The 57,671-nt window shown below is 72.0% G+C and carries 47 protein-coding genes and 2 tRNA genes (1 of these 49 cut by a window edge); 4 read left to right on the top strand and 45 right to left on the bottom strand.

Annotation, left to right across the window (positions count from 1 at the left end):
• The 3 genes from WN71_RS03015 to leuS all read right to left on the bottom strand — a co-directional run.
• A protein-coding gene (locus WN71_RS03015; RefSeq protein ID WP_046581733.1) for a DegV family protein crosses the window boundary here: on the bottom strand, nucleotides 1–461 show its 5' portion. The gene continues 385 nt to the left of window position 1, outside the view; 461 of the gene's 846 nt are visible here — the first part of the coding sequence; its start codon is at nucleotides 459–461; its stop codon lies beyond the left edge, outside the window.
• Between the two features lie 72 nt (nucleotides 462–533).
• The gene (locus tag WN71_RS03010; RefSeq protein WP_046581816.1) at nucleotides 534–1,238 is read right to left on the bottom strand and encodes a hypothetical protein; all 705 of its coding nucleotides are present in this window, start codon (nucleotides 1,236–1,238) and stop codon (nucleotides 534–536) included.
• 209 nt (nucleotides 1,239–1,447) lie between these two features.
• Nucleotides 1,448–4,327 carry a leucine--tRNA ligase gene (gene leuS, locus WN71_RS03005; RefSeq protein WP_046581732.1) on the bottom strand — a complete coding sequence of 960 codons (2,880 nt, stop codon included), beginning with the start codon at nucleotides 4,325–4,327 and terminating at the stop codon, nucleotides 1,448–1,450.
• 435 nt (nucleotides 4,328–4,762) lie between these two features.
• Between leuS and WN71_RS03000 the strand changes: the two genes are divergently transcribed.
• Together WN71_RS03000 and WN71_RS02995 are read left to right on the top strand one after the other, a co-directional pair.
• Complete coding sequence (locus tag WN71_RS03000) at nucleotides 4,763–5,989, top strand: chromosomal replication initiator protein DnaA (protein ID WP_206300000.1); 1,227 nt, start codon at nucleotides 4,763–4,765, stop codon at nucleotides 5,987–5,989.
• A complete protein-coding gene (locus tag WN71_RS02995; protein ID WP_046581729.1) occupies nucleotides 5,986–7,599 on the top strand; it encodes an NADH-quinone oxidoreductase subunit NuoF family protein in 1,614 nt (537 codons plus the stop codon). The genes WN71_RS03000 and WN71_RS02995 overlap by 4 nt, the downstream gene beginning before the upstream one ends.
• A 215-nt stretch (nucleotides 7,600–7,814) precedes the next feature.
• Here WN71_RS02995 and WN71_RS02990 read toward each other — a convergent pair.
• From WN71_RS02990 to WN71_RS02980, 4 genes are all read right to left on the bottom strand, one after another.
• A tRNA-Ala gene (locus tag WN71_RS02990) sits at nucleotides 7,815–7,887 on the bottom strand.
• A gap of 153 nt (nucleotides 7,888–8,040) precedes the next feature.
• Nucleotides 8,041–8,274 (bottom strand): hypothetical protein, encoded by a 234-nt coding sequence (locus tag WN71_RS02985; protein ID WP_019523121.1) that lies wholly within the window; start codon nucleotides 8,272–8,274, stop codon nucleotides 8,041–8,043.
• A 3-nt stretch (nucleotides 8,275–8,277) separates the two neighbouring features.
• A complete protein-coding gene (locus WN71_RS40665; RefSeq protein ID WP_107469550.1) occupies nucleotides 8,278–8,451 on the bottom strand; it encodes a hypothetical protein in 174 nt (57 codons plus the stop codon).
• A 69-nt stretch (nucleotides 8,452–8,520) separates the two neighbouring features.
• Complete coding sequence (locus tag WN71_RS02980; RefSeq protein WP_240529545.1) at nucleotides 8,521–9,885, bottom strand: MFS transporter; 1,365 nt, start codon at nucleotides 9,883–9,885, stop codon at nucleotides 8,521–8,523.
• Nucleotides 9,886–10,084: 199 nt separating this feature from the next.
• Here WN71_RS02980 and WN71_RS02975 point away from each other — a divergent pair, with 199 nt between their 5' ends.
• A complete protein-coding gene (locus WN71_RS02975; protein WP_046581724.1) occupies nucleotides 10,085–11,008 on the top strand; it encodes a helix-turn-helix transcriptional regulator in 924 nt (307 codons plus the stop codon).
• Between the two features lie 66 nt (nucleotides 11,009–11,074).
• Here WN71_RS02975 and WN71_RS02970 read toward each other — a convergent pair.
• The 7 genes from WN71_RS02970 to WN71_RS41725 all read right to left on the bottom strand — a co-directional run bounded on the left by WN71_RS02970 (nucleotide 11,075) and on the right by WN71_RS41725 (nucleotide 15,627).
• Nucleotides 11,075–11,147 (bottom strand) — tRNA-Ala (locus WN71_RS02970).
• A 129-nt stretch (nucleotides 11,148–11,276) separates the two neighbouring features.
• Nucleotides 11,277–11,936, bottom strand: coding sequence for a histidine phosphatase family protein (locus tag WN71_RS02965; protein WP_046581723.1), 660 nt, complete (start codon nucleotides 11,934–11,936; stop codon nucleotides 11,277–11,279).
• Nucleotides 11,936–12,379: a ribosome silencing factor gene (gene rsfS, locus WN71_RS02960; protein WP_046581722.1), complete on the bottom strand. Its 444-nt coding sequence runs from the start codon at nucleotides 12,377–12,379 to the stop codon at nucleotides 11,936–11,938. The genes WN71_RS02965 and rsfS overlap by 1 nt, the downstream gene beginning before the upstream one ends.
• Before the next feature lie 104 nt (nucleotides 12,380–12,483).
• On the bottom strand, nucleotides 12,484–14,361 hold the full coding sequence (locus WN71_RS02955) for a LytR C-terminal domain-containing protein (protein WP_046581721.1): 1,878 nt from the start codon (nucleotides 14,359–14,361) through the stop codon (nucleotides 12,484–12,486).
• Between the two features lie 17 nt (nucleotides 14,362–14,378).
• Nucleotides 14,379–15,077, bottom strand: a complete 699-nt coding sequence (nadD, locus tag WN71_RS02950; RefSeq protein WP_046581719.1) for a nicotinate-nucleotide adenylyltransferase — start codon at nucleotides 15,075–15,077, stop codon at nucleotides 14,379–14,381.
• A gap of 79 nt (nucleotides 15,078–15,156) precedes the next feature.
• Nucleotides 15,157–15,312: a hypothetical protein gene (locus tag WN71_RS41730; RefSeq protein ID WP_046581717.1), complete on the bottom strand. Its 156-nt coding sequence runs from the start codon at nucleotides 15,310–15,312 to the stop codon at nucleotides 15,157–15,159.
• Nucleotides 15,313–15,465: 153 nt separating this feature from the next.
• Complete coding sequence (locus tag WN71_RS41725) at nucleotides 15,466–15,627, bottom strand: hypothetical protein (protein ID WP_046581715.1); 162 nt, start codon at nucleotides 15,625–15,627, stop codon at nucleotides 15,466–15,468.
• Nucleotides 15,628–15,731: 104 nt separating this feature from the next.
• On the opposite strand from WN71_RS41725, the gene WN71_RS02945 reads away from it, so the two are divergent.
• Complete coding sequence (locus WN71_RS02945; protein ID WP_046581811.1) at nucleotides 15,732–16,832, top strand: M48 family metalloprotease; 1,101 nt, start codon at nucleotides 15,732–15,734, stop codon at nucleotides 16,830–16,832.
• 103 nt (nucleotides 16,833–16,935) lie between these two features.
• Here the strand turns inward: WN71_RS02945 and WN71_RS02940 are convergent, their stop codons facing one another.
• The 31 genes from WN71_RS02940 to mreD form a co-directional block, all read right to left on the bottom strand.
• Nucleotides 16,936–18,009: an SCO2583 family membrane protein gene (locus WN71_RS02940; RefSeq protein ID WP_046581713.1), complete on the bottom strand. Its 1,074-nt coding sequence runs from the start codon at nucleotides 18,007–18,009 to the stop codon at nucleotides 16,936–16,938.
• Nucleotides 18,010–18,110: 101 nt separating this feature from the next.
• Nucleotides 18,111–18,698 (bottom strand): SCO2584 family spore wall biosynthesis protein, encoded by a 588-nt coding sequence (locus tag WN71_RS02935; protein WP_046581712.1) that lies wholly within the window; start codon nucleotides 18,696–18,698, stop codon nucleotides 18,111–18,113.
• Nucleotides 18,699–18,885: 187 nt separating this feature from the next.
• On the bottom strand, nucleotides 18,886–20,172 hold the full coding sequence (locus WN71_RS02930) for a glutamate-5-semialdehyde dehydrogenase (RefSeq protein ID WP_046581710.1): 1,287 nt from the start codon (nucleotides 20,170–20,172) through the stop codon (nucleotides 18,886–18,888).
• 259 nt (nucleotides 20,173–20,431) lie between these two features.
• Nucleotides 20,432–20,908 carry a hypothetical protein gene (locus tag WN71_RS02925; protein WP_079177606.1) on the bottom strand — a complete coding sequence of 159 codons (477 nt, stop codon included), beginning with the start codon at nucleotides 20,906–20,908 and terminating at the stop codon, nucleotides 20,432–20,434.
• Nucleotides 20,909–21,036: 128 nt separating this feature from the next.
• Entirely contained in the window at nucleotides 21,037–22,164 is a 1,128-nt protein-coding gene (gene proB, locus WN71_RS02920) for a glutamate 5-kinase (protein ID WP_046581708.1), read from the bottom strand.
• 153 nt (nucleotides 22,165–22,317) lie between these two features.
• Nucleotides 22,318–23,577: a glycosyltransferase family 2 protein gene (locus tag WN71_RS02915; protein ID WP_071369796.1), complete on the bottom strand. Its 1,260-nt coding sequence runs from the start codon at nucleotides 23,575–23,577 to the stop codon at nucleotides 22,318–22,320.
• Nucleotides 23,578–23,789: 212 nt separating this feature from the next.
• Nucleotides 23,790–25,838 (bottom strand): hypothetical protein, encoded by a 2,049-nt coding sequence (locus WN71_RS02910; RefSeq protein WP_046586707.1) that lies wholly within the window; start codon nucleotides 25,836–25,838, stop codon nucleotides 23,790–23,792.
• Between the two features lie 140 nt (nucleotides 25,839–25,978).
• Nucleotides 25,979–27,478 (bottom strand): bifunctional cytidylyltransferase/SDR family oxidoreductase, encoded by a 1,500-nt coding sequence (locus WN71_RS02905; protein ID WP_046586710.1) that lies wholly within the window; start codon nucleotides 27,476–27,478, stop codon nucleotides 25,979–25,981.
• A 196-nt stretch (nucleotides 27,479–27,674) separates the two neighbouring features.
• Complete coding sequence (locus WN71_RS02900; protein ID WP_046586713.1) at nucleotides 27,675–28,850, bottom strand: hypothetical protein; 1,176 nt, start codon at nucleotides 28,848–28,850, stop codon at nucleotides 27,675–27,677.
• Between the two features lie 199 nt (nucleotides 28,851–29,049).
• Nucleotides 29,050–30,612, bottom strand: a complete 1,563-nt coding sequence (locus WN71_RS02895) for an alkaline phosphatase D family protein (protein WP_046586716.1) — start codon at nucleotides 30,610–30,612, stop codon at nucleotides 29,050–29,052.
• Nucleotides 30,613–31,367: 755 nt separating this feature from the next.
• A complete protein-coding gene (obgE, locus tag WN71_RS02890; RefSeq protein WP_046586718.1) occupies nucleotides 31,368–32,804 on the bottom strand; it encodes a GTPase ObgE in 1,437 nt (478 codons plus the stop codon).
• Between the two features lie 141 nt (nucleotides 32,805–32,945).
• Nucleotides 32,946–33,200 carry a 50S ribosomal protein L27 gene (gene rpmA, locus WN71_RS02885; protein ID WP_046586720.1) on the bottom strand — a complete coding sequence of 85 codons (255 nt, stop codon included), beginning with the start codon at nucleotides 33,198–33,200 and terminating at the stop codon, nucleotides 32,946–32,948.
• 14 nt (nucleotides 33,201–33,214) lie between these two features.
• Nucleotides 33,215–33,535 carry a 50S ribosomal protein L21 gene (gene rplU / locus WN71_RS02880; RefSeq protein ID WP_007381993.1) on the bottom strand — a complete coding sequence of 107 codons (321 nt, stop codon included), beginning with the start codon at nucleotides 33,533–33,535 and terminating at the stop codon, nucleotides 33,215–33,217.
• 354 nt (nucleotides 33,536–33,889) lie between these two features.
• Nucleotides 33,890–38,020 (bottom strand): Rne/Rng family ribonuclease, encoded by a 4,131-nt coding sequence (locus tag WN71_RS02875; protein WP_046586725.1) that lies wholly within the window; start codon nucleotides 38,018–38,020, stop codon nucleotides 33,890–33,892.
• Nucleotides 38,021–38,276: 256 nt separating this feature from the next.
• Nucleotides 38,277–39,056 (bottom strand): TIGR03936 family radical SAM-associated protein, encoded by a 780-nt coding sequence (locus WN71_RS02870; protein ID WP_046586727.1) that lies wholly within the window; start codon nucleotides 39,054–39,056, stop codon nucleotides 38,277–38,279.
• A 48-nt stretch (nucleotides 39,057–39,104) separates the two neighbouring features.
• Nucleotides 39,105–40,070, bottom strand: a complete 966-nt coding sequence (locus tag WN71_RS02865; RefSeq protein WP_046586732.1) for a hypothetical protein — start codon at nucleotides 40,068–40,070, stop codon at nucleotides 39,105–39,107.
• A 4-nt stretch (nucleotides 40,071–40,074) separates the two neighbouring features.
• The gene (locus WN71_RS02860) at nucleotides 40,075–41,091 is read right to left on the bottom strand and encodes a DMT family transporter (RefSeq protein WP_240529543.1); all 1,017 of its coding nucleotides are present in this window, start codon (nucleotides 41,089–41,091) and stop codon (nucleotides 40,075–40,077) included.
• 203 nt (nucleotides 41,092–41,294) lie between these two features.
• Complete coding sequence (locus WN71_RS02855; RefSeq protein ID WP_046586734.1) at nucleotides 41,295–42,206, bottom strand: calcium-binding protein; 912 nt, start codon at nucleotides 42,204–42,206, stop codon at nucleotides 41,295–41,297.
• A gap of 319 nt (nucleotides 42,207–42,525) precedes the next feature.
• Nucleotides 42,526–44,409, bottom strand: a complete 1,884-nt coding sequence (locus tag WN71_RS02850) for a glycoside hydrolase family 15 protein (RefSeq protein WP_107469551.1) — start codon at nucleotides 44,407–44,409, stop codon at nucleotides 42,526–42,528.
• 223 nt (nucleotides 44,410–44,632) lie between these two features.
• On the bottom strand, nucleotides 44,633–45,136 hold the full coding sequence (locus WN71_RS02845; protein WP_046586737.1) for a hypothetical protein: 504 nt from the start codon (nucleotides 45,134–45,136) through the stop codon (nucleotides 44,633–44,635).
• 38 nt (nucleotides 45,137–45,174) lie between these two features.
• A complete protein-coding gene (locus WN71_RS02840) occupies nucleotides 45,175–45,840 on the bottom strand; it encodes a contact-dependent growth inhibition system immunity protein (protein ID WP_046586739.1) in 666 nt (221 codons plus the stop codon).
• Between the two features lie 21 nt (nucleotides 45,841–45,861).
• Nucleotides 45,862–46,161, bottom strand: coding sequence for an RNase A-like domain-containing protein (locus tag WN71_RS02835; RefSeq protein ID WP_046586741.1), 300 nt, complete (start codon nucleotides 46,159–46,161; stop codon nucleotides 45,862–45,864).
• A 53-nt stretch (nucleotides 46,162–46,214) separates the two neighbouring features.
• Nucleotides 46,215–46,595, bottom strand: a complete 381-nt coding sequence (locus WN71_RS02830; RefSeq protein WP_143074793.1) for a hypothetical protein — start codon at nucleotides 46,593–46,595, stop codon at nucleotides 46,215–46,217.
• A gap of 124 nt (nucleotides 46,596–46,719) precedes the next feature.
• A complete protein-coding gene (locus tag WN71_RS02825; RefSeq protein ID WP_052743068.1) occupies nucleotides 46,720–48,414 on the bottom strand; it encodes an RNase A-like domain-containing protein in 1,695 nt (564 codons plus the stop codon).
• Complete coding sequence (locus tag WN71_RS02820; RefSeq protein WP_046586746.1) at nucleotides 48,414–48,725, bottom strand: WXG100 family type VII secretion target; 312 nt, start codon at nucleotides 48,723–48,725, stop codon at nucleotides 48,414–48,416. Before WN71_RS02820 ends, WN71_RS02825 begins: the two co-directional genes overlap by 1 nt.
• 66 nt (nucleotides 48,726–48,791) lie before the next feature.
• Entirely contained in the window at nucleotides 48,792–49,217 is a 426-nt protein-coding gene (locus WN71_RS02815) for a WXG100 family type VII secretion target (protein WP_046586748.1), read from the bottom strand.
• A 354-nt stretch (nucleotides 49,218–49,571) separates the two neighbouring features.
• On the bottom strand, nucleotides 49,572–51,557 hold the full coding sequence (locus WN71_RS02810) for a TIGR03960 family B12-binding radical SAM protein (protein ID WP_046586751.1): 1,986 nt from the start codon (nucleotides 51,555–51,557) through the stop codon (nucleotides 49,572–49,574).
• A 153-nt stretch (nucleotides 51,558–51,710) separates the two neighbouring features.
• Nucleotides 51,711–53,303 (bottom strand): CYTH and CHAD domain-containing protein, encoded by a 1,593-nt coding sequence (locus WN71_RS02805; protein ID WP_046586753.1) that lies wholly within the window; start codon nucleotides 53,301–53,303, stop codon nucleotides 51,711–51,713.
• A 143-nt stretch (nucleotides 53,304–53,446) separates the two neighbouring features.
• Entirely contained in the window at nucleotides 53,447–54,643 is a 1,197-nt protein-coding gene (rodA, locus tag WN71_RS02800) for a rod shape-determining protein RodA (protein WP_046586755.1), read from the bottom strand.
• Nucleotides 54,640–56,889: a penicillin-binding protein 2 gene (gene mrdA, locus WN71_RS02795; protein ID WP_046586757.1), complete on the bottom strand. Its 2,250-nt coding sequence runs from the start codon at nucleotides 56,887–56,889 to the stop codon at nucleotides 54,640–54,642. Before mrdA ends, rodA begins: the two co-directional genes overlap by 4 nt.
• 89 nt (nucleotides 56,890–56,978) lie before the next feature.
• The gene (gene mreD, locus WN71_RS02790) at nucleotides 56,979–57,659 is read right to left on the bottom strand and encodes a rod shape-determining protein MreD (protein ID WP_046586759.1); all 681 of its coding nucleotides are present in this window, start codon (nucleotides 57,657–57,659) and stop codon (nucleotides 56,979–56,981) included.
• Between the last annotated feature and the right edge of the window lie 12 nt (nucleotides 57,660–57,671).

Below are 57,671 nucleotides of genomic sequence, written 5' to 3'. Positions count from 1 at the left end.
CCCGCGGCCCGTTTCTCGGCCGCCGTGACCGCTTCGTCGACACTGCCGCCCGCCTCCGCGGTCTCGGCCGCGGCCAGCGCGCAGAAGCCGAGCGCCATCGCGATCATGCCGGTGTCCACCACCCGCACCGGCACCGGCGCCTCGCGCGCCGCGAGCACGGCGGCGTCGTAGGTGCCGGAGAGTTCGGCGGACAGGTGCAGGGAGACGATGCCGTCGGCGCCCGCCTCCGCGACCCTGCGATAGGTCTCCGCGAAGACCTGGGGACTGGGCCGCGAGGTGGTGACGGGGCGGCGCTTCTGCAAAGCCTGGGCGAGGGCCCGGGTGGAGATCTCGGTGCCCTCTTCGAGCGCCTCGTCGCCGAGGACGACGGTCAGCGGTACCGCGGTGATGCCGTGGCGCTCCATCGTCCGCTGCGGCAGGTAGGCCGTTGAATCGGTGACGATCGCGACATGGCGGGACATGAGCTGGAGGTTACCTGCCGTAGCGTCCGGACGGCAGCCCGGCCCCTGCGGGCCGGGGCGGGACCGACCGGATCATGTCGTGCTCTCCGGGCGGGCCTGCTTCTGCCAAGGGTAGGCGGCGCGGCGGCCGGGCGGGGTGATGGCGGACCGGCCGGGTTCCTCGGCGGAGCGCGCCGCCTCGGGCGGGATCCGGTCGTTCGCGGGTGCGGAGGGGTCGGACGGCGCGGTGTCGGTGCGCGTCCAGTGGCGCAGCGCGCCCGCTTCGACGTCTATCTGGGCGCTGAGGCTGTCGAGGTCGTCGTCGGCGAAGCGGCGGGCGCGGTCGCGGGCGGCCCAGCGCAGCGCGTCGGCCGACTGCGTGATCCGCTCGGTGCGTTCGCGCAGCTTCGGCAGGCGTGCGGCGAGGGTGCCGCGGTCCGGCTCGGACTCCAGGCGCTTCAGCTCGCCGTCCAGCTCGTGGCCGTGCGCGCTGAGCCGTTCGAAGAGGCGGAGGGACTCCTGGAGGGACTCGTCCTCGGTCGCGCCGGCGTGCAACGCGTCCTGCGTGGCGCGCATGGAGGTGCGCAGCGCCAGCCGCAGCTGGGCCAGTTCCCCCGCGGGGCCGGGCTGGGCGAAGGACTTGGCGCGCAGGGTGTGTTCCTCGACGGTGCGGCGCGCCTGCGTGATCGTGCGGTCCACGCCGCGCTTGGCGGCACCCACCGCCTTGACGGCCGCGAAGACGCCGAGGGAGACGAAGAGCACGAAGAGCAGTGCGAAGACTGCGATCACTGCTTCCACGAGTTCCTCCTCCGGCCGCCGCGGCACACGCCGTGCCGCCCTTCCACGGTAAACGCACCGGGCAGGCCCGGGGTTCCGTCACAACCCCGAACCTGCCCGTAGGGGACTCCCCCTAGACAGCCCGTCCCGGCCCGAAAAAACCGGCCGGGAACACCTGCCGAAAACACCTGCCGGAAGCACCGGGCAAAGACAGCAGCCCGGCATCCCGGTCAGCCCGTGACGATGTTGACCAGCTTCGGCGCCCGCACGATCACCTTGCGCACGGCCGCTCCGTCCAGCGCGGCGACGACCTTCTCGTCGGCCAGAGCGACCTTCTCCAGCTCCGCCTCGGAGATGGCCGGGGGCACCTCCAGACGGGCCTTGACCTTGCCCTTGATCTGCACGACGCAGGTCACGCTCTCGTCGACGACGTAGCGCGGGTCCGCAACCGGCAGGTCCTGGTGGACGACCGTGTCGCCGTGGCCCAGCCGGCGCCACAGCTCCTCGGCGATGTGCGGGGCCAGCGGCGCGATCAGCAGCACCAGCGGCTCGGCGACGGAGCGCGACAGCGAACCGCCGGCCTTGGTCAGGTGGTTGTTCAGCTCGGTGATCTTGGCGATGGCGGTGTTGAAGCGCAGGCCCTCCAGGTCCTGGCGCACGCCGTCGATCGCCTTGTGCAGGGCGCGCAGCGTCGCCTCGTCGGGCTCGGTGTCGACGACGGTGGTGGCGCCGGTCGCCTCGTCGACGACGTTGCGCCACAGCCGCTGCAGCAGCCGGAACTGGCCGACGACCGCGCGCGTGTCCCACGGCCGGGAGACGTCCAGGGGACCCATGGCCATCTCGTACAGGCGCAGGGTGTCGGCGCCGTACTCGGCGCAGATCTCGTCCGGGGTGACGGCGTTCTTCAGGGACTTGCCCATCTTGCCCAGCAGGCGGCTGACCTTCTCGCCGCCGAACCAGTAGGCGTCGTCGCGCTCCTCGACCTCGGCGGCCGGCACCGCGATGCCGCGGCTGTCGCGGTAGACGTAGGCCTGGATCATGCCCTGGTTGAACAGCTTGTGGAACGGCTCCGCGGAGGAGACGTGCCCCAGGTCGAACAGCACCTTGGACCAGAAGCGGGCGTACAGCAGGTGCAGCACGGCGTGCTCGGCGCCGCCGACGTACAGGTCGACGCCGCCGTGCGGCTGGCCCTCGCGCGGGCCCATCCAGTACTGCTCGATCTCGGGGTCGACCAGCTCGCGGTCGTTGTGCGGGTCCAGGTAGCGCAGCTCGTACCAGCAGGAACCGGCCCAGTTGGGCATGGTGTTGGTCTCGCGGCGGTACTTCTTCGGTCCGTCGCCCAGGTCCAGGGTGACGTCGACCCATTCCTCGTTGCGCGACAGCGGCGTCTCGGGCTGGGTGTCGGCGTCGTCCGGGTCGAAGGTGCGCGGCGAGTAGTCCTCGACCTCCGGCAGCTCCAGGGGCAGCATCGACTCGGGCAGCGAGTGCGCGACGCCGTCCTCGTCGTAGACGATCGGGAAGGGCTCGCCCCAGTAGCGCTGGCGGCTGAACAGCCAGTCGCGCAGGCGGTAGTTGACGGTGCCCTCGCCGATGCCCCTACGGGCCAGCCACTCGGTCATGCGGGCCTTGCCCTCGACGACGCCCAGGCCGTCCAGGGAGACCTCCTCGCCCGCGGAGTTGACCAGTTCGGCGTCGTACGACACGAACGCGTCGTCCCAGGCGGCCGGGTCGGTGCCGCGGCCGTCGGTCGGGGTGACCACGCAGCGGATGGGCAGCTCGAAGGCGCGGGCGAAGGCGAAGTCGCGAGCGTCGTGCGCCGGTACGGCCATGATCGCGCCGGTGCCGTAGCCCATCAGGACGTAGTCGGCGATGAAGACCGGGATCCGCTCGCCGTTGACCGGGTTGGTCGCGAACGCGCCGGTGAAGACACCGGTCTTGTCCTTGGCCTCGGCCTGGCGCTCGACGTCGGACTTCGAGGCGGCCTGCGCGCGGTAGGCGGCGACGGCCTCCGCGGGCGTGGCGTGGCCGCCGGTCCACACCTCGTGGGTGCCCTCCGGCCAGGCCTCGGGGGTGAACTTCTCGACCAGCGGGTGCTCGGGGGCCAGCACCATGTAGGTCGCGCCGAACAGGGTGTCCTGGCGCGTGGTGAAGATGGTGATGTGCTCGCCGTCGATCGGGAAGTCGACGCGGGCGCCCTCGGAGCGGCCGATCCAGTTGCGCTGCTGCAGCTTGATGGCCTCGGGCCAGTCCAGCTCCTCCAGGTCGTCCAGCAGCCGGTCGGCGTACGCGGTGATGCGCATGTTCCACTGGCGCAGCTTGGCCTTGAAGACCGGGAAGTTGCCACGCTCGGAGCGGCCGTCGGCGGTGACCTCCTCGTTGGCCAGCACGGTGCCCAGGCCGGGGCACCAGTTGACCGGGGACTCGGAGGCGTAGGCCAGCCGGAACTCGCTCAGGACGTCGGCGCGCTCGGCGGCGGTCAGCTCGTTCCACGCGCGCGTGGTGCCGTCGGGACCCACGGCCGCGCGGTCACCGGACTCGAACTGGGCGACCAGCTCGGAGATCGGGCGGGCCTTCTTCGCCTCGTCGTCGTACCAGGAGTTGAAGATCTGGACGAAGATCCACTGGGTCCACTTGTAGTAGTCCGGGTCGATCGTCGCGAACGACCGGCGCTTGTCGTGGCCCAGGCCCAGCCGGCGCAGCTGCGCCGTCATGTTGCGGATGTTGGCCTCGGTCGACACGCGCGGGTGCGTGCCGGTCTGCACGGCATACTGCTCGGCGGGCAGGCCGAAGGCGTCGAAGCCCAGCGTGTGCAGCACGTTGTGGCCGGTCATGCGCTGGAAGCGCGCGAAGACGTCGGTGGCGATGTAGCCCAGCGGGTGGCCGACGTGCAGGCCCGCACCGGAGGGGTACGGGAACATGTCCATGATGAACTTCTTGGGCTTGGCCACCAGGGCGGCGTCACCGGCCAGGTCGCCCTTCGGGTTCGGCGCCGCGTAGGTGCCCTCGGCGTCCCAGAAGTCCTGCCAGCGTGCCTCGATGTCGGCCGCCATGGCGGCCGTGTAGCGGTGCGGCGCTGCCACCTCGGCGGCAGCGGGGTTCGTCTCGCTCATGATCCTCAAAGCTCCATCGATCGTCTCTGCCAGCGGTCGCGACATCCGGAAACGAAAAATCCCCTCGCACAGGAGGGGACGCCGCGCCGATTCCGGCCACTCGAGGCACTCGCGGCACCCGGTGGTCGGGACTGATCAGCGCGGCTCGCTAAGCAGAAGGCGTACGGCACGCATGGCGTCAGGGTACCCCAGCCGCCGAGCGGGCCGCGACGGTGTTCGCGTCATCCCGCAGAGGCATGGCAACCGCTTGTGAAGATTGAGAAAAGTTGAACGAAGTTCAATCATTACCCGGCGTAACGACCCCTAAGGGGACAACACTGGCCCCCTGCAACCCTTTGATAACAACGCAATAACTCAAATGGCTTACTGCCCAGTTAGGTGCCACTTAGAGTTCTGCGGCGGGACCGCTTTCCCGAACCGCTCGGAGTTGCCCCCATGAACCCTCGTCGCAGTAACAGCTCGCTCCCCAAACCCGGCCGCTCGGCCTATGGGGTGGCGACCGCTGTCGTCCTGCTCCTCATACCCGTGATCGTCCTCAACGGAGGCGGCTGGCTCCAGGACTTCCTGAACTTCGGCGCCGGCGTCCTGTCGCTCGTCTGCCTGACCTGTTCGGTGATCTGGGGCCTGGTCGCCCAGGACCGGATCATCCTGAACATCCGCCAGCGCATCGTGGCCCAGGGCATCCACCGGGTGACCGCCGTCGCCTCGATCGCCTTCCTGCTGGTGCACATCACCATCAAGCTGGCCCTCGGCCACACCGTCCTGATCGCCGCCCTGATCCCGTTCAGCCTGGGCGTCAGCGGCAGCGGCGGGCTCATCGGCCTCGGCTCGCTGGCCGGCCTGCTGATGATCTTCGTCGGCGTCACCGGCGCGCTGCGCAACCAGTTCGCCTCCCCGGCGCCCGTCGCGGCGCGCTGGCGCGCGATGCACATGCTGGCCTACCCGGCCTGGTGCGCCGCGCTGATCCACGGCCTGTTCGCGGGCCGCGCGGCGAAGACGTTCTTCATGGTCTCGTACGAGCTCTGCCTGGTCGCCGTGGCCGCGATGCTGGCCCTGCGCGCGGCCCCGCGCCCCTTCAAGCGCAAGGTCGCCGACCGCCTCATGGCCTTCCTCGGCAACGACGAGCGGGCGATCCTCGACGACCTCGACGCGAGCCGGGCCCGGGCCGGCGAGTCCGTCTCGGGCAGCTCCGGACTGCCCGGCTACGAGGGCCGTCGCGGTGCCGGTTCGCCGCGCGGCGAGACCGGTGCCCAGCCGCGCGTGCCGTCCCAGCCGCGCTACGACGCCCCCACCGGCCGCCAGGAGCCCGCGAACGGCTTCGCGGCGGCCTACCGGACGGCAGGGCCCTCCCCGCAGCCCGCGGGCGGCTCCACGGGCAGCTGGCCGATCCCGTCCCCGCCGCCGGTCGGCGAGGCCCCGCCCTCGGCGTACGACCCGCTCCAGGACACGGGATTCAACATCCCGCCCTATGGCAATCCGGGCGCCGGCGGGTACCGCGGAAGTGATGCGTACAACACCGCTGAGTCGAATCAGGCCTACGGCACGTACAACCCCAACGACACGTACAACAGCGGTCCCGCCAATGCACCAAAGCCCGGTGAGTCCTACGACGCACCGGGATCGGGCGAACCTTGGAACATGCCTTCCGGAGGCTATAGGTGAACGAGGCCCTGCCCGACGTCCCAGAAGTCCGCGTGGTCGGTCTTCCCCAGCTCACGTCGGGCTTCGACCTTGTCGAACGACTCGATCTGCCCATGCACCTCAAGGTGCACGGGCCGCTCGAACCGATGGGCGGAGAGCAGCTCGCGCAGCTCTCCGAAGCCATCAACCTGAAGGGCCGCGGCGGCGCGGGCTTCCCCTTCCACAAGAAGCTGCGCTCGGTCGCCGAAGCGGCGATCAAGCGCGGCGTGCGGCCGGTCGTCGTCGTCAACGGAAGCGAGGACGAACCGGCCTGCCGCAAGGACACGGTGCTCATCAACCGTGCCCCGCACCTCATCCTGGACGGCGCGCTGCTGTGCGCCGAGGCCATGGGTGCCCGGACGCTCGTGATCGGGGTCACCCGTGAGTCGACCCAGCGCTCCATGGAGGCCGCGCTCGCCGAGCGCGGCCTCGGCAACACCCGGCGCTCGGCGTTGCGCGCCTTTGTGCAGCGCAACCCCGTGCGCATGGTCACCGGCGCCGCCGCGTCGCTGATCAGGTCCGTCGACGGCGGCCCGGCGATCCCGCCGGGCCGCAAGGTCAGCGCCTCGCAGAACGGCGTGGGCGGCGCGCCGACCCTGCTGTCGAACGCCGAGACGTTCGCGCAGCTGGCGATCGCCGCCCGCATCGGCCCCGAGCGCTACGGCAACACCGGCCTGTACGACGAGCCGGGCACCGTCATGCTCACCGTCTCGGGCGCGGTCGCGCGCCCCATGGTGATCGAGGTGCCGACGGGCGTGCCGCTGCGCTACGTGCTGCAGCTGGCCGGCGCCCCGCCGGTCCCGCAGGGCGTGCTCACCGGCGGATACCACGGCAAGTGGATCGACGCGGCGACCGTCAACGAGGCGATCGTCTCCCGTAACTCGCTGGACGCGGTGGGCGGCGCGCTCGGCGCCGGCGCCATCCTTCCCATCAGCCAGAACACCTGCCCGCTGGGCGAGTCCCTGCGGGTGGCGCAGTGGCTGGCCGAGGAGAGCGCGGGCCAGTGCGGCCCCTGCTACCTCGGCCTGCCGGCCGCCGCGCGCGGCCTGGAGGACATCATCAACGGCGGCGGCCCGGCCGCCCTGGAGGCCCTCAAGCAGGTCGCCAAGAACGTCAAGCGGCGCGGCGCGTGCTCCCACCCGGACGGCTCCGCGATGTTCCTGGAGTCGACCATCAAGGCGTTCACCGACGACCTCGCCGCCCACGTCCTCGGAAACGGCTGCGGACGGCCCGTGGAGGGCGTTCTGCCGCTCTTCGAGGGCGGCAGGATGCCCACGGGCCTCCCCGGCGGCGCGGAGCCCGAGGAGGAGGGCGGCAGCCGCCAGAAGATCTACGTCGACTGGACGCTGTGCCGGGGCCACGGCCTGTGCGCCGACATCCTCCCGGAGGTCTTCCAGCTCGGCGCCGACGGCTTCCCGACCGTCGCACAGGCGAAGGTGCCCCAGTACGCGGAGGCGAAGGCGCTGCGCGCCGTGCGCCGCTGCCCGGCCCTCGCCCTGCGCCTCGAGGAGGAGACCTCGCGGGACCGGGCCCCGGCCCGCAACCTGCCGGTGCTCTCGCAGGGCCGCGGGCGGCGCGCGCTCGGCCGCTGACCCGGCGGCGGCGCTCGGCCGCCGGCCCGGCACTCGTCATAAGGGCGGGCCACCCTCGTCGGGGGTGGCCCGCCGTCGTGTCGGACGGCTCACACCCGCCCCTGCGGTCGTACGGCCTCGCGCGCGAGGGTCGCGGCATCTGCGGTCGCGGCATCTGCGGTAGGACATGCGAAAGGGCGGGTCATCCGATTCGGATGACCCGCCCTCACTTGCTGTGGAGCTAAGGAGAATTGAACTCCTGACCTCCTGCATGCCATGCAGGCGCTCTACCAACTGAGCTATAGCCCCTTGTGCCGTCCTTCCGGGTTTCCCCGGCGGCGACGCCAACATTACACGGTCCACCGGGTGAAACACCAAATCGTTTCGCGGGGCCGGTCCGCAGCGGGCCCGCCGGGCTCCGTCCCACGTCAGACGGCCGAGCCCGGCCGGTCCTTCACGGCGTCAAGCCGTCACGAACGAGTAGAACCGCTTGAGGGTGCAGTGCTCCTCCAGGAGCCGGCCGTAGATCGGTTCCCCCTCGAGTTCGCGGTACGTCTCGATGGGGTCGCCTTTTATGATCAGCGCCCGCGCACATTCCTCGCACCAGTACTGGTAGTCGGGGTTGAGCGGCTCCATGTCGCGGACGATGGGCGTGCCGCTGCCGCACCAGTCGCACTTCCGCCTGTGTGCACCCATCTATCAGCTCCAGCTGTGGCCGCAGGCCGTGCACACGAAAGAGATCCCGCCGTTGTCCCCGAGCACCTGGGCCACGTGGGCCGAACCGCAGGAAGGGCAGCTGAGCCGGGTGGCCGTGTCCCGTGTCACCGCTGCTTCGAGGAGGTGGCCGACCTCCTCGAGGATGCTCGCAGGCATCGCTACTCCCTCCCGTCGGGCCGCGCCCCCTTCCGGCCGTTTGATTCTGCCACGGCAGGACCGAGACGGTCAGCGACGCCTGAGTACCAGTCCGGACACTGCGCCGAGGGCGGCCGTCGCGGCCAGCGCGAACATGCATGTGAGAAGCGCTTCCGCTGAGGTATACGCCTCTCGGGCCCCAAGTGACTCAAGCCGGTTCAGGAACAGTGTGCCGAATGCCGCGACTCCGGTCAGCTGTCCGAGCTGGGTGACCGTCGCCAGCAGCCCGCTGGCGTCCGCCGCGTCCTCGGGCCGTACGCCCGCCAGCGCGCCCGTCAGCGTCGGGCTGAAGGCCAGCCCGATGCCCGCGCCGGCCGCGACGAAGGCGACGTGGAGCCAAGCGCCGCCGCTGCCGCCGCCCCGCAGCGCCAGCCCCACCCCCGCGACGGCCACCGCGGTCAGCACGAACCCGGCGGGCGCGAGCAGCCGCTGTACCGCGATCGGCCACTTCCGCCAGGTCAGGCCCACCGCGCCGAAGACCGCCGCGGTCGGCGCGAAGGTGAGCCCGGCGCGCAGCGCGCTGTAGCCGAGCCCGCCCTGGAGATGGAGGGTCAGCGCGAACAGGAAGCCCGCGTTCACCGCCATGACGGCGAGGATGCGCAGCACCGCGAGGCCCATGCCGGGGTGACGCAGCACCCGGGGCGCGATCAGCGGGGCGCCGCCGCGGCGGGCCAGCCGGGACTCGTGGCCGGTGAACACGGCGAACAGGACGGCGGCCGCGGCGAGCGACAGCCAGGCCCACAGCGGCCAGCCCTCCTCCTGCCCCAGCACCAGCGGAACGGTGAACAGGGAGACGGCGGCGCCCAGCAGCACGAGGCCCGGCAGGTCGAGGGCGCGCGCCTGTTCCGGCTCCCGTGCGCCGCCCCGCGGCAGCACGCGCGCCCCCACGGCGAGCAGTACGACGCCCACCGGCACATTGACGAGGAACACCGGCCGCCAGCCGGTGCCGAGCAGGTCGGCGCTGACGAGGACGCCGCCGACGACCTGCCCGGCCGCCGCGCCGACGGCGAGGACCGCCGAGTAGGCGCCGATCGCCCGGGCCCGGGCCTCGCCGGTGAAACTGCGCTGGATGAGGCTCAGCACCTGCGGGATCATCAGCGCCGAGCCGGCGCCCTGGACCAGCCGGAAGACGATCAGCTCGGTCGCGCCCTGCGCCAGGCCGCAGGCGAGCGAGGCCACGGTGAACAGGGCGAGTCCGGCGAGATGGGCCCGGCCGTGCCCGATCCGGTCGCCGAGGCGCGCGCCGGTGATGAGCAGGACGGAGTAGGAGACGGTGTAGCCGGCGATCACGAGCTGGAGATCGGCGCCGGACGCGTGCAGCGCGCTGCCGATGGTGGGGGCGGCGACGTTGGCGATGAACACGTCGAGCACGGCCATGAACTGGGCCGTGAGCACGACCGCGAGGATCGGCCGGGACCGGTTGTCGGTGGCGGGTGCTCTACTGGCCGCAGGACGTGGACGGGGCGTCGAGCCCGGTCCGGTGTGGGATGTCGTCGTCATGCGACCGAGCCTGGCGGCGTGGGGATACGGGCGCCGAGAGCCCCTCGATGCTGGTACTGCCAGCACCTGGCAGGGCGGGCTCGGGGCGCCGACGATGGGGGGTGTGACGACCGTGACGACAGGACAGCGCCGCAGGCCCGAGCTGGCCGCCTTCCTGCGCAGCAGGCGGGCCCGGGTGACCCCGGCGGACGTGGGGATGGCGCCGGGGCTGCGGAGGCGCACGCCGGGGCTGCGCCGCGAGGAGGTCGCCCAGCTGTCGGGGGTGGGGGTGACCTGGTACACGTGGCTGGAGCAGGGCCGTCCGATCAACGCCTCGCCGCAGGTCCTGGACGCGGTGGCGCGCACGCTGCGGCTGGACCGCCCGGAGCGCGAGCATCTGTACCGGCTGGCGGAGGTGCCCTTCGAGCCGGACCCCGAGCGGCCGGTGCAGACGATCGGGCCGGAGACGCAGGGGCTCATCGACGCCCTCGACCCGCGTCCCGCGGCGGTCTACAACTCGCGCTACGACATCCTGGCGACCAATCCGGTCTACCGCGACCTGTTCCTGGTCCCGGAGACGGTCAGGGTGGCCGTGCCGAACGTGCTGTGGGCGCTGTTCATGGTGCCGGAGGACTCCTGCCCCGTGGTCCACCGGGAGCGTGAACTGCCGTTGATGGTGGCGACGCTGCGGTCCTGGTACGGCCGCCATGTGGGCGAGCCGGTCTGGGAGGACTTCATACGCCGGCTGTCGGCGGCGAGCCCGCGCTTCACGGAGATCTGGGCGAGCCGTCAGGTCGTGCCACCGGGGCCCCGGGTGAAGACGTTCCGTCACCCGGCGGTGGGCGAACTGCGGATGACGTCGCTGTCGCTGTCCATCGACGGAATGCCGGAGTGCCGCATCGTGGTCTACACACCGGAGAGCGAGGAGGCGCGGGAGAAGGTCGCACTGCTGAGGGAGCGCCGGGAACGGCTGTGGCCGGCGACGGAGGAGGCCGCGGAGATCATCCGTAACTGGACAAAGAAAAATCCCGCCCCCTGAGGGGACGGGATCTTCATCACCGATCTTTGACAACTCCAGAGTGATGATCTCAAGAGTGTCGATCTGTGGAGCTAAGGAGAATTGAACTCCTGACCTCCTGCATGCCATGCAGGCGCTCTACCAACTGAGCTATAGCCCCTTGTTCCAGGCGACGTGGCCGCTTGGTGTTTCGCTCCGCTCGGCGGGGCGAACAAGAAGAACTTTAGCCTGCGACCTGCCGGAAAGTGAAATCCGGGCCCCTGGGCCGGCCGCAGGCCCGCTCGTCGTCTCAGTCGTCGTCGCCGAGGACCGGCTCCGGAAGGGTGCCGGCGTTGTGCTCGAGAAGGCGCCAGCCGCGGGCGCCCGCTCCGAGCACCGACCAGCAGCAGTTGGACAGGCCGCCGAGGCTCTCCCAGTGGTGGGCCTCCAGGGCGAGCAGGCGCCCGATGGTGGTGCGGATGGTCCCGCCGTGGCTGACCACCACCAGCGTGCCGTCCTCGGGCAGCTTCTCGGCGTGCCGCAGCACGACGGGGGCGGCGCGGTCGGCCACCTCGGTCTCCAGCTCGCCGCCGCCGCGGCGCACCGGCTCACCGCGCTTCCACGCGGCGTACTCCTCGCCGTGGCGGGCGATGATCTCCTCGTGCGTCAGGCCCTGCCAGACGCCCGCGTAGGTCTCGCGCAGGCCCTCGTCGTGGGTGACCTCCAGGCCGGTCAGCGCGGCGAGCTCGGCCGCGGTGTCCGCCGCCCGCCTCAGGTCGGAGGCGACGATCGCGTCGGGCTTGAGGGAGGCGAGCAGCCGGGCCGCCCGGCGGGCCTGGGCCAGGCCCGCCTCGGTGAGCTCGACGTCGGTGGAGCCCTGGAAGCGGCGCTCCACGTTCCAGGAGGTCTGGCCGTGACGCCACAGGATGATGCGCCGCCCCCGTCCCTGTCGGTCCCCGGCGGCGCTCATCACCACTCCCCGGCCACGTCCGCGGCCTCCTCGGCGGCGCGGAGCTTGGCGTGCTCCTCACCCTTGCCGCGGGTGGCCTTGGCGTCGGCGGGCAGGTCCAGCTCGGGGCAGTCCTTCCAGAGCCGCTCGAGGGCGTAGAAGACGCGCTCGTCGCTGTGCTGGACGTGCACGACGATGTCGACGTAGTCGAGCAGCACCCAGCGGGCCTCGCGGTCGCCCTCACGGCGCACCGGCTTGGCGCCGAGCTCCTTCTGGAGCCGCTCCTCGATCTCGTCGACGATCGACTTGACCTGGCGGTCGTTGGGCGCGGAGGCCAGCAGGAAGGCGTCCGTGATCGACAGAACGTCACTGACGTCGTAGGCGATGATGTCGTGCGCGAGCTTGTCGGCGGCCGCCTGTGCGGCGGTCTGGATGAGCTCGATGGAGCGGTCGGTGGCGGTCACAAGGTGGCTTTCCGTCGGCGGTCACTAGACCTCAAGGGTCTCACGGACGGCCGAGGGCACCCCACGTGAATTCTGCGGTCACGTGGGGTGCCCCGGGCGCCGGATCAGGAGGACGACGGCTTGTAGTCCTGGCCGAGGATCACCGAGACGTCGGCGTTGGAGCCGACTGTGCCCTTCGTCACGGAGCTGGTCGGCAGGCCGAGGGTCTTGGCGACCTCGGTGGCGTTCTCCTTGTCGGAGGCGTCCGCGTAGGTGATCGCCGACGTGGCCCGGGCGGCCGAGGGGGTGCCGCCGTCGAGGAAGGTGAAGCCGCCGTTGATGAGGACCACGCGGGCCTTCTCGGCGTAGTCCTTCACACCGCTGGCGTTCTGCACCGAGACGCGGACCGCCGCGTCCTCGTCGGGGCTCTTCGCGGCGCCGCCGAGGATGTCCTTGACCACGCTGTCGCTGGTCTCGGCGGTGAGCGTGCCGTCCTGCTGGACCGGCAGCAGCGCGGTCTTGTAGTCGCCGCCCTTGGCGAGGTCGGCGAGCTTGGCGAGGAAGGCGCCGAGGTCGTTGTCGGTCAGCGAGGGGTCGAGGATCTGCGCCAGCGACTGCACGGTGGTGGTGGCCGCGGAGGAGTCGGTGGACACCTTGCGCAGCACTCCCTGCATCACCTGCCCGAACCGCTCCAGCTGGGCGTTCTGGGCCTCACCGGAGGCGCGGTAGGTGGCGTAGGCGACGGCGGCCTGACCGCTGAGGGTCTGGTCCTTGCCCTTGTGGACGATCGGGGCCGTGCCCTTCTTCTTGGCGCTGGGGTCGGGGACGTCGGCGTTGGTGTCGATGTCGATGTTGCCGACGAGGTCGACGAGGTTCTGCAGGTAGGGGGTGTCCAGCCGCCAGGTGCCCTCGATGCTGGTGCCGAGGACGGTGTCGAGCTGGTCGAGGGTCCCGGAGGAGCCGTCGTCGTCGACGGACTTGGCGAGGGTCGTGGTGCTGCCGTCGTCACCCGTCAGGGCGAGGGAGTTGGGGATGAGGACGGTGGTGCCCTGCTTGGTGGTGGTGTTGTCCACCAGCAGCGCCGTGGAGGTGCCGCCCTTGGACGTGTTGTGCAGGTGCACGACGATCACGTCGCGCTTCTGGGCGCCGACCGCCACCGCCTTGCCCTTGGCGGAGGCCGACGTGGACAGTCCGGGCAGCTTTCCGGCGAACCACAGGTAGCCGACGCCGCCGGCCGCGACCAGGGCCATGACGACGACCAGGGCGATGAGACGGCTGCGGGCGCGGCGCTTGGCCTCCTCGCGGCGCTCGGTGCGGTTCTCGGTGAAGTTCAGCCAGTCGATGACGTCCCCGGAGTCACCGTCGGGTTCCTCCACGAAGGCGAACTGCCCGGTGTCGTAGTCCCGTTCGTCGCGGGCGCCGGCCTCGGGCGCCTCCGCCGGGCCGGTCTGCTGCGGGATGTGGGCGGTCTGCTCGGCGACCCGCGGCTGGGCGGCGCGGCCGCCGGCGGCCGCGCTCCGTCCGAAGGCGTCGAAGGCACCGGTGCCACCCCGGCCGTCCGGCGCCGCACCCGGGCCGGGCGCCGCCCCGGAGCCGGCGGAACCGGAACCCTGGGCTGGGCCCGTGCCGGGCGCCGGCGAGCCGTAGGAGTCGTAGCCGCCGTAGCCGTCGTAGCCGGTGCGGGGCTGGACGACGTGGTGCGAGCCGGTGTCGTAGCCCGCGCCGGGCTGGACCACCGGGTGTCCGCCCGTGTCGTAGCCGGAACCGGGCTGGACCACCGGGTGCCCGCCGGTGTCGTAGCCGTCGTACGGCTGGACCGGCTGCTGCTGCCCGGTGGCGTACGGGTCGTAGCCGTAGCCGGGCTGCTGCTGCGCGTACGGGTCGTAGGTCTGCTGCGGAGCCTGCTGCGACGGGACCTGCCGGTAGACCGGCTGGCCGTATTCGTCGTAGCCGACGAGTTCGTACGGGTCGCCCCCGTACCCCGCGTCGTATCGGTCGTTCACCGGTAGCCCCTCTCGGCTCACTCGCCGCGGTACAGCTCGCGCTTGTCGATGTAGCGCACGACTCCGTCCGGCACCATGTACCAGATGGGATCGCCCTTGGCGACTCTCGCACGGCAGTCCGTGGAGGAGATGGCGAGGGCGGGGACCTCGACCAGGGAGACGGTGCTCTCCGGCAGGCCGGGGTCGGTGAGATGGTGGCCCGGCCGGGTCACCCCGATGAAGTGGGCCAGTGAGAACAGTTCCTCGGTGTCGCGCCAGGTGACGATCTGCGCGAGGGCGTCGGCACCGGTGATGAAGAACAGGTCGGTGTCCGGGTTGAGGGCCCGGAGGTCGCGCAGGGTGTCCACCGTGTAGGTGGGGCCGCCGCGGTCGATGTCGATCCGGCTCACCGAGAACTGCGGGTTCTCGGCGGTCGCGATGACCGTCATCAGATAGCGGTCCTCGGCCGGGGAGACCGCGCGGTGGGTCTTCTGCCAGGGCTGCCCGGTGGGGACGAACACCACCTCGTCCAGGGCGAACTGCGCGGCGACCTCGCTGGCCGCCACGAGGTGCCCGTGGTGGATCGGGTCGAACGTTCCGCCCATGACGCCCAGCCGGCGCTTGCCGGGGCGTGCCGGGCCGTGCTCACGGCCTTCGGCCCGCGCGGTCGAAGGGCGCCGGCTCGCACCGCTGTCGGTGGCATGCGCCGGGCCGGTAGGCATGTCCTGCTCTCCCATGCGTGCAGACCCTACCGGCCCGTGCTTTGAGCTCCGGCCGACGGACCCTCGGGGGCGACGGCGTAAGGCCGTGGCCGGTTCAGCGGTCGCGGTTGAAGCGCGTGGTGATCCACAGCAGGAGCAGCAGGATGATGAAGGCGCTGCCGCCGGTGACGAGCGGGTTGAGGCTGTCGTGGTTGCCGCCTTCGGCCTCGGCGAGGGTGGCCAACTGGGCGACGGTGCTGAGAGAGCTCATCTTCGGCAGGACCTATCCGGTGTGGGCGGGATAAAGATGTCGGCCCATCGTAAGCGGGCGGCTCGGCGACGATCACGCCGACTCCGCCGTTGGGGACGGCGCGCGGGGTCCCGGCCGCCCCGGCCGGGGGCCGCGGGGAACTCACGGGCCCGTTCAGTCGTCCTTCCGCTTGTATCCGCGCAGCAGGAACCAGGCGGTCAGGATGCAGCCCAGGAACATCACGATCAGCACGATGCGGAGAAGATTCCCCGACCCTTGCTGCTGGGCGGCGTCGGCGGCCTCGGCCAGCCGGGCGGCGGTGGGGGCGTGCTCCATGATGCGACTCCTTCGCTGTACTGCCCGTCCACGCTATATCCGCCTAGGCTGGGGCCCTGCTTCGGGGGCACTTTGGGCAATCGAGACCGCACATGGGGGACCACATGTCCGACGACGGCCACGAGCACAACGGGCACGAGCACAACGGCCACGAGCACGTTCCGAGCAGGCAGCGCAGGCGCTTCCCGGGGATCTCCTCGCGGGCCTACGAGCACCCGGCCGACCGCTCCGCCCTCGTGGCGCTGCGCAAACTGAGCGGCTTCGACACCGTCTTCAAGGCGCTCAGCGGGCTGCTGCCCGAGCGCAGTCTGCGGCTGCTGTTCCTCTCCGACTCGGTGCGCGTCTCCGACCAGCAGTTCTCGCATCTCAACGACATGCTGCGGGACGCCTGTTACATCCTGGACCTGGAGAAGGTCCCGCCGATGTACGTCACGCAGGACCCGCAGCCGAACGCGATGTGCATCGGCCTGGACGAGCCGATCATCGTGGTCACCACCGGCCTGGTCGAGCTGCTCGACGAGGAGGAGATGCGCGCGGTCGTCGGCCACGAGGTGGGCCACGCGCTGTCCGGGCACGCGGTGTACCGGACGATCCTGCTGTTCCTGACGAACATCGCCCTGAAGGTCGCGTGGATCCCGCTGGGCAACCTGGCGATCATGGCGATCGTGACCGCGCTGCGGGAGTGGTTCCGCAAGTCGGAGCTCTCCGCGGACCGGGCGGGTCTGCTGGTCGGCCAGGACCTGCGGGCGTCGATGCGCGGCCTGATGAAGATCGCGGGCGGGAACCATCTGCACGAGATGAACGTGGACGCCTTCCTCAAGCAGGCCGAGGAGTACGAGGCGGGCGGGGATCTGCGCGACTCCGTGCTGAAGATCCTGAACCTGCTGCCGCGCAGCCATCCGTTCACCACCGTGCGGGCGGCGGAGCTGAAGAAGTGGGCGGAGTCGCGGGACCACCAGCGGCTGATGGACGGGCACTACCCGCGGCGCAGCGAGGACAAGGACACCTCGGTCGGCGACTCCTTCCGCGAGTCGGCGGCGAGCTACGCCGACGACGTGAAGACGTCCAAGGACCCGCTGATGAAGCTGGTCAGCGATCTGGCGGGCGGGGCCGGGGACATCGGCGGACGGGTCAAGCGCGGCTTCACCGGCTTCGCGAGCCCGCCGTCTCCGGCGGCCGACGCGCCGCCGACCGAGAGCGAGTGAGGCGGGGCGGCTCGGGGGTCCCCGGCGGCCCGCGGGCCCAGGGCCGCCCCGGGCCGCCCACCACCCTCGGATTGCGGCCGCCCGGTGGCGCCCGCCGGCCCCTTCAGACCTTCGGTTCCGCGCTCGTCGCCAGGGTGCCGCACAGGGCCGTGGCGCCGTCCGTGGCGTAGGGGTCGGTGCCGGCCGGGGTGCCCGCCGCGGCGGTCTGGCCGGCGAGCAGCGGGTGCAGCCGGCTGGTGGCGTCCTGCCCGCAGGACAGCGGCCCGGCCTGGAGGGACGTGACCACCAGCTGGGTCTGGCGCTCGCGCAGGTCGTCGGCGTCGAAGCGGAACTGGAGCCGGCGGCGGACGGTGAACAGGGAGACCGCGGCACCGGCCTTGGCGCCGGTGGCCCGCAGCGCGTAGACGATGGTGTGGTCCGCGGTGACCTCCAGGGTGTCGGCGTCCGTCTCGGTGGCCTCCAGGGTGCCCTCGACGCGGATCCTGTCGTCGGCGAGCTGGGCGTGGGCCGGGTCGAAGCGGACCAGCCATCCGGTGGGCGCGTGCCGTCCGTCGGCGACGGGGTGCTCGAAGCTCTGGTCGAACTGGTCGAGTTGGTCGGGGTCGACCAGGACCCGGGCGGGGCTGACCGTCTTACCGAAGAGCACCTCGGGGTAGAGCGAGGACCGCACGATGTAGTCCTTGGCCGTGGTCAGGGCGGCGAGCACCTGGCTGTCCGAGAAGTGCGCGGTGCTGCGGGTGGCCGGCAGCGGGATGCCCGCGGCGCCCACGCCGAACTGCGCGGCGGGGCTGTGCGCGTAGAGGTACTCGGCGTCGGCGGCGCCGGGGACCTTGCCCAGCGGGGAGAGCGGGATGACGGTCATCCGCAGGGGTTCGACGGGCTGCCGTTCGGTCTGGGACGCCTCGTACGGGGTGCGGACGCCCATGTAGATCGCGGTGCCGAAGGCGAGGGCGATCAGCAGGACGAGCAGCAGGGCCTGCCGGGACAGCCCCCGGCGCAGCGGCGGGCGGCGGCGCACGGCGGGCGCGTGGTCGGCGATGCGTTCCTGCGCGGAGTACTCCTGGAGGCGGGCAGCTCGGACGAACGACTCGTCGAAGACGACGGATCGGTATTCGTCCTCCGCACCGCCCGGGGCGCCCTCGGGTGTCCCCTCCGGTGGGTCTCCAGGCCCTCCCATACCTTCAGAGTAGGTCTCCGGAGACTCAGGTAAACGCCCTGGTGTACGACAAGTTCTGACAGGTTCTCACCAGGACGGTCACGCTGCGTGCGGTTCGCCGCTCAGGGGCTGCGCGGGCTCGCGGGAACGGGACCCTGCGAGTAGTCGGCCGACGCGGAGGGGGCCAGTGCGCCGCCCTGTTCGAGTCCGGTCGAGGCGGGTGGCGGCACCTGGTCGCGGTTGTCCGAGGAGGCTCCGCGGTAGACCGCCGTGAAGGCCAGCGCGACCATGCCGATGCCCATCACGAGCGCCAGCATCCAGGCCACGGGACGGTGCCAGCGGACCTGTTTGCCGTACGCCCTGGGGGTCCGGTAGCGGCCGTCCAGGACTTCGGCGTCGTCCAGGTCGTCGAGGTCGTCGTCGTGGCCGAAGTCGGGCCCGTCGGGGCCGTAGCCGTCGTCGTAGCGCTCGTCGTCGCCGCGGGCGCGCCGTCCGTGCGCGCGGCGCGCCTCGGCCTCGGACGCCTCGGCTCTCGCCTGGGCGGCCGCCAGGAGGCGTTCGACGGCGGTCGGCTCGTGCACCACGGCCGCCCGTACGAAGGCCTCGTCGAAGACCACGGAGGCGAACTCGTCGTCCGGCACCCCGTGGTCGTGGTCGTCGTCGGGCTCCCAGCCGTCAGGGAACGGCGTGCCCCCCACGTCCTCCGGCACGGATCCAGAGTAGACCTGAGGGGTCAATTTGGGCAGACGGTATGGAAATTCATCCGCCTGGTGAGACGACTTCCGGTCGCGCGGCGACCGTGCTGGGCGCATGTGCGAGCCGTGCGCCGGGGTCGTACGGGCGGTCGCGCCCGCGTGCGGGGCGGGTGCGCGCCCCGCTCCCGGACGGCGGCCGGACTCAGCGCCGGATGTGCCCGTCGCCTGTGACGATGTACTTCGTGCTGGTCAGCTCCGGCAGTCCCATCGGCCCGCGGGCGTGCAGCTTCTGGGTGGAGATGCCGATCTCCGCGCCGAAGCCGAACTGACCGCCGTCGGTGAACCGGGTGGAGGCGTTCACGGCGACGGTGGTGGAGTCGACCAACCGGGTGAAGCGGCGGGCGGCCTGCTGGGAGGTGGTGACGATCGCCTCGGTGTGCCCGGAGGTCCACAGCCGGATGTGCTCGACGGCCCGGTCGAGCGAGTCGACGACGGCGGCGGCGATGTCGTAGGAGAGGTACTCCGTCTCCCAGTCCTCGGGGACGGCCTCGACGACCGTGGCCCGGGAGTCCTTGGCGTACGCGAGCACGCGGTCGTCGGCGTGCACGGTGACGCCGGCGTCGGCGAGCGCGTCCAGGGCGCGGGGCAGGAACACGGGGGCGATGTCCTGGTGGACGAGCAGGGTCTCGGCGGCGTTGCAGACGCTGACCCGCTGGGCCTTGGAGTTGATCAGGATGTCGATCGCCATGTCGATGTCGGCGTGCGCGTCGACGTAGACATGGCAGTTGCCGGTGCCGGTCTCGATCACCGGGACGGTGGACTCGGAGACGACGGTCTGGATCAGCGAGGCGCCGCCGCGCGGGATCAGCACGTCGACCAGGCCGCGGGCGCGCATCAGCTCGCGCACGCTCTCGCGCCCCTCGCCGGGCACCAGCTGGACGGCGTCGGCGGGCAGCCCGGCGCCGCCCACGGCGTCCCGGATCACCCGGACGAGGGCGGTGTTCGACTCGTAGGCCGAGCCCGAGCCGCGCAGCAGCACCGCGTTGCCGGACTTCAGGCAGAGGGCGGCGGCGTCGACGGTGACGTTCGGACGGGCCTCGTAGATGATGCCGACCACGCCGAGCGGGACGCGGACCTGGCGCAGATCGATGCCGTTGGGGAGGGTGGAGCCGCGGACGACCTCGCCGACCGGGTCGGGCAGGGAGACGACGTCCCGCACGTCGGAGGCGATGGCGCGGACCCGCTCGGGGGTGAGCGTGAGCCGGTCCACGACGGACTCGCTGGTGCCGGCCTCGCGGGCCTTGGCGACGTCCTTGGCGTTGGCCTCGACGATCTCGGCGGTACGGACCTCCAGCGCGTCCGCGATGGCGAGCAGCGCGTCGTCCTTCTCGGACCGGGGCAGCGGCGCGAGATCGGCGGCGGCGGCCTTGGCACGGTAGGCGGCCCGGGTGACCGGGGACATGGAGTCGTACGGCGAGAGCGTGGTCATACGGGAAGCGTAGTGCGGACCGGCGCGCGCCCTGGGTTCGTCCCGCACACCGAGACGCCACCGTAACCGTGCCAAAGCGGGCGAACTCCGCCCGCCGCTCCTCGCGCGCCCACGCCCGTCACCTCGCCCCGTCGGGCACCGCCCGGGCTCGCTCCGCCGGGCCCCGCCCGGGCTCGCTCCGTCGGGCGCCGCCCCGCCGGACCCGCCTCGTCGACGCCCGCCCCGCGCACGCGTCCCCGCGCGGAAATGGCCGAAAAGGTCAGAAGGGATGAACCCCTACCGGGGCGGCCGGCGGCGGTCCGTAGCCCTCGGCGACGCGCTGGTGGTAGGTCTCCCGGTCGATGACCTCCAGGCCGACGATCTCCCAGGCCGGCAGGTCGGCGCTGCGCCGGTGCTCGCCCCACAGCCGCAGCGCGACCGCGGCGGCGTCGTGCAGGTCGCGGGCCTCCTCCCAGTAGCGGATCTCCGCGTGGTCGTTGGCGTAGCGGCTGGTCAGCAGGAAGGGGTGGTCGTGGGCGAGTTGTTCGAGTCCGCGCCTCAGGTCCTTCAGCGGGACCTCGGCACCGGAGACGCTGAGGGTGACGTGCCACAGCCGGGGCAGTTCGGTGGGCTCCTCGAAGGCGTCACCGGCCGCCCCGACCTCGGGGGCGACCGCGGCCGCCTCGAAGGCCTCACCGGCCGCGACGCTCGTCAGACCGCCGCGGGACGCCGCCGCCCCAGGGCGTACTCGTCTCACGACGGCCTCCTTCTCCCGGTCACGCGGTGCCCGCGCGGAACTGTCCCTGAGCAAAGTTGAGCAGGCCGCAAGGGTTCGCGGGGCGGTTTTGCGGAACGTCCACCAGCCGGGGCGGACGTTTCGGCCGATTACGGGTGCAGAAGCACCAGGTCGTCCCTGTGTACGACCTCGCGTTCGTACTCCGGGCCCAGCTCGCGGGCGAGTTCGTGGGTGGAGCGGCCGATGAGGAGGGGGATCTCCTTGGCGTCGAAGTTGACCAGGCCGCGGGCGACCGCGCGTCCGGCGGTGTCGCGCAGCTCGACCGGGTCGCCCGCGCTGAACTCGCCCTCCACGGCGGCGATACCGGCCGGGAGCAGCGAGGTGCGCCGCTCGACGACCGCGCGCACGGCGCCGTCGTCGAGGGTGAGGGAGCCCTGCGGGGTCGAGGCGTGCTGGAGCCAGAGCAGCCGGTCCGCGGAGCGCTTGCCGGTGGGGTGGAAGTAGGTGCCGGTGTCCCCGCCGGTCAGCCCCTCGGCCGCGTGCACCGCGCTGGTCAGCACGACCGGGATGCCCGCGGCGGCGGCGATCCGGGCCGCCTCCACCTTGGTCACCATGCCGCCGGTGCCGACTCCGGCGCGGCCCGCGCTGCCGATCTCCACGCCGTCGAGGTCGGCCGGTCCCCGCACCTCCGCTATCCGCGAGGTGCCGGGCTTGGCGGGGTCGCCGTCGTAGACGCCGTCGATGTCGGAGAGCAGCACCAGCAGATCGGCGTGGACCAGGTGCGCGACGAGGGCGGCGAGGCGGTCGTTGTCGCCGAAGCGGATCTCGTCCGTGGCGACGGTGTCGTTCTCGTTGACGATCGGGAAGGCGCCCATGCTGAGCAACTGGTCGAGGGTGCGCGAGGCGTTGCGGTGGTGGGCGCGGCGGCTCATGTCGTCCGAGGTGAGCAGCACCTGCCCGACGCGCACGCCGTAGCGGGCGAAGGAGGCGGTGTAGCGGGCGACCAGCAGGCCCTGGCCGACGCTGGCGGCGGCCTGCTGGCGGGCGAGGTCGCGGGGGCGGCGGCGCAGTCCCAGCGGGGCGAGGCCGGCGGCGATGGCGCCGGAGGAGACGAGGACGACCTCGCGCTCTCCCCCGCTGCGGCTCTTGGCGAGGACGTCGACCAGGGCGTCCACCCGGTCGGCGTCGAGGCCGCCCGCGGCGGTGGTCAGCGAGGACGAGCCGACCTTGACGACGATCCTGCGGGCCTCGTTGACGGCCTGCCTTGCGCTTGCCACTTCCGTCCCCTCGCGTCGCGTGCGCGCCGACCTGCGGCCGCGCCGCTTCCGCAATCTACGCGAAGAGCGCCCGGCGCCGCGCATCGGTCCACGCAGCGGACATGCGCCGTGCGATCACCCGTTCACCGTCCGTACGCGTGGTCCGTACGCGGGTCAGCGGCGGGCCGGCCGGGCGCGCCGCACCGTGCCCGCCACGCGCCGCGGCCCGGCGACGACCAGCCGCCGCGCCCGGCCGGCCACCCGCCGCACCGTGCCCGCCGCCCGGCGCCACAGCCCCGTGCCGCCGCCCTCGCGGTAGCCGTCGACGGCGCGGGCCTCGCGGGGTTCGGCGCGGTAGACCGCGTCGGGGATGCCGGCCCGCGCGGAGCGGAAGTGCGGGTAGGCCAGGTGGACCCGGGTGCCGCGGCGCTCCAGCACCGCCTTCGGCTGCCGCTTGGCCTTCATGAACTCCAGCACGTCCACGAGGAGTTCGGGACGTCCGGCGGCCACGAGGTGCAGTCGCAGCCGCTCCTCGACCCGCAGCCGGCGGGCCGCCTCCGGCGTCCAGTACGCCTCCAGCAGCGGCCTGGCGAGCTCGAACTTGTGCCGCCGTACGGCCTCGTCGTCCTTGAGGAACCGGGGCCCGAACTGCGGCAGCAGGGTGATGAGGAAGGGCCGCACCATCAGCGCGTCGCGCCGTTCCCCGGGCGGGACCATGTCCGCTATGAGCCCCGCCAGGGCGCGCGCGGAGTCGAAGCGGAGGGTGTAACTGCCGTTCTTGGTGACCTGTTTGCCGTCGTCGCGGCCCACGAGGTAGTAGCAGGTGTGGTCGGCGACGACGGAGACGCCGTCGGCGCGCAGATACGCCTCCATCGTGAACAGGGCGTCCTCGCCGGTCCACAGCGACTCGTCGAAACGCATCCCGTGGCGGTCGAGCAGCGCGCGGCGGAACAGCTTCTGGGCGCTGAGGGCGAACTTGATCCGGGAGGAGAAGACGTCGGTGCGTTCGAGGTTGCGGCCCCACATGGTCTTCGGCGCCGTGCGGTTGACGCCCTCGACGCGGCCGAGGACCACGTCGGTGCCGTTGCGGTCGGCCATGGCGACCATGCGCGCGAGGGCCTCGGGGCCGAGCCGGTCGTCGGCGTCCAGGAAGAACACGTACCGCCCGGCGGCCTTGTCCAGGCCGATGTTGCGCGGGCCGCTCGGACCCCCGGAGTTGTCCTGGTGGATCACGGTGACCGGCATGGGGGCGCGGGCGGCGAACTCGTCCAGGAAGGCGCCGGTGCCGTCGGTCGAGCCGTCGTCGACGGCGACCACCTCGACGCGGGCCGGGTCGATCGTCTGGGCCGTGACGGAGTCCAGGCATTCGGCCAGGTAGGGCATCGCGTCGTACGCCCCGATGATCACGCTGACGTCAGGCTGAGCGACGTTCACGTCTCCCCCTCGTCCCCGCTGCCGCCGACCGCGCGTCGCGATCGCCGTCGACCGCCCGTCGCGGCCGTCGCCGACCGCAGTCACCGCTGCCGTCGGCCGCAGTTACATACGCGGCGCGAGCGCGAACAGTTCGGCCCCCCGGGAAGGTTCCCGGGGGGCCGGACCTGCGGCGCCGGTGCGTGCGGCGCCGCGCGGGGGGCCGGCGGCGCGGGTCAGCCGGTCAGTTCGGCCTCCGGGCCGGTGGCGGCGCGCGCCTCCTGGCCGACGTTGCGCGTGTCGGCCTTGAGCCCGAGATCGGCGACCGCCGTGTTGAACTGCTCGATCGACGTCGGCTTCTCGGGCCCGAGCAGGTACGCCTTCAGCTCGCGCCGGTCCTCCGCCAGCGGGTCGGCCGCGCGGTCGCGGACCGCGGCCAGCAGCTCGCCCAGCTCGGTGGCGGAGTTGGAGAGGATCACCGCGGCGCGCACCGCGGTGTTCTGCCGCTTGAACTCCTCCGCGCCCAGCTCCGCCGAGTCGGTGACGGCGTACGGCTTGCCGCTCGCGATGAAGTCGGAGACGACGCTGGAGATGTCGGAGACCATCGCGTCGGACACGTTGAAGCAGTCGTACAGCCGCGGCTCGGCGCCCTCGACGACGCGGTGCTCGTGGCTGCCGAAGGAGGCCCAGTAGGCGGTGTCCCACTCGGTGCGCAGCCGGGCGATCTCGCCGTGCCGGGCGAGGTCGACCACGCCGTCGCGGGTGGCGTCGGCCTCGTCGCCCTTGTCGCCGCCGTGGCCGGCCAGTTCGTCGAGCCGGGCCTCGATCCGGGCCAGTTCCGCCTTCGCCGCGTCCTGGGCGGCCGGGTCGAGGGGGAACCGGGCGTCGGCCACGCGTTCGAGGGCGGCCTGCTCCACCAGCGCCGTGACGCGCCGGTGCGCGGCGGCCGCCTCGGGGCTGACGGTGCCGGTGAACGGGTGCGGCTTGTACAGCACCCGGACCGGCGGGTCCGCCTGGGTGAGGGCGCGCACGATGTTCTCGCCGGCCAGCACGAGCGAGGTGTTGCCGGGGTCGTCGTCCCAGCCCTCCCAGGTGGGCGCGTACAGCACGGTGGGGACACGGCCCTCGGGCACGCCCCGCCAGGGCCGGATCGGGGCCAGCTGGGGGCGCCCGACCTCCACGATGTCCTCGTCGCGCACGCCGACGTCGGCGATGGCGTAGCGGTCGCGGCCCGCACGGCCGGCGGTCCACACCTCGTCGTAGACCTTGCTGAACGGGTTGACGCTGGCGAGCTTGTCGCTGTCGCCGTGGCCGATGAACACGTGCTTCATGGTGGGCACGCGCAGCAGGTGGATGTTCTTGCCCACGTTCGCGGCGTAGAGCGCGACGCGCACCGTGGACAGGTCCAGGTTCATCAGGTGCACCCCTCCGGGCACGCAGACGACGGGGACCGTGGTGGGCGCCAGGTTCTGCAGGATGACCCGCTCGCGCAGGATGATCAGCGGCCGGGTGTCCAGCTGCTCCATCGTCTCCAGCCACATGTTGACCTGGTAGGCGGAGTCCTTGGAGCCGGAGAAGTAGAGGATCGTCTCCGGCCGGTACTCCAGCAGCCAGTCGTCCATGGCGGCGAGGACCTTCTCGGCGGTCGGCGGGATCCGCCCGCCGCGCACGTACGGCACCAGCGCGAGCACGTACAGGGAGCCGAGGGCGAGGGTGACCCCTATGCCGATGAAGGCGGGCAGCGCGGAGTCCATGGCGGCGGCGATCAGCAGCCCCGTCACGGCGGCGAGGTCGAGGTGGAGGATCTTCTCCGCCGAACGGTTCAGCAGCCACTGGGGCGGGGCCTCGGGGATGCGGATGCGCGCCTTGAGGTCCACGTTGCGGGTGGCGACGGGCATCCGGCGGCGGTTGCGGATCAGGGTGACCAGCGCGCCGTGCGGGGCCTGGAGGCCGTAGAAGCCGATGAAGCACGCGATGGCGGCGAAGAAGATCAGATCGTCGGACAGGGACAGCCGTGCGAGCAGGAGGATGAGCAGCAGCTGCCGGATCAGGAACCTGATCGACAGGCCCGCACGGACCTTGCTCAGGCGGTTGATCAGGTAGCTGCCCTTGTGGTGCAGATACTGGTCCGCCAGATAGGTCACGGCGGCGGCGGCCGCGAAGGCGGGGACGCTCGGGAGCAGCGCGGCGAGCATGAGGACGGGATAGCCCAGCGTCATCAGGGCCGCCGCCGCCAGCTCGGCCGCGCTGCCCACCCGGGCGACGCGAATAGCGGTGGATATCACGAAGAACCTGCTCTGAGAGGGGTGCCGGTTTTCAGTGGTGACGTTGCGGAGTGCGCCTTGCGGGAAGGCGCAGGCCCCCGTGAATGCCCGATGGCCGAGCACTCGCAAGGGCCTGAATCATTTAGGGCTAATTGCCCAGATTATGCCATGTCGTCATGCCGGTCGAGCACGCCCGCGAGGGCCTGTTCGAAGCCGGACGCCTTGCTGGCGTCGGCCGTCGGGTCCTGCTGGCGCACGTCGATGACATGGCCCGTCAGCTCCGACAACAGCACGTCGAGGGAGGTGCGGGCGACGGCCTCGGAGGAGAGCAGCGTGCCCGCGGGCTCCTCCCCGAAAGCCTTGGTCCGCATGGGCGTGGCGGTGCGTTCGGGGTTCACGCAGTTCACCCGGATGCCCTCGGCCGCCCACTCGTCCGAGAGCGCCTGGGTCAGGTTGACCATGGCCGCCTTGGTGGAGGAGTACAGGCTGTACTCGGCGCGGCCGCGGGTGTAGCTGCTGGAGGTGTAGAGCAGCAACTGGCCCTTGGTCTCGGCGAGGTACTTGTACGCCGACCGGGCGATCTGCACCGGTGCCAGGTAGTTGACCTTCAGCGCCTCCTCGATGGTGGCGTTGTCGGTCTCCGCGAGCCTGCCGATGCGCAGCACGCCCGCGGTGTTGACGACGTAGTCGACCCGGCCGGTCTCCGCGTACGCCTTGGACAGCGCGTCGTCGACCTCCTCCGGCTTCTCCACGTGGGTCCCGGTGGTGGAGCGGCCCAGCGCGTACACGGTGGCGCCGTACGCGCCCGCGATCTCGGCGATGTCCTTGCCGATGCCGTAGGAGCCGCCGAAGACCACCACGGTCTTGCCGGTGAGCAGTTCGCGGTAGACGTCGTCGTTCTTCTGCTCCGGCGCGGCCGTGGAGCCGAGCTGGAAGAGCTTGTCGGCGATGAAGACGTCGACCGGCTGAGTGACCTTCATGTTGTACTCGTCGCCCGCCACCACGTGGATCGGCACGTCCGGCAGGTACTTGAGCACCACCGAGCAGTCGTCCGTGGCCTGGAAGTTGGGGTCGCCGGCGGCGATCTCGTAGGCGTGGCGGATGGTGGAGAGCTTGAACGCCTGGGGCGTCTGGCCGCGGCGCAGCCGGGAGCGGTCCGGGATCTCGGTGATGAACTCGCCGTCCTGGCCGTGCGTGCGCGTGACGATGATGGTGTCCGCGGAGGGGATCGCGACGTCCACCGCCTCGTACCGCGCCAGCGCCGCGACGCAGTCGTCGATGACGCGCTGGGAGAGCAGCGGGCGCACGGCGTCGTGGAAGAGGACGTTGAGGTCCTCCCCCTCGGCCAGCCCCTCGCCGAGGGCCGTGATGGCGCGCTCGGTGGTCTCGTTGCGCGTGGCGCCGCCCTCGATGACGGCCCTGACCTTGCGCAGCCCGGCCTTGGCCACGATCTTCTCGACGTCCGGCACGAAGCCCGGCGCCATCAGCACGATGACGTCGTCGACGGAGTCGGCCTTCTCGAAGGTGGTCAGGGTGTGTTCGATGACTGCCTTGCCGGCGATCTTCAGCAGCTGCTTGGGGATCGCCAGCCCTACGCGCTGGCCGGTTCCTCCGGCCAGGACCACCGCGGTCGTTCGGGGCTTGGCTATCGGCTGAGACACAGGTGACCTACCTTGTGGCGACACGGAACCCGGAAATGGTCCCACTTCGAGTAACTGCTCTGCAAGGTGAACGCCGTTCGCTGCATATACGCGCGCAACCCTTCATTCATCTTGCCCTGCCGAAGACGCTCTACGACAACCCTCCACGCCTGCTCGGAATCGGCTCGGTAATTCCTGTGAGTCCGTTCACGCTGGATCAACGACGGCGCAGCCTCTTCAGACACCGGTGCCCCAGAACTCTCACCAGATCCTTGGACGGTGTCTGGTGCACCGTGCGCACCTGGGACCCCGTCGCACTTGCCGGAGCGGTGGCCGCGACGGCGGCGAGGGCTCCGTAGAGGGCCTGGGCCGCCACCTCGGGCGCGATCCGCGCCTTCGCGGGGGGCTCCTCCGCCGACTCCGGTACGGCACCCAGCAGGGCCGTGTCGCCGATCACCCGGACGCCGAGGCCGGCGATCCGCTCGGCCGACTCGGCGCCGACGGCGGCGGCCGATTCCAGTGCCCAGCGCGGCGTAACGATCTTCACATCATCGGCTGTCGGACTGCAGGCGTTCTTCATATGCAGCACGGCGCCGTTGCGGACGAGGCGCGAATACAGCTCGTCGGGGAGCCCATTGCCGCGGAATTCGACGTTCAGGTTTCTTACCATTTCCGTCTCCGCCAAGGTGAGAGAACGATTCACCGTGTCCGGAACCGGTTGCAGGATTTGTTCGGGAAGACCGAGGAGTTTTTCGAACGTGCGCATCAGTCCGTCCCGGTCGCGGTCGTCCACCACCACGACGGTCACGCGCTCGGGACCGACGACCCGCGCCCACCGCTCGACCAGCCGGTCGTGCCGGTGCCGCCGCCAGAAGCTCGGGTTGGGGGCCTCGTACGGCGGCTTGCGGAGCATGTGCTCCAGCCAGTCGCCGTATCCCATGCGCAGGCCGTTCTGCACGTACTGCTGCCACTGCGAGGGCATGATCCGCGCCAGCGGGCGCAGCGTGACCAGGACGTGCACGCGCTCACCGCCGAGCTGCTCCACGATCCGCAGGGCCGTGGCGTCGTCCGGGGCGTCGGCGAAGAACTCGCTGCTCACCACGGACGTCCGGCCGCCCGAGGCGCGCACCGCGTCCAGCAGTCGCGTCCAGTGCTTCTCGGTCGGCACCGTGTCGCCCATCATCGCGGGGCGCGCGCAGGCGGCGAGGGCGGCTTCCATCGGGTGCCGGCTGTGCGCGGGGAACACCACACCGTGCGCCGGCAGGTCGTCCTTGGCGGCGAACAGCGCGCCCTGGATGGCGGTGGTCCCGGTCTTGTGCGGGCCGATGTGCAGCAGCCGGGTGCCGGCAGCGAGGGGGGCGACCCCGGGGTGTCTCGTACAGTCCGTCTCCATGGTCAAGGGACGGTAAGAGACTCACCTGAGACTTACCTAAGAGCGCCCTGGGACTCCTGTGAATCCCAGGGCCACACCCCCTTCTGACCTGGTTCTTAAGGAGTTCAACTAGGGTTCGCCGGCGCTCGGGCCCACCTTCGGGAGGTCACCGCACGGTCACCCTCGGTCAGGCCGCCGCGGGCCTCTCGTGTGGCCCATCTCACGTCAGGCGCACGCCCGGATCGCCCGCCTCGACCCGCAGCCGGGCCAGGGTGCTCGGGGTCGCCGTGGGCGCCAGGACCGTGTCCACCACCCGGACCCGGGCGTCGATGCCGTCCCGGGCGATGTCGAACAGGTGGTAGCCGCGATGGGCGTCGATCACCTTCCAGTGCGGGTTGTCCGGCATCAGCGGGTCCCACTGGGCGTGGAAGGCGGCCTGGTCCTGGTCGCCGTTGCTGGAGACGGAGGTGCCGACGAACTCGGCGCCGACGACGGCGGACGCGGGGTCGGCGAAGTCCTCCTTGAGGTCGCTGACCATCGTCAGATGCCGGTCGCCGCTGAGCACGACGGGGTTGCGGACCCCGGCGAACTCCCGCAGCAGCGCGTTGCGTTCGACCTGGTAGCCGTCCCAGGCGTCGTAGTACCAGAGCTTGCCGTCGCCGATCCGCAGGTCCGTCTCGGCCATCATGATCTGCGAGGCGACGACGTTCCAGCGGGCCGTGGAGCGGTGCAGCCCGTCCAGCAGCCACTGCTTCTGCGCGGGGCCCAGCATGGTCGCCGACGGCGACTCGGCGCCCTCCTGGGTGGTCGCCTGGTCGGTGCGGAACTGGCGGGTGTCCAGCACGTTGAGGCTGACCAGCCGGCCGAACTCCAGCCTGCGGTACATCTGGATGTGCGGCCCGTCCGGCACGGCGCTCGCCCGGACCGGCATGTGCTCGTAGTACGCCTGGAAGGCCGCGGTCAGCCGGGCCGTGAACGCGTCGTGCGACTGCTTGTCAGGGTCCTGCGGGACCTCGCCGGCCCAGTCGTTGTCGACCTCGTGATCGTCGAAGGTCACCACCCAGGGCACGCTCGCGTGCATCGCCGCGAGGTCGGGGTCGGTGCGGTACTGCGCGTACCGGTTGCGGTACTCGGTCAGACCGTACGGCTCCCCGGTCCCCTCGTGGCGGCGTACGGCGGTCGCCGAGGGCGCGGACTCGTAGATGTAGTCGCCGACGAAGAGGACGAGGTCCGGGTCCTGGGCCAGCATGTCGGCGTACGGCGTGAAGTACCCGTGCTGCCAGTTCTGGCAGGAGGCGAGCGCGACCCGCAGCGAGCCGCCGGTGCGGTGGGCGGGGGGCGCGGTGCGGGTGCGGCCGGTGCGCGAGAACTGGCTCCCGGCGCGGAAGCGGTACCAGTAGGCGCGGCCCGGGCGCAGTCCGCGGACGTCGACATGCACGCTGTGCCCGAGCTCTGGGCGGGCGTGGGCGACGCCCCGGCGGACGGTCTTGCGGAAGCGTTCGTCCTCGGCGACCTCCCAGGCGACGGGAACGGTCTCGTCGGGCATCCCGCCGCCGTGCAGCGGGTCGGGCGCCAGCCGGGTCCACAGTACGACGCCGTCCGGGAGCGGGTCGCCGGAGGCGACGCCCAGGCTGAACACGCCGTCGGGCAACGGGGCCGCGGCCGCGCGGGCCCGGCCGGCGGGCAGCCAGAGCTGGGCGGAGGCGGCGGCACCCAGGGCGGCGGCTCCGGCCGTCAGTAAGCGGCGGCGGTCGGGGAACCGCGGTTCGGTCGTTCCGGTCATCGGCGAACTCCCTCGTCCCGCCGGCCTCATGGACCCTCGCAAGCTCCCACGGCCGGCCCGCCCGCCCCCTGAACGAAGGCAATCGCGTGCATGACAAACAGGCGACAACGGGAAACCCACCGAGGCGCGCCCCCACCGGAACCAGAAAAGATCTTGCCGCACGACGCCCACGCACGAACGCGCCGACACGACACCGGACCGTCGGCCGCCTGGCGCCGGTCGCCTCGCGGCGGGCGTCGACGGGGAGCGGCGGCGGCTGCGGGAGGCGCGGGGAGCGGCGGGCACTGAGCGCGCAGCCGCGGGCAGTCGGCGCACAGCCGCAGGCAGCCGCGTGCATCACGGGCAGCGACGCGCAGCCGCGGGAGGCGGCGCACAGCCGCGGGCAGCCGCAGGCACTGAGCGCGCAGCCCCGAACAGCCGCGGGCCGCGGCGACATGGCTCCGGCCCGCCGGTCACCCCGCCGCGAGCAGCGGCGCGCGGCGCGCGCAGCGCGAAGCGGCCGGCGCCCATCGACCGACCCCGTCGCACGGCCCCGCGAGGGATCCCCGCACCGAGCCTCCGGCACGGACCGCGCACAAAAAACCGGGGTCGGCCGAACCATCGGCCGACCCCGTCACAATCCCCCTACAGAGGCCCCGCAGGCCAGGCGCGGGCCCCGCAGGCCCCGCGAAAGACCGCAAGCCCTCGCAGAGAACCCGCGAACCCCCCGCTGAGGAACCCACAGAGAACCCGCGAGCCCCCCGCAGGGGACCCCGTCAGAACGGCTCGAAGCCGTCGAACTCCTCCTGCGCGTCGTCCCGTTCGGCCTGGCGGTCGCGGCGGCGCTGCGCGGCGGGGCGGGGCTCCTCGAAGCGGTGGTCCTCACCGCGGCGGCCGAGCATCTCGGCACCGGCGGTCACCGACGGCTCCCAGTCGAAGACGACCGCGTTGTCCTCGGGACCGATCGCGACGCCGTCGCCCCCGCGGGCGCCCGCCTTCATCAACTCGGCCTCGACACCGAGACGGTTGAGCCGGTCGGCCAGGTAGCCGACGGCCTCGTCGTTGTTGAAGTCGGTCTGGCGGACCCAGCGTTCGGGCTTCTCGCCGCGCACCCGGAACAGCCCGTCCTCCTCCTGCGACACCGTGAAGCCCGTGTCGTCGACGGCCTTCGGACGGATGACGATCCGGGTCGCCTCCTCCTTCGGCTTCGCCGCGCGCGCCTTCGCGACCACCTCGGCCAGCGCGTACGACAGCTCCTTCAGCCCGGTGCGGGCCACCGCCGACACCTCGAAGACGCGGTAGCCGCGCGCCTCCAGGTCGGGGCGGACCATCTCGGCGAGGTCCTTGCCGTCCGGCACGTCGATCTTGTTCAGGACGACCATGCGCGGGCGGTTGTCGAGGCCGCCGTACTGCTTGAGCTCCTCCTCGATGATGTCGAGGTCGGTGACCGGGTCGCGCTCGGACTCCAGCGTCGCGGTGTCCAGCACGTGCACCAGCACGCTGCACCGCTCCACGTGGCGCAGGAACTCCAGACCGAGGCCCCGGCCCTGGCTGGCGCCGGGGATCAGACCCGGCACGTCGGCGATGGTGTAGACGGTCGAACCCGCCGTCACCACGCCCAGGTTGGGCACCAGCGTGGTGAACGGGTAGTCGGCGATCTTCGGCTTGGCGGCCGAGAGCACCGAGATCAGCGAGGACTTGCCCGCGCTCGGGTAGCCCACGAGCGCCACGTCGGCGACCGTCTTCAGCTCCAGCACGATGTCCCGGAAGTCGCCCGGCTCGCCGAGCAGCGCGAAGCCCGGCGCCTTGCGGCGGGCCGAGGCCAGCGCCGCGTTGCCGAGGCCGCCTCGGCCGCCCTGCGCGGCGACGTACGAGGTGCCGTGGCCGACCAGGTCGGCGAGGACGTTGCCCGCCTTGTCGAGGACGACCGTGCCGTCCGGCACCACCAGGACCAGGTCCTGGCCGTCCTTGCCGGAGCGGTTGCCGCCCTCGCCGGGCTTGCCGTTGGTGGCCTTGCGGTGCGGGGAGTGGTGGTATTCGAGCAGCGTGGTGACCGACTGGTCGACGGTCAGCACGATGTCGCCGCCACGGCCGCCGTTGCCGCCGTCCGGGCCGCCGAGCGGCTTGAACTTCTCACGGTGGACGGAGGCACAGCCGTGGCCTCCGTTACCCGCGGCGACATGCAGTTCGACGCGGTCCACGAAGGTGGTCATGGTTCAGTGCCTCCTGGGGGGTCCCCTCCGGCCGCGAGGCCGCGAGGGTAGGGGTAGTACTTGGGTAACACGCGAAAGGCGGACCCGCCTTCCCGACCGGGAAGTGAGGTCCGCCTCGCGCGAAGCTTCCGATCAGCCGTTTCAGCCGACGGGAACGATGTTCACGACCTTGCGGCCGCGGTGGGTACCGAACTCCACCGCACCGGGAAGCAGCGCGAACAGCGTGTCGTCGCCGCCGCGGCCGACACCGGCGCCCGGGTGGAAGTGGGTGCCGCGCTGGCGGACGATGATCTCACCGGCGTTGACGACCTGACCGCCGAAGCGCTTCACGCCGAGCCGCTGGGCATTGGAGTCGCGACCGTTCCGGGTGGACGATGCGCCCTTCTTGTGTGCCATCTGTTCTCAGTCCCTTACTTCGCAGCCGCGGGGATCTCAGTGACCTTGATCGCCGTGTACTGCTGGCGGTGGCCCTGACGACGGCGGTAGCCGGTCTTGTTCTTGTAGCGAAGGATGTCGATCTTCACACCCTTGTGGTGGTCCACGACCTCGGCCTGGACCTTGATACCGGCCAGCACCCACGGGTCGCTGGTCACAGCGTCGCCGTCGACAACGAGCAGGGTCGAGAGCTCGACCGTGTCGCCAACCTTGGCAGTGGAAATCTTGTCAACCTCAACGATGTCACCGACAGCAACCTTGTGCTGGCGGCCACCGCTGCGCACGATGGCGTACACGCGGATCTCACTCTCTCGCTCGGGAACGGCACCCCCGCAGTCCAGCCGCCCGGCACGCGGGCAGCCTCTCCGGAACACCCAAGTGCTCTGGAGGAAGAGGTTTACGGGGATGTGACGCGTCACAGGGATCGGACACGCCGACGGTCAAGGTTACGGGGCCGCGCCCGAAGGGGTCAAACCGGGCCGGGGCCGCGGGCCGTGCGACCGGTCACAGCCATGCCCGGCGAAGGCCGCCCCCGGGGACCTGGCGGGCCGACGCCTCGGGGCGGGCCGCCCCCGGGGACCTGCCCGGGCACAAGCGTGCGGCCGGCCCCGAAGGACCGGCCGCATCGCCTCACGACACGCCTGGGCGCGTCAGTTCTCGTCGGTGGACGCGGAGACCGTGGTCTTCTTCGCCGTCGACTTGGCGGCGGCCGTCTTGGCGGTCTTGGCCGCCTTCTTGGCCGTCGTCTTCTTGGCGGCCGTCTTCTTGGCCGCGGTCTTCTTGGTGGCGGCCTTCTTCGCCGTCGCCTTCTTGGCGGTCTTGCGCGCCGCGGCCTTCTTGGCCGGGGCCGCTTCCTCCGCCTCGGCCGGCTCCGCCTCGGCGGCGGCCTCCGGCTCCGCGGCCGGGACGACCACCACGGCGGCCTCCTCCGACGCCGTCGGCGCGGTCGCCTTGCGCACGGCACGGCGGCGCGGACGCGCCGGGGCGGCGGCCTCGGCGGGCGCCTCCTCGGCAGGGGCCGCCTCCGCCCGCGGGGCCTCGGGCTCCGCGGGGGCCGCCGGAGCGGTCTCCGCGACCGTGACCACGGCCGCCTCGGCACCGGCCGGGGAGCCCGCGGGCGCGGACACCTTCCGGGTCGCCCGGCGACGCGTACGGCCCTGGGGCGCGGCCTGCTCGGCCGGAGCCTCGGGCTCGACCACCGGGTCCTCGGCCGCGACGGGCTCGGCCTGCGCCTCGACCACCGTCTCCGGCCGCACCGGACGCTCGGCCTCGACCTGCGCGGGCACGGCCTGCGCGGTCGGCACGGCGGGCACCTCGGCGTCGGCCTCGGACCGCTCGGCGTCGGCGCGCTCGGCGTCCGCCGTACGGGACCGGCCCCTGGGCGCACCCGCCGGAGCGGACGCGCGACGGCTCGTACGGCGCCGCGTACGGCTCCGGCCGGCCGCGGCCTCCGCCTCGGCGACGCTGCTGTAGAGCTCCTCGTCGGGCGCGAAGTCCGGCGCGGGCAGTTCGAGGGGCTCGGCGGCCTCGGCCGCGACCTCCGCCTCGGTCTCCTCCGGCTCCACCGCCTCGCCGGTCTCCACCGCCGTGGCGGCCGCCTCGTGCTCGTGGACGTCGCCGCCACGACCGCGCTTGCGGCGCTTGCCGCCACCGCCACCACCGGCGGCGGTCGGCTGCTCCATGTGGACGATGACGCCGCGGCCGTTGCAGTGCACGCAGGTCTCGGAGAACGACTCCAGCAGGCCCTGGCCGACCCGCTTGCGGGTCATCTGCACCAGGCCCAGCGAGGTCACCTCGGCGACCTGGTGCTTCGTGCGGTCCCGGCCCAGGCACTCCAGCAGGCGCCGCAGCACCAGGTCCCGGTTGGACTCCAGCACCATGTCGATGAAGTCGATGACGATGATGCCGCCGAGGTCGCGCAGCCGCAGCTGGCGCACGATCTCCTCGGCCGCCTCCAGGTTGTTCCTGGTGACGGTCTCCTCGAGGTTGCCGCCCTGGCCGGTGAACTTGCCGGTGTTGACGTCGACGACGACCATCGCCTCGGTCCGGTCGATCACCAGCGAACCGCCGCTGGGCAGCCAGACCTTGCGGTCCAGCGCCTTCGACAGCTGCTCGTCGATCCGGTAGGTGGCGAAGACGTCGACCTCGGAGGTCCACTTCGACAGCCGGCCGGCGAGGTCGGGGGCGACGTGCGAGACGTATCCGTGGACGGTCTCCCACGCCTCGTCGCCGCTCACGATGACCTTGGAGAAGTCCTCGTTGAAGATGTCGCGCACGACGCGGACGGTCATGTCCGGCTCGCCGTACAGCAGCGCGGGGGCGTTGGAACCGCTGCCGCCCTTCGACTTCTTCTTGATCTCCTCCCACTGCGCCTGGAGCCGCTCGACGTCACGGCGCAGCTCGTCCTCGCTCGCGCCCTCGGCGGCGGTGCGCACGATGACGCCCGCGTCCTCGGGGACGATCTTCTTGAGGATGGTCTTCAGCCGGGCGCGCTCGGTGTCGGGCAGCTTGCGGCTGATGCCGGTCATCGAGCCCTCGGGGACGTACACGAGGTAGCGGCCCGGGAGGGAGACCTGGCTGGTCAGGCGGGCGCCCTTGTGGCCGATCGGGTCCTTGGTGACCTGCACCAGGACCGACTGGCCGGACTTCAGGGCGGCCTCGATGCGGCGCGGGCCGTTGGCCATGCCGAGCGCCTCGAAGTTCACCTCGCCCGCGTAGAGCACGGCGTTGCGGCCCTTGCCGATGTCGATGAAGGCGGCCTCCATCGACGGCAGCACGTTCTGCACCTTGCCGAGGTAGACGTTGCCGACGTACGACGTCGACTGCTCCTTGTTGACGTAGTGCTCGACGAGCACGCCGTCCTCCAGGACGCCGATCTGGGTGCGGTCGCCGTGCTGGCGGACCACCATCACGCGCTCGACGGCCTCGCGGCGGGCCAGGAACTCGGCCTCGGTGATGATCGGGACGCGCCTGCGGCCCTGCTCGCGGCCCTCGCGGCGGCGCTGCTTCTTGGCCTCCAGACGGGTCGAGCCCTTGATGGACTGCACCTCGTCGCTCGGCTCGGAGGGCTTGCGCGGCTCGCGGACCTTGACGACCGTGCGCTCGGGGTCGTCGGTGGACGCATCGGCCTCGCCGGAGGAGTCACCGGCCCGACGGCGGCGACGACGGCGACGACGGCTGCCCGCGCTGGAACCGCCGGCCTCCTCGCCCCGCTCGTCCGAGTCGGCGAGGTCGTCCTCGTCCTCCTCGACCTGCTCGGCGGTGTCCTCGGCGTCCTGCTCGGCCTGCTCGGCGGCGAGGTCGTCGGCGTCGGCGGCCTCGCCGCTCTCCGCGGACTCGCCCCGGCGGCGACGGCGGCCACCGCGGCGACGGCGGCGGCGCGAGCCGGTCTCCTCGGAGTCGTCCTCGCCGTCGGCGCCGTCCTCGACCTGGTCCTCGGCCTCCTCGGCCTCGGTGTCGGCCTCCTCGGCCGCCGCGGTCACGGCGGGCTGCTGGACGTCACCGGCACCGCTGTCGGCGGCGCCACGACGGCGGCGACGGCGGCGGGAGCCGGTCTGCTCCTCGGCGAACTCGGCGGCCTCGACGGTCTCGGCCGTCTCCTCGGGCTCCTCGGTCTCCGTGCCGGCAGCCTCGGCGGCCGCCTCGGCGGCGGCCCGCTGCGGGGTCTGGAACTTCGGCTCGGTGAAGACGGGGGCCTGGAACACGGCCACCGCGGGGCGCCGGGGGCGGCGCGGCTCGTCGGCCTCGGCAGGCTCCTCGGCGGCGGCGGCGCGGGCGGTGCCCCGGCCGGGCTCGGAGAACCCGGTCGCGGCCTTGCGGACCACACGGCGGCGGGACCGGCGCGGGGACTCGTCGGCCACCGGCGGCTCGACGGCGGCGGGGGCCTGGGCGGAGGGCGCCTCGGCGGCCACCGGGGTCTCGGCGGTCACGGGCGTCTCGGCGGTCTCGGCGGTCTCCGGGGCTCCGGTGGGCGCGGAGACACGACGGGTCGCACGGCGACGCGTACGGCGCGGGGCGCCCGACTCGGTCTCGGCGGACTCGGCGGCCTCGGCCGGCTCGGCCGCGACGGCGGCCGCAGGCGCCTCGGCGGCCTCCGCGGCCACGGAGGTCTCGGCGGACTCGTCCGCGGTCGGCTGCGGCGCGCCGGCGGGCGCCGAGGCACGGCGGGTCGCGCGGCGGCGGGTACGGGGTGCGGGCGCTGCCTCCTCGGCGGGCGCCTCGTCGGCGACGGCCTCGGGGGTCGCGGTGGTGGCCGCTACGGCCGTCTCGGCGGCCTCGACCGGCTCCGGGGCTCCGGCGGGCGCGGAGACACGGCGGGTCGCACGGCGGCGCGTGCGGGGCGCGGCGGGCTCCTCGGTCACGGCGGCGGGCTCCTCCTGAGGCGCGGGCTCCTCGGCGGTGGCCGCGGTGGCCGTCTCGGCGGCCTCGACCGGCTCAGGGGCCCCGGCGGGCGCGGAGACACGGCGGGTCGCACGGCGGCGCGTGCGGCGCGGGGCGGCCTCCTCCGCGGGGGCCTCCTCGGCCACCGCGGTCTCCTCGGCGGCCTTCTCTTCGGCCTCCGCGTCCTCGGTGACCTCCGCGGTCACGGACGTCTCGTCGGCGAGGTCGGCCGGCTCGGCGGCCGGTATGGCCGGAGCGGTGGTCTCGGCCTCGGCGGCGGCCGCCGCGGTCGGCGGACCGGCCGGGCGGGACGCGGCGCGGCGCCTGCGGCGCGGCGGCAGCGTGTCGCTGGGGGTGTTCAGGTCTTCGGAACCCTCGGTGGGTTCGGTCGGCTCGAGCATGCGGGCGTTTCTCCCGTCAGGCTCCCGGGCGCCGCGCTGGTCCGGCGTCGACCTGGTCGATCGCCGTTGACGTCCGCGGCTCGCGCGATGCGCGGTGCCGCCGTCCGGGGCGCGGGCGCCGCACGGGAGCTCTCTGTGTCCTGTCTCGCCGGTTCCGTACGCCATGTTGCGTACGGCCTGGCGAAAGTCTGTTGGTCGGTGCGCTGCCCGACCCAGGTGGCTCCCGAGTCCGAGGGCGGCGCTTCGGCGTACATCCCTACGCGGAACCTTCCGGCGCCGGCTCCGTCGCGGCGGCGGCCGGGACGGCCGTGGTAAGGGCCGTGGCTGCCTCGCGGTCGGGCGCGAGCGGGTCGGTCACCGTGCCGGTCTCTTCATCGAACAGCCCCTGCGCCAGCCTGGTCACCGCTGCGGGGACCGGCGGCGCCAGGTCGGCCACGGCGCGAAGACCGGACAGGACGTCGTCGGGTCGTACGGCAGGCGTCACGTGCCGAACAACCAGGCGCAGTATCGCACAGGGCCGGTCCATTGACCCAGCAGCCTGCGCGGACCGCGTCTCGAGGCTCGCCACGGCGGACCGGGCGTCGAAGGTACGGACGCCGTTCTTGGTCATGCGCTGCACCTCGACCGCGTCGGCCGCGGTGAACGCGGCGACCGCCCGCTCGGCGTCGGCCGGGTCCACGCCGTCCAGCCGCAGCTCCCATACGGAGGCGGTGAGCCGGTCGGCGAGGCCCGAGGTCGCCGCTTCCACGGCATCGACGATGTCGAGCCCGTTGGGCAGCGACTCGTCGAGGAGGGCGCGCAGCTTCTCGGGGTCACGCGCCGCGGTGAGCGCGATCTCCAGGTACTCCGCCTCACTGCCCGTGCCGGTGGGTGCGGCATTGGCGTACGACACCTTCGGATGCGGCGTGAAGCCCGCCGAGTAGGCCATGGGCACCTCGGCGCGGCGCAGCGCACGCTCGAAGGCGCGCTGGAAGTCGCGGTGGCTGGTGAACCGGAGGCGGCCGCGCTTGGTGTAGCGCAGTCGGATGCGCTGCACCGCGGGTGCGGGCGGCGGGCCTTCGGGCTGTCGCTTGCCCAGTGTCGTTCAGTCCTTCGTGAGTGCGGTCGTACTGCTACCAAGAGTACGTGTCCCGGCGCCCGGTGGTTCCCCCGAGTCCGCAGGGGGCCGCGGGCCGGGGGCTCCGAGAAGCACCCGGCGGACGTCCGCGCGGGCCGCGCGCACGGTGGCGCGGGCGGAGTCCAGCGCCTGTCGCCCGGCGTGGCGGGCGGAGTCCAGGACCTGCCGCGTCACCCGTCCGGCCGCGCGGGCCGCCCGCCCGGCGGGGCGCAGCACCGCGTCCCGCAGGACGTGCCCGACGGGGACCAGCAGTCGGCGGTGCATCCACCGCGCGGGGTCGACGAGCGTCCGGCGCAGCAGGGTGCCGAGGAACCGGCCGACGGCACGGGAGATCCGTCCGGCGACGCGCCAGGCGTGCCCGAGCGCCTCCCCCACCTCCCGGCCGACGACCGCGAGGAGCCCGCCGACGACGGCGAGCCCCCGGCCGAGCGGGGTGAGCACCAGGCGCCACAGGGCGGCCGCGGGCAGCACGAGAAGCACCCGGACGGTCCAGTGGAGGATCTGCCCGAGCGCGGTCCCGAGCCGGGCGAGCGCGTGTCCTGCGGGGGTGAGCACGCGGGTGTACAGCCAGTCGATCGCCGCGCCGGTGCCCCGCGCGAGCGGGACGAGCAGGCGGGCCCACAGCCATGTCGCGGGCACCACCACGAGCACCCGGAAGAGCAGGGCGAGCGCGGTCCCGGCCGGTACGAGGACGTGCCGCCACAGCAGCACCGAGGGCGCCACGAGCAGGACGTACGCCACCCGGGCCAGCGCCCGGCCGAGGGGCCGCAGCACGGCCCGCGCGAGGACCCGGCCGCCCGCGGCGAGGGCGTCGTAGGCCATGCGCACCGGCACGACGAGCACGAGCACGACGATCCGCACCGGTATGCGGATCGCGACCACCAGACATCCCTCGGGCTCCCGTCGCGGCGCCCCCGCCTCGTACCGCTCCATACCGTCAAGGACGCCGGGGCGCCCCTTCCGGATCCCTCGGTGCGGGCCCCGTCGTGAGAACGGCGATTCCGGCGCCGAGCGCGGCGAGACCGCACCACGACACGGCGGGCAGCCGCTCTCCGAGCACCGCCACCCCCAGCACCGCCGCGACGGCGGGCTCGGCGAGGGTGAGGGTGGTCGCCACCTGCGCCGGGGTGTGCCGCAGTCCGTGCCCGAACAGGCGGTAGGCGAGGAAGGTGGTGACCAGGGCCAGGTAGAGGGCGACGGACGCGCCCCGGGCGGTGCCGAGCCACTGCGCGCCGGCCGCGACGACGGCCGGCGAGGCGAGCAGCGCGCCGCCGCCGAACATGACCCCCATGACCGCGCCGGCCGGCCGCCCGCGGGCGATGAGCCGGCCGCCGATGAGGGCGTAGCCGGCGTACGACAGTCCGGCGAGCACGGCCAGCAGGACGCCGACGGTGTCGACGGGTGTGCCGGGCCCGCTGAGCACGGGGCCGAGCACCAGGACGGCGCAGCCGAGCACGGCCGCGGCGGTGCCGTACGCCCAGCGGGCGGTGGGCCGGCCCTGCCGGGTGAGCAGGGCGAGCAGGCCCGTGAGGACGGGCGCGCTGCCGAGCGCGATCACGGTGGCGACGGCGACACCGGTGCGGGCGACGGCCGGGTAGAAGGTGACGGGGTATCCGGCGACGGCGAGGGCGCCGAGGCCGAGCAGCAGGCGCTCGTCGCGGGCGCACCCCCTCGGCAGCGCTCGGCCGCCGCCGGAGGTGACGAACAGCAGCACTCCGCCGAGCAGCAGCCCGGCCGCCCCGACGGCCATGGGCGCGGCCGCGGTGGGGGCGAAGGAGCCGGCGGTGCCGGTGGTCCCCCAGATGACGGCGGCGGCGAGGACGGGCAGGGGGCCGCCGCTGAGCGCGCGGGGCGTGGGAGCGGGCGCGGGCGTGGGTGTGGAACGGGATGTGGGCGTGGGTGTGGAACGGGATGTGGGCGTGGGTGTGGCGGAGGCAGGGTTGTCGTTCGGCACAGTCGTGAACTTCCGTCGTCGCATACCGCTGGGCGTTCCGGATCCGGGGACGGGCGCGCGGCCGGGCCCCCCGGCCGCCGCGGAGGCGGGCAGGGGGCGCGGACGTCGTCGGCGTGGGCGCCCGTCAGGCGCCGAGCGGCGGCAGGACGCTGTGCCAGTAGGAGTTCACGGGCCGAGCGTACGGCACCGTGCGCGGGGGCGGTTCAGCTCTGGTGGACGAGGTCCGAGCCGGGCCCGCCGGAGAGCGTGTCGGTGCCGGGGCCGCCGTAGAGGCGGTCGTTGCCGCTGTTGCCGTAGATGGTGTCGTTGCCGCTGTTGCCGTAGAGCACGTCGTTGCCGGTGCCGCCGTAGACACGGTCGTTGCCGGTTCCGGCGCGGACGGTGTCGTTGCCGGCGCCGCCGCTCAGGCTCTGCTCGCCGGCGCCGCCGTAGAGCAGGTCCGCGTCCGCGCCGCCGTCGGCGTAGGCACTGGCGCCGGTGAGCGTGATGGTGTCGCGGCCGGCGCCGCCCTGCGCGATGGTGCCGCGGGCGGCGACGATGGTGTCGTCCCCGGTCCCGCCCAGCGCCACGTCGACCGGGCCGACGGTGAGGTGGTCGGCGCCCGAGCCGCCGTCCACGGTGTTTCCGTCGACGCTGCCGGTGTCCTTGAAGGTGTCGTTGCCGGAGCCCAGGTCGAAGTCGGCGAAGTAGTAGTCCTGGCCGGTGGTGTTGGCGTAGGAGACGACGTCGTTCCTGTCCCCGAGCGACACGGTCAGGGTGGCGTACGGGTCCTGGCTGTCGTAGGTGGTGACGTCGCAGACGACCTGGGTGGCGTCGGTGCCCGCCCGGGTGCAGCCGGTGCCGGGGGTGATCGGCACGGTGTCGTCGATGACGTAGCGGATGGTCTGGAGGCCGCCCAGGTCCGTCGCGGTGGCGCTGACCTTGTTGGTCTGGCCGGCGGCGGCGGTGTAGACGGCCACGCCGTTCTGGACGGTGGCGGTGGCCGTCGCGGCCGCCGCACCGGCCGGGCCCGCCTGGGCGAGGACGGCGGCGGGCGCGGCGACGAGCGCGAGCGCCAGCGCCGGGGCGGCGCCTGACACTCTGCGGCGGGCGGGACGGGCGGACGGGACGGACATGGCGCAACCTCCACGGGCTGTCGTTCGGATCGACACCAACGTGACCCGTGGCACATGGAGTTGGTTGTCCCCGGCCGCGCGCCCGGCGGCTGCCGCGCACGGCACCGGCGGTCGGGCCGGAACCGGCTGAGCAGGCGGGTCAACCGGCTGGAACGGCGCGGTTCAGCGGGCGGACATGGGCGCGTGCCCGTGAATTCATGTCCGCCGAACCGGATTTACGGCCGTACGAGCCGAGCAGGGCGCCGACGCCGAGACGGCCAGGCCGGCCAGGAAGCACGGCCTGCGCCCGCAGTGGTCGGGGCGGGCGCCCCGGCGCCGCTCATCGGTGCCGGGTCCGTTGCAGGTCGGGCAGCATCGGCAGGGAGTCCGGGGTCAGCCGGGGGGAGAGCTGGTCGAGCTGCTCGTCCAGCGCCATGGCGGCGGTGACCAGCGCGAGGTGGGTGAAGGCCTGCGGGAAGTTGCCGAGTTGCTCACCGGAGGGGCCGATCTCCTCGGCGAAGAGGCCGACATGGTTGGCGTAGGTGAGCATCTTGTCGAAGGCGTAACGGGCCTGGAGCAGCCGGCCGGAGCGGGCCAGCGCCTCGACGTAGAAGAAGCTGCACAGGTTGAAGGTGCCCTCGGAGCCGCGCAGTCCGTCCGGCGAGGCCTGGGGGTCGTAGCGGTAGACCAGGCTGTCGCTGACCAGTTCGGCCTCCATCGCGTCGAGGGTGCTCAGCCAGGCCGGGTCGGTCGGCGACAGGAAGCCGACGCGCGGCATCAGCAGCAGGGACGCGTCCAGGACGGTGTCGTCGTAGTGCTGGACGAACGCCTTCCGCTCGCTGCTCCAGCCGCGGTCGACGATCTGCTCGAACACCGCGTCCCTGGCCCGCGTCCAGCGGCCGATGTCGGCGGGGCGGGCGTGCTCGGTGGCCATCCGGATGCTGCGGTCGAAGGCGACCCAGGTCATCAGGCGGCTGTAGGTGAAGTCCTTGCGGCCGCCGCGGGTCTCCCAGATGCCCTCGTCGGGGCGGTCCCAGGAGTCGCTGAGCCAGTCCACCATGGACGTGAAGGCGCGCCAGCCCTCGATGCCGCCCATGTCGCCGAAGGGGGCCAGGGCGTCGACGGCCTCGCCGTAGATGTCGAGCTGGATCTGGTCGGCGGCGCCGTTGCCGATACGGACCGGCGCCGAGCCGCGGTAGCCCTCGAAGTGATCCAGGGTCAGCTCGGTCAGGTTCGGGTCGCCGTCCACCCGGTACATGATCTGGAGGGGCTCGCCCGAGGCGGTGCCGCCGGCCTCGATGCGCTCGCGCAGCCAGCGGCGGTAGGCGTGCGCCTCGTCGGTGAAGCCGAGGTCGATCAGCGCGCGTACGGACAGGGAGGCGTCGCGGATCCAGGTGTAGCGGTAGTCCCAGTTGCGCTCGCCGCCGATCTGCTCGGGCAGGCCGGCGGTGGCGGCGGCGATCGGGGCGCCGGTGGGGGCGTAGGTGAGCAGCTTGAGGGTGATCGCCGAACGGTTGACCATGTCCCGCCAGCGGCCGCGGTAGGTGGAGGAGTGCAGCCAGCTCAGCCAGAAGATGCGGCACGCCTCGAACTCGCCCCGGATGCCGTCCCGGGTGAGCGGGTCCGGGGCGGGGGCGCCGGAGGCGGTGCTGGTGAGCACGACGGCGGCGACCTCGCCGGCTTCGAGGGTGAAGCGGGAGGTCAGGTCTCCGGAGTCGTCGTGCAGGTCGACGGGTGCGCTGGTCTGCAGGTGCAGATCGGTGTCCGGGCCGCGGAAGACCGCGGTGCGGCCGTCGGGCTGTTCGAGGGTGTGGGCGGCGCGGCCGTAGTCGAACCGCGGGCGGCAGACGAGCCGGAAGGGCAGCCGGCCGCGGACCACGCGCACGATCCGGATCAGCCGGTGCCGGTCGGTGGCCGGGGCCCCGTCGAGCGGCGCCATGAAGTCGGCGACCTCGCCGACGCCGCCGTCGGCCATGAACCGGGTGACCAGGATCGCGGTGTCCGACAGGTACAGCTGCCGCACGGTGGCCCGTTCCCCGTCCGGCAGGTCCGCGGTGAGCAGACAGTGCCCGCCACGGTCGCTGTCGAGCAGCGAGGCGAAGACGCTGGGCGAGTCGAAGCGGGGTGTGCACCACCAGTCGACGGATCCCTCGGCGGAGACCAGCGCGGCGGTCTGGAGGTCACCGACCATGCCGTGGTCTGCGATCGGCGGATAACGAGTCACGAACACGCCTCCTCACCGGACCCGACACCCTCTGGGCTCACCCGCACGGGGGCCGTCCCGGCTTACAGGGTGCGCCGGATCGGGGCGGGGCGCATGCCGGGGCGACGCCGCACCGAAGGGTCCGGCGCCGGACCCCGGCCGATGGCGAGGCCGCCGGTCCAAACACCGGTTCCTTGAAGAGTCAGTCGTCCTCGAAGAGGAGGCAGTCGTCCTCGAAGCGGAGTCAGTCGTCCTCGAAACGCCAGAGAATCAGGACGTTCTCGTCCGACACACCGACAAGGCAGATGTCGACGGTGGGCCCGGCAAGGACCTTGGCGTGAAAGGACGACGCCAGGAAGTCGCCCTCTTCGCCGTCCTCCGCGTGCCCGTGATTGGTGAAGAAACGTGCGCCGTTCCCTGCGGCCCACACCACTTCCCGCAGGCAGGCGTCACGTTCCGGGTCCGGCGCACGAAGGGACTCACCGGGGCCGTACACCAGAGATCCGACCGAGATCAGCCCGGCGAGCTCCACGGCCTGCGCGGGCGAGACCTCCAGGACGCTCTCCCCCAACTCCCGGCGGTCGACGTGGCGCAGCACCGGATGCCCCTGGACCGCATCGATCACCGTGCCGTGCCAGTCCGCACCGGCACGCGCGACCAGCGTGGCGAACGAGTGAGCTCCGTCGAACCGGTCCTTCGCGCAGGCGGGCAGGGACCTCACCCGGAGGTCGGGTCGGGTCCGCGCCATGCCGTACTCCTCACTCCTCCAGAGGTGCCGGGACCCACTCAGGTCCGGCCTGACCGAGCCAACTGGTCGGTGACGTGGGCGAGCCAGGCGGCCGGGGTGTGGGGGGCCGGGGGGTCGACCTCCATGCCCAGTTCGGCGACGGCGACGGCGTAGTCGGACTCGTCGAGGTCGAGCGCGAGAAGTTCGTGCAGCTCGCCGATGAGCCGGGCGACGAAGTGCGGGTCGGTCGAGCCGCGGTAGTCCTCGACGGCAACGGCGTGGTCGGCGAACTCGTCGGGCATGTCCTGCGAGAACCAGCCGCCGAGGAACTGGCCCAGCTCGGGGAAGCGGGCATGCCACTCCCAGTGCGTGGCGGGCGCGGCCGGAGGCGGTACGTCGCCCTCCTCGACGCTGCGCCTGATGTGGTCGGCGAGGCAGCGGAGCCACTGCTGGACCTCGCCCTCGGCGAGCCCGACATCGGGGATCGCGTAGAACTCGCCCAGCCGCAGCCGCAGCCGTCCCGGCGGATTCTCCGCGTAGTCGCGCAACTGCCGCTCGGCGATGGACAGCGCCCACGGCCGGGTGTGCCAGGTCTGCCGCAGATAGGCGGTCAGGGCCGCGCCGGGCTTGTCCGGGGTGTCGTCCGCCGGATGCCCGAGGTAGGCGCGCATGACCTGGTCGAGCTCGCCGTAGCGGCGGTCGTGTTCGAGGGGGCTCAGGGGCACGGTGGTCAGCCTCCGCGGTCGCTACAGGAAGACGGGAAAGGTGGCGTGGACGGCGAAGCCGTGCGGCAGGGAGGCGTCCCGCCTGAGGACGACGCGGGCGGCTCGCACGTCGACGGGCTCCCGCCCGGCCAGCATCATCGCCTGCAGCAGGACCCGTCCGACCGGCTCGGGCCTGGACGGCCACGACGCCTCGACGGTCAGCCGCGGGCGCGTCGACTCGGCGAGCCAGCGGTGGATCAGCTGCTCGTTGGCGGTGACGACCTGCTGGGTCGCCCACTGGGCGGTCTCGCGGTCGGGGTAGGTGGCGGAACGAGTGAGCAATTCCGTTCTCTCCTGCTAAGTGTGCGGGGCGTCGGTCGGGTGGTCGCCGAGGGTCAGTCGTCCTCGAAACGCCAGAGAATCAGGACGTTCTCGTCCGACACACCGAGAAGGCAGATGTCGATGGTCGGCCCGGCGAGGACATCGGCGTGAAAGGACGAGGCCAGAAAGTCGGCCTCTTCACCGTATTCCGCGTGCCCGTGATTGGTGAGGAACCGTGCGCCGTCCCCCGCGGCCCGCACGACTTCCCGCAGACAGGCGTCACGTTCCGCGTCCGGCGCGCGAAGGGATTCGCCGGGGCCGTACAGCAGGGATCCGACCGAGATCAGCGCGGCAAGCTCCACGGCCTGACGTGCCGAGACCTCGAGGACGCCGTCTCGCAGCTCCCGGCGGTCGACGTGACGCAGCACGGGATGGCCATGGATCGCCTCCAGCACCGTGTCAGGCCAGTCCCCGCCGGTACGGGCGACCAGCGCGGCGAAGGACTGGGGTCCCTCGAACCGGCCCCGCGCGCAGGCGGGCAGGGCCCTCTTCGTCGTCATGAACCCTCCCCTGGCGCGCTCACGGCAGCCTCGGCATCGACGTGTAGACCACGTACGGCGGGTGCAGGCCGTTCTTGTACTTGAGTACGACCTCCACCGAGTGCGCGTCCTGTGCCGCGGTCGCACTCGGATTTGCCGAGGTGATGGTACGCCCGGTCACGGAATTGAACTCCACCGGATCCAGTTTCAGGATCGAGTTGTCGGAACGTGGCCTGGAGAGCCATCGCTTTATTTTCTCCTGGTTGTCCACGCCTCCGTTGGGCTGACCCGAATTCGCGGGAGGCCCCACGTACTCCACCGTGTCCTGCGTGTATTTCTGGGCGGACGCCAGATCGGGGAAGCTGGAGGCGGCGGGGATCGTCGGCTGATCCCTGAGCCGCTGCGCCAGTTGCTCGTCCGTCTTGCCCACGTGCTTGTCGATGACGTGGCTGTTGTGAACGCCCTCCTGATTCGCAAGGTCGATCGGATACGCGTGGTTGGCCTCGCTGTCGCCCGGCACCGTGTACAACGGATCGCCCTTGAAGTCCGTCAGCGCGCGGGCGCCGAAGGCCTCGGCCCGGGCGGACTCCGCGTCGAAGGTCGGGGCGCTCGTGTACGCCTCGTCCAGCGCCGCCATCAGGTCGTCGATCACGCGTGCCTGGCGGTGGACCCGGTTGTTGTAGGTGGCGACGGCGTCGTTCATGGCGCCTTCGTCGATGTTCAGGACGATGCCGACCGAGACGTCCGCGACCAGCCCCTTGCCCATGTGCCACAGCCCCTTCGCCAGGCTCTTGGCATCCGTGACGTCCAGCTTCCGCGGATCGAGCTGCTTGACGCTGTCGATGACGGCCTGCCGGTAGATCCGGTGCAGGTCGTCGCGGACGTCCTCCGCCGCCTTGGCCACGCTGTACACGGCGTCGACCATGGCCTCGCAGGTGTCGAACAGGACGCCGAAGACGGGATGGCTGGTTCCTCTTTTGCGCGCGCCGTCGTTCGCCCAGTCGTAGCCGTCGCGGGTCTGCCCCCAGGCGGACGTGCCCCACAGCGTGCTGCAGAACTGCCGCATGGCGTCGTACCACTCCTGGTTCGACTGGTCGGTGATGCCGCCGAGGTAGCCGGTCAGCATCCCGTCCACCATGCCGAGCGTGGTCTGCGGCATCCTCCAGCACTCGGAGATCTTGTTCAGCTGGAGGTGATCGGGCAGCGGCAGGATCGTCGCGGCCTTCCCCCACCGGCACTCGTGTTCCAGCAGGGGGCGCATGACGAAGAGCACCGCGGCCTCCAGCCCCTCCAGGGCCTTCTCCGCGAAGTCCTGGCCGGCGTCGATGTCCCCCCACTTGAAGTCCGTGACCGGTCCGTACCTGGGCGGGGTGTCGATCACCTGCGGCAGGGGCCGCTGCGTCGGCTGCCCCGTCGACGACGGGTTCGTGGCATGGTCGGCCGCCGCGTAGTTGTTGGCGGTGCTGGTGAATCCGACGCCGGCCCCGCCGACGCTCACCACCGACTTGGCCCACACCTCGAGGAACCTGTTGGCGATCTTCACGTAGGCCTTCGTGAAGTCCTGCATCGCCGAGCCCCGGCCACCGCCGTCCGGATACCGCGCCAGTTCGTCGAGGAACGCCTTCACCCCGCGGTCCAGGGGATCCTGTTGACCGGCCACGTTCGTCGAGACCTGGTAGAGGACCGACGGCGTCACGTCGATCTTCCCCTGCCCCGGGGCCGTCGGGGTCGCCATCAGGCGGCTCCCCAGCCGCGCAGGACCGCGCGGTGCGCGGCCGCGTAGTTGACGTGGCCGGTGGTGACGCACTGATGCAGCCACTTCTGGGCCGCCTGGAGATCCTGGGCGGAGCGGTCCCATTCGTCGAGCTTCTCGACGAAGATCTCGCGGGCCTCCCCCTTCCAGGAAAGCACCACCGGCTCGACCCGTTCGTAGAGGTCGTCCAGCCTGCCGTTGAGCTGCTTGAGGATGTCCTCCAGCTCGACCGCCAGTTCATGGAGCGCGGCGAACGAAACGGATATGTGGTCGCCGTCGGCACCAGTCGACATGATTCCCCCTGTTCCCCCTTGAGTCGCCGGCCGCCTTCGCGAGGCCGGCGCATGGCACGTCGGCCGTCAGAAGCCTTCCAGGCTGCTGCGCGGACGGACCGGCGTGTCAGCGGCCCCCGTGTTCGGCGTGGAGAGCCGGTCGACCTCGCTGTCGACGTCCACCTGGATACGGCGCATCCGTTCGAGCACGTCCAGATCGTCGGCGCTGAAGCCGTCGCGGCTCAGCCGTACGGCCTGCTCCAGGCCCTTCATCACTTCCCGGATGCGCACGGCGTCGGCCGCGGCGCCACGATGGAACTCCCGGTACGCCGTAGCCGCCGGGCCCCGCCAGCCGGCCTCGATGCGGTCGACGAGTTCGTCCATCCGCTTGATCTGCCGGTCGAGATGGTCCTGCATCGCGTCCAGGTCACCGGCGAGCTTGGTCAGGCCCGCGGACGACACCCGCAGGTCGGGACCACTGCCCTCACCCGCGCCCCCATCTGGTACTCCCATGCCGCATCCCCCGTCGTGTCGGCATCTCACGCCTCAACTGACCCGTGAATCATACGAAAGAGGAGCGGAGGGGGGCGGGGCAGGGGGTTCGACGAGAGCGAATTCTCGCCTGCGACGGGGAACTTGGGGGGCATCGGCGCCCAAGGAGGCGACCGCGCAACTCCCTTGGGCCCGGCCCGCAGCTCCTCCTGCTCGACGCTCACGGCACGCCGCCACAGCGACGCCCGTCTGCGTCGACACCAAAGAGCCCCCTCCCTGAACAGGAAGGGGGCTCGAGCGAGTCCGACAGCACCCGCACCTCGACGTAGCGGCCTCAACCTCACTCCACTTCAGCGGCCGAGGGCCTCGCTCGCCTCAGTGGCTGTGGGTGTGGCCCCCCGAAGCCGTCGCCGACTCCGGCTGCTTCACCGTCAGGGGGAGGAGCTTCTTGCCCGTGGGGCCGATCTGGATGGTCGTGTCCATGGCGGGGCAGACGCCGCAGTCGAAGCACGGGGTCCAGCGGCAGTCCTCGACCTCCGTCTCGTCGAGGGAGTCCTGCCAGTCCTCCCAGAGCCAGTCCTTGTCCAGGCCGGAGTCGAGGTGGTCCCAGGGGAGGACCTCCTCGTAGGTGCGCTCGCGGGTGGTGTACCAGTCGACGTCCACGCCGAAGGGGGCCAGCGCCTTGTCCGCGCAGGCCATCCAGCGGTCGTAGGAGAAGTGCTCGCGCCAGCCGTCGAAGCGGCCGCCGTCGTCGTACACCGCGCGGATGACCGCGCCGATGCGGCGGTCGCCGCGGGAGAGCAGGCCCTCGACGATGCCGGGCTTGCCGTCGTGGTAGCGGAAGCCGATCGAGCGGCCGTACTTCTTGTCGCCGCGGATCTTGTCCCGGAGCTTCTCCAGGCGCGCGTCCGTCTCCTCGGCGGAGAGCTGCGGGGCCCACTGGAAGGGGGTGTGGGGCTTGGGGACGAAGCCGCCGATGGAGACCGTGCAGCGGATGTCGTTGGAGCGGGAGACCTCGCGGCCCTTCGCGATGACCTTGGTCGCCATGTCGGCGATCTGGAGGACGTCGTCGTCCGTCTCCGTCGGCAGGCCGCACATGAAGTACAGCTTCACCTGGCGCCAGCCGTTGCCGTACGCCGTGGAGACCGTACGGATCAGGTCGTCCTCGGAGACCATCTTGTTGATGACCTTGCGCATGCGCTCCGAGCCGCCCTCGGGGGCGAACGTCAGGCCGGAGCGGCGGCCGTTGCGGGTCAGTTCATTGGCCAGGTCGACGTTGAACGCGTCAACGCGGGTCGAGGGGAGGGAGAGGCCGATCTTGTCTTCCTCGTAGCGGTCGGCCAGACCCTTCGCGATGTCGCCGATCTCCGAGTGGTCCGCCGAGGAGAGGGAGAGCAGGCCCACCTCCTCGAAGCCCGTCGCCTTCAGGCCCTTCTCCACCATCTCGCCGATGCCCGTGATCGAGCGCTCCCGCACCGGGCGGGTGATCATGCCGGCCTGGCAGAAGCGGCAGCCGCGCGTGCAGCCGCGGAAGATCTCCACGGACATGCGCTCGTGGACCGTCTCGGCCAGCGGGACCAGGGGCTGCTTGGGGTAGGGCCACTCGTCCAGGTCCATGACCGTGTGCTTGGACACGCGCCACGGGACGCCCGACCTGTTCGGGACCACGCGTCCGATACGGCCGTCGGGGAGGTACTCGACGTCGTAGAAGGCGGGGATGTAGACGCTGCCCGTCTTCGCGAGGCGGAGCAGGACCTCCTCGCGGCCGCCGGGGCGGCCCTCCGCCTTCCAGCCGCGGATGATCTCCGTCATGTCGAGCACGGCCTGCTCGCCGTCGCCGATGATCGCCGCGTCGATGAAGTCCGCGACCGGCTCCGGGTTGAACGCCGCGTGGCCGCCCGCCAGCACGATCGGGTCGTCCAGCCCGCGGTCCTTGGACTCCAGCGGGATGCCCGCCAGGTCCAGGGCCGTCAGCATGTTCGTGTAGCCCAGCTCCGTGGAGAAGGACAGGCCGAACACGTCGAAGGCCTTCACCGGGCGGTGGCTGTCGACGGTGAACTGCGGGACGCCGTGCTCCCGCATCAGCGCCTCCAGGTCCGGCCACACGCTGTAGGTGCGCTCGGCGAGGACGCCCTCCCGCTCGTTCAGTACCTCGTAGAGGATCATGACGCCCTGGTTGGGCAGTCCGACCTCGTACGCGTCGGGGTACATCAGCGCCCAGCGGACGTCACACGACTCCCACGGCTTGACCGTGGAGTTGAGCTCTCCACCGACGTACTGGATCGGCTTCTGCACATGCGGGAGCAGAGCTTCGAGCTGCGGGAACACGGACTCGGCGGCCGCAGCGACTTCGGCAGGCATCTCGCGAACCTTCGTGGGAGGACGGGGTGACCATCTAGCGTAACGCGGTGGCGGGTCCCGTCGGACATCAGACGTCCTACGTCACGTCCTGCGCCACGTCCTGCGCCACGTCCTGCGTCACGTCCTGCGCCACGTCCTGGATCACGTCCTGCGTCACACCGCCCCCTTCGTCCTGATCGACGCCCACAGGGCCGGGAGTTCCGCCTCCGCGCGGGCCGCGCGGGCCTCCTCACGGCCGTAGAGCAGGCCGTAGGTGAAGGCGCTCTCCCCCGCCGCGTGGGCCTGGGCGGCCAGGCCGCGCAGGGCCTCGCGGGTCATGACGCTGTCCTGGTGGTCGCCCAGCAGGGTCTGGAGCGCCTTCGCCGCCTTGACCAGTGCCGCCGCCGGATCGCCCAGCGCGGGGACCGCGGCCTCGGCGCAGTAGCGGGTGCGCTTGGCCTTCTTGCGGGCCTCGTGCAGGTCCAGGTCGCGCTCGGGGCCGGGGGGCAGCTCGAGGGCCCGTTCCACCAGGGCGGCGACCTTGCCGAAGTCCTTGCGCTCGGCCTTGCGGATCACCTTCTCGGGCGTGCCGGAAGCCGCCTTCAGCAGGGGCGGGTCGGCGAGCAGCGCGTCCAGCGTGTCGAGGAGCGTGAGATACCGCCTGCCGTCCAGTACGGCGATCAGGCGGCGGCGCGATCCGCCGCGTCTGGCGGTCGACCAGATCCGCAGCCGGGCCCGGACCGGGCCGAAGGCGAGGGTGCGGGGCAGTTCGGCGAGCGCGGTGGCGATCCGCTCGGTCAGGACCTCCTGGTCGCGGTCCACGCCGAGTTCGCCCGCGAGCCACTTCAGTTCCTCGCCGACGGGCGCCGTGACGGCGGGGTCGAGGACCTTGCGGTAGGACCGGAAGGTGCTGCGCAGCCGGCGGGTGGCGACCCGCATCCGGTGCACGGAGTCGTACTCGCCCTGCCGTACGGCCGGGTCGAGGGCGACGATCGCGTCGCGCTGGGCGGACAGGTAGGCGAGGACGTGGTCGCCGGCGGTGACGGGGGCGGTCCGCGGCTTCGGCGGTGACGGTGCCGGTGCCGGTGACTTCTGCTTCGCCTTCGGCTGCGACTGCCGTCCCTTCGCGCGGGCCTTGCCCGCCTTCTTCGCGCCCGGTGCCGTCGCACCCGGTGCCGTCTCCGCCAGTGCCCTGGCCAGCTTCGAGGGGGAGTCCGCCGGGCGTACGCCCGCCTTGCGCAGCCGCTTCTCCACCGCGTCGAGGAAGGCCGGGTCGCCGCCGTCGGCGAGTTCCACCTCGATCTCGGTCCACTGGGCGCGGCCGCCCTCCCCGGTCAGCCGTTCCGCGTCCACGGCGTCCACGCTGACCTCGGCGAGCAGGGCGCCGTCGGCGTCGACGAGGTGGCGGATGTCGCGGCTGGAGCGGAGCCGGACCAGGGGCAGCAGTTCCGCGTCGCGGACCCGGGAGCGGACGAGGGCGGCCAGGGCGCGGGGGACGCCGGCGGAGAGGGGGGCCTGGACCTCGTCGCGCACGCCGGGGGCGACCGGGAGTTTCAGATGCCAGCCGGCGTCCGTGCCGCCGGTGCGGCGGCGCAGGGTGAGCGAGGCGGAGGCGAGGCGTTCGTCGGAGGTGTCGTAATAGGTGGCGTCCAGGTCGGCGACGCCCTTGTCGATGACGGCCGCCACCCCGGCGACGCCGGTCAGGTCGGGCAGGCCACTGTCGTCGGACTCGTACTTACGCTCGATCTCGCGCTTTGTGTCCGCCATGGACTGAATCTAGTGGTTCGCACGCCCACGCGGCAGATGGCCTACCAGGTGAATCCCGGGAAAACGGCGGACGATCCGCGGGTGAACAAAACGGAAAGCGGGGTTCCGCAGAGGGAACCCCGCCCACCGACAGCCGTAGGGCCCTACGCCGACATGGGCCGCTGCACCTTGATCGACTGCAACAGCCCCACCGCCACCCAGACCGCGAACATCGACGATCCGCCGTAGGAGACGAACGGCAGGGGCAGACCGGTGACCGGCATGATGCCGAGGGTCATGCCGATGTTCTCGAACGCCTGGAAGGCGAACCAGGCGACGATGCCGGCGGCGACGATCGTGCCGTACAGCTCGGTCGTCTCGCGGGCGATGCGGCAGGCGCGCCACAGGATCACGCCGAGCAGGGCGATGATCAGGCCCGCGCCGACGAAGCCGAGTTCCTCGCCGGCCACCGTGAAGACGAAGTCCGTCTGCTGTTCGGGGACGAACTGGCCGGTGGTCTGCGAGCCGTGGAAGAGACCGGCGCCGGTCAGACCGCCGGAGCCGATCGCGATCCGGGCCTGGTTGGTGTTGTAGCCGACGCCCGCGGGGTCGAGCTCGGGGTTGGCGAAGGCGGCGAAGCGGTTGATCTGGTACTCGTCCAGGATGTGCAGCTGCCACACCGCGATCGCGCCGATGGCGCCCGCCGCGATCAGGCCGAGGATCCACCGTTTGGAGGCGCCGGAGGCGAGCAGCACGCCCAGCACGATGACGACCATGACCATGACCGAGCCCAGGTCGGGCATCAGCATCACGATCATCATCGGCACCGCGGCGAGGCCCAGCGCCTGGAGCACCGTGCGGTGGTCCGGGTAGGGCTTGTCGCCCGCGTCGACCCGGGCCGCCAGCAGCATCGCCATGCCCAGGATGATCGTGATCTTCACGAACTCCGAGGGCTGGAGCGAGAAGCCGCCGCCGAGCACGATCCACGAGTGGGCGCCGTTGACGGTCGAGCCGAGCGGGGTGAGCACCAGCAGGATGCCGAAGACCGACAGGCCGTAGAGGATCGGCACGGCCGTGCGCAGGGTGCGGTGGCCGAGCCAGACCGTGCCGATCATCAGGGCGAGCCCGATGCCGGTGTTCATGAGGTGCCGGATCAGGAAGTAGTACTGGTCGCCCTGGTTGATCTCGGTGCGGTTGCGGGTCGCCGAGAAGACCAGCACGGAGCCGATCAGCGACATCGCGATCGCCGCCAGCAGTATCGGCCAGTCCAGCCGGCGGGCCATCGAGTCGCGGGCGAAGATCCGCGTCCAGCCCGCCCGCTGCGGGCCGTACCCGGAGACGGAGAAGCCGTGGCCGGTCATGTGAGCATCCTCCGGCTTCCCCTGCGGCGCGGTCGCCTTCGGGTGTTGCTCTTGCTGGACGACGGCGAGGGGCTGGTGGCCGGCGGCTGGCTCTCGTCGCCGGGGCTCGCGCCTTCCTGGGTGGCCCGCTCGTCCTTGGCCGGGTCCTTGGAGACCTTGCCCGCGGCGACCGTGCCGTCCGTGCGGACCTTCGGCAGGCCCTTCTGCGGCGTGTAGAGCAGCGCCTTCGACTTGTCGATGGAGCCGTCCTTCTGGACGCCGTAGAGCGCGCTGTAGATGTTGCGGACCGCCTCACCGGAGGCACCGGAACCGGTACCGGCCTGGGAGATGGTCATGATGACCGTGTAGTCCTTGGAGTACGTCGCGAGCCACGAGGTGGTCTGCTTGCCGTAGACCTCGGCGGTACCGGTCTTGCCGTGCAGGGCGATCTTGTCCTGCGGCCAGCCGCCGAACTTCCAGGCGGCGGTACCGCGGGTGATGACGCCCGCGAACGCGTCGTCCATGCCCTTGAGGGTGGCCTTGCTGACGGGCAGCTTGCGCACCGCCTTGGGCTTGATCTCCTGGACGGTCTTGCCGTCGGCGCTGACGATCGCCTTGCCGATGGTGGGCTGGTACTCGGTGCCGCCGTTGGCGACGGCGCCGTAGATCATGGCCTCCTGGATCGGCGTGACGAGGGTGTCGCCCTGGCCGATCGAGTAGTTGATCTCGTCGCCCTCGCGCATCTTGTTGCCTTCGAGGCAGTTCTCGTACTCGATCTTCTCGACGTAGGTGCCGTCCTTCTTGCCGGACTTGCACCAGGCGTCCTTGTTGGCCTTCCAGTAGTCGAGCTTCCACTGGCGGTCGGGGACGCGGCCGGTGACCTCGTTGGGCAGGTCGACGCCGGTCTCCTTGCCGAGGCCGAACTCGTGGGCGGTCTTGAAGAACCAGTCCTTCGGCTCACCCTTCTTCGGGTTGATGCCGCCGTCCTTCTTCCACTCCCGGTCGGCGAGACCGTAGAAGACCGTGTCGCAGGAGACCTCCAGCGCGCGGCCGAGCGAGATCGGCCCGAAGTTCTCGCCCTCGAAGTTCTTGAAGACCTGGCCGCCCACCGAGTACGAGCTGGTGCACGGGTAGCCGCCGTCCCACTCGTAGCCGGCCTGGACCGCGGCGGCCGTGGAGACCACCTTGAAGGTCGAACCGGGCGCCGCCTGACCCTGTATGGCCCGATTGAGCAGCGGGTAGTCGCTGTTCTTGCCGGTCAGGGACTTGTAGTCCTTGGCGGAGATGCCGCCGACCCACACGTTGGGGTCGTACGTCGGCGCGGACGCCATCGCGACGATCCGGCCGGTCTTGGCCTCCATCACGACGACCGCGCCGGAGTCCGCCTTGTAGTTGGTGCCGGTGATCTTGTCGTACTGCTGGCGGGCGGTCTTCATGGCCGTGTCCAGCTCGTACTCGGCCACCCGCTGGACCCGGGAGTCGATGCTGGTGACCAGGTTGGAACCGGACTCGGCCGCGTCCGACTTGGCCTTGCCGATGACCCGGCCCATGTTGTCGACCTCGTACCGGGTGACGCCGGCCTTGCCGCGCAGCTCCTTGTCGTACTCCCGCTCCAGGCCGGAGCGGCCCACCACGTCGGAGCGCAGATAGGGCGAGTCGGTGTCCTCGGCCTGCTGGATCTCGTCGTCGGTCACCGGGGAGAGGTAGCCGAGCACCTGCGCGGTGTTGGACTTGCCGGGGCTCGGGTAGCGGCGCACGGCCTCCGGCTCGGCGGTGATGCCGGGGAAGTCCTCGGAGCGCTCACGGATCTGGAGGGCCTGCTTGGCGGTGGCGTCGTCGGTGATCGGGATCGGCTGGTAGGGCGAGCCGTTCCAGCAGGGCTGCGGGGTCTTCGCGTCGCACAGCCGGACCTTCTGGATGACCTCCTCGGGGTCCATGCCGAGGACGCCGGCGAGCTTGGTGAGGACCGCCTTGCCGTCGTCCGCCTGCTTCAGCAGGTCGGTCCGGGAGGCGGAGACCACCAGGCGGGTCTCGTTGTCGGCGAGGGGCACCCCGCGCGCGTCGAGGATCGAGCCGCGTACGGCCGGGTCGACGACCTGCTGCACATGGTTGCCCGACGCCTCCTTGGCGTACTCGGCGCCCTCACGGATCTGGAGGTACCACAGACGGCCGCCGAGGGTGCCGAGCAGGGAGAGGACGAGAATCTGGATGACGACGAGGCGGATCTGGACACGTGGGGTCCGTCCGGTCTCGGGAATATTGGTCACTGCGGCTGCCTCCCCCTCTCAGTGTGTGTCTGTTTCATATCCGACGGACCTGTGAGGCCCGACGCCGGCGGGGTCCAAGTCCGGTGCGGTCACAGCCGCTTGACCCCCTTGATGCGTCCGGCGCGGGCGGTGCGGGTGCGGGCCTTCACCTTCAGGCCGGCGAGGCCCCCGCGCTGGCTGCCGATGCGCAGCCCGGTGCCGCCGCTGAGCCAGCCCGAGGAGATGTCGGTGGCCTTGCCCGCTCCGGAGGAGCTGTCCGCGAGCGGATCGTTCTCCGCGCGGCGGGCGAGCGCCATGATCCCGGGGACCACGAACGGCGCCAGCAGCAGGTCGTAGAGGGCCGCCGTGCACAGCAGGCTGACCATGCCGACATGGCGGGCGGCGGTGTCGCCGACGAGGGCGCCGACGCCCGCGTAGAGCAGGGTGGTTCCCATCGCGGCGCCGACCACCACGACCATCGGGCCGGTGGCCGACTTCAGTTGGCCGTTGTCCGGCTTGACCAGGCCGGCCAGGTAGCCGATGACGCACAGCACCAGCGCGTAGCGGCCGGCCGCGTGGTCGGCGGGCGGGGCCAGGTCGGCGAGCAGGCCCGCGCCGAAGCCGACGAGGGCGCCGCCGACATGGCCGTAGACCATGGCGAGGCCGAGGACGGTCAGCAGCAGCAGGTCGGGGACGGCGCCCGGGAGGTGGAGGCGGGCGAGGACGCTCACCTGGATCACCAGCGCGACCACGACCAGCGCGCTGGAGAGCAGGATCCGGTTGAGACGCAAGGTGAATCAGCT

It is taken from the genome of Streptomyces mangrovisoli (assembly GCF_000974985.2).
In the GTDB taxonomy this organism is placed as follows: Bacteria; Actinomycetota; Actinomycetes; order Streptomycetales; family Streptomycetaceae; genus Streptomyces; species Streptomyces mangrovisoli.
The sequence above is the reverse complement of the archived record's forward strand: the minus strand, read 5'-3'. Positions and strand labels throughout refer to the sequence as shown.

Bases quoted from the DNA above. Each gene is read 5' to 3' on its own strand.
- WN71_RS41730 (WP_046581717.1), bottom strand. From the start codon at position 15,312: ATGAGCTCTCTCAGCACCGTCGCCCAGTTGGCCACCCTCGCCGAGGCC.
- WN71_RS02845 (WP_046586737.1), bottom strand. From the start codon at position 45,136: ATGGCGCGGACCCGACCCGACCTCCGGGTGAGGTCCCTGCCCGCCTGC.
- rodA (WP_046586755.1), bottom strand. From the start codon at position 54,643: ATGACCGGCCACGGCTTCTCCGTCTCCGGGTACGGCCCGCAGCGGGCG.
- WN71_RS02825 (WP_052743068.1), bottom strand. From the start codon at position 48,414: ATGGCGACCCCGACGGCCCCGGGGCAGGGGAAGATCGACGTGACGCCG.
- WN71_RS02895 (WP_046586716.1), bottom strand. From the start codon at position 30,612: ATGACCGGAACGACCGAACCGCGGTTCCCCGACCGCCGCCGCTTACTG.
- WN71_RS02855 (WP_046586734.1), bottom strand. From the start codon at position 42,206: ATGTCCGTCCCGTCCGCCCGTCCCGCCCGCCGCAGAGTGTCAGGCGCC.
- WN71_RS41725 (WP_046581715.1), bottom strand. From the start codon at position 15,627: ATGGAGCACGCCCCCACCGCCGCCCGGCTGGCCGAGGCCGCCGACGCC.
- WN71_RS02865 (WP_046586732.1), bottom strand. From the start codon at position 40,070: ATGGAGCGGTACGAGGCGGGGGCGCCGCGACGGGAGCCCGAGGGATGT.
- WN71_RS02900 (WP_046586713.1), bottom strand. From the start codon at position 28,850: ATGGAGACGGACTGTACGAGACACCCCGGGGTCGCCCCCCTCGCTGCC.
- WN71_RS02815 (WP_046586748.1), bottom strand. From the start codon at position 49,217: ATGGGAGTACCAGATGGGGGCGCGGGTGAGGGCAGTGGTCCCGACCTG.
- leuS (WP_046581732.1), bottom strand. From the start codon at position 4,327: ATGAGCGAGACGAACCCCGCTGCCGCCGAGGTGGCAGCGCCGCACCGC.
- WN71_RS03000 (WP_206300000.1), top strand. From the start codon at position 4,763: ATGAACCCTCGTCGCAGTAACAGCTCGCTCCCCAAACCCGGCCGCTCG.
- WN71_RS02945 (WP_046581811.1), top strand. From the start codon at position 15,732: ATGTCCGACGACGGCCACGAGCACAACGGGCACGAGCACAACGGCCAC.
- rpmA (WP_046586720.1), bottom strand. From the start codon at position 33,200: ATGGCACACAAGAAGGGCGCATCGTCCACCCGGAACGGTCGCGACTCC.
- WN71_RS02975 (WP_046581724.1), top strand. From the start codon at position 10,085: ATGGGGGGTGTGACGACCGTGACGACAGGACAGCGCCGCAGGCCCGAG.
- WN71_RS02820 (WP_046586746.1), bottom strand. From the start codon at position 48,725: ATGTCGACTGGTGCCGACGGCGACCACATATCCGTTTCGTTCGCCGCG.
- WN71_RS02940 (WP_046581713.1), bottom strand. From the start codon at position 18,009: ATGGGAGGGCCTGGAGACCCACCGGAGGGGACACCCGAGGGCGCCCCG.
- WN71_RS02875 (WP_046586725.1), bottom strand. From the start codon at position 38,020: ATGCTCGAGCCGACCGAACCCACCGAGGGTTCCGAAGACCTGAACACC.
- WN71_RS02965 (WP_046581723.1), bottom strand. From the start codon at position 11,936: ATGAGCGCCGCCGGGGACCGACAGGGACGGGGGCGGCGCATCATCCTG.
- WN71_RS02810 (WP_046586751.1), bottom strand. From the start codon at position 51,557: ATGCCTGCCGAAGTCGCTGCGGCCGCCGAGTCCGTGTTCCCGCAGCTC.
- nadD (WP_046581719.1), bottom strand. From the start codon at position 15,077: ATGGGAGAGCAGGACATGCCTACCGGCCCGGCGCATGCCACCGACAGC.
- WN71_RS40665 (WP_107469550.1), bottom strand. From the start codon at position 8,451: ATGCCTGCGAGCATCCTCGAGGAGGTCGGCCACCTCCTCGAAGCAGCG.
- WN71_RS02930 (WP_046581710.1), bottom strand. From the start codon at position 20,172: ATGACCACGCTCTCGCCGTACGACTCCATGTCCCCGGTCACCCGGGCC.
- obgE (WP_046586718.1), bottom strand. From the start codon at position 32,804: ATGACCACCTTCGTGGACCGCGTCGAACTGCATGTCGCCGCGGGTAAC.
- WN71_RS02985 (WP_019523121.1), bottom strand. From the start codon at position 8,274: ATGGGTGCACACAGGCGGAAGTGCGACTGGTGCGGCAGCGGCACGCCC.
- WN71_RS02805 (WP_046586753.1), bottom strand. From the start codon at position 53,303: ATGGCGGACACAAAGCGCGAGATCGAGCGTAAGTACGAGTCCGACGAC.